The organism is Myroides oncorhynchi (genome assembly GCF_020905415.1).
Classification (GTDB): domain Bacteria; phylum Bacteroidota; class Bacteroidia; order Flavobacteriales; family Flavobacteriaceae; genus Flavobacterium; species Flavobacterium oncorhynchi_A.
In genome coordinates this window covers 3,953,403-4,011,073 of the sequence record NZ_JAJJMP010000001.1, presented here as the reverse complement: position 1 = coordinate 4,011,073, position 57,671 = coordinate 3,953,403, and the positions used below count along the sequence as shown (strand labels likewise).

56 protein-coding genes, 5 tRNA genes and 3 pseudogenes (2 of these 64 cut by a window edge) are annotated in these 57,671 nt (G+C 32.2%); 44 read left to right on the top strand and 20 right to left on the bottom strand.

What is annotated here, in order from left to right; genetic code table 11:
- From LNQ81_RS17510 to LNQ81_RS17460, 11 genes are all read left to right on the top strand, one after another.
- Nucleotides 1–1,275, top strand: partial view of a fumarate reductase/succinate dehydrogenase flavoprotein subunit gene (locus LNQ81_RS17510; protein ID WP_229948983.1) — the 3' portion only. It extends 645 nt beyond the left edge of the window; only the last 1,275 of its 1,920 coding nucleotides appear in the window; its start codon lies off the left edge, out of view; it ends in the stop codon at nucleotides 1,273–1,275.
- 11 nt (nucleotides 1,276–1,286) lie between these two features.
- Entirely contained in the window at nucleotides 1,287–2,039 is a 753-nt protein-coding gene (locus LNQ81_RS17505) for a succinate dehydrogenase/fumarate reductase iron-sulfur subunit (RefSeq protein ID WP_229948981.1), read from the top strand.
- 14 nt (nucleotides 2,040–2,053) lie between these two features.
- Nucleotides 2,054–3,256, top strand: a complete 1,203-nt coding sequence (locus LNQ81_RS17500; protein WP_418887957.1) for a porin — start codon at nucleotides 2,054–2,056, stop codon at nucleotides 3,254–3,256.
- A 24-nt stretch (nucleotides 3,257–3,280) separates the two neighbouring features.
- Nucleotides 3,281–4,711: an anion permease gene (locus LNQ81_RS17495; RefSeq protein ID WP_229948977.1), complete on the top strand. Its 1,431-nt coding sequence runs from the start codon at nucleotides 3,281–3,283 to the stop codon at nucleotides 4,709–4,711.
- A gap of 266 nt (nucleotides 4,712–4,977) precedes the next feature.
- Nucleotides 4,978–6,282: a cryptochrome/photolyase family protein gene (locus LNQ81_RS17490; RefSeq protein WP_229948975.1), complete on the top strand. Its 1,305-nt coding sequence runs from the start codon at nucleotides 4,978–4,980 to the stop codon at nucleotides 6,280–6,282.
- A gap of 140 nt (nucleotides 6,283–6,422) precedes the next feature.
- A complete protein-coding gene (locus LNQ81_RS17485) occupies nucleotides 6,423–8,429 on the top strand; it encodes a sensor histidine kinase (protein ID WP_229948973.1) in 2,007 nt (668 codons plus the stop codon).
- 415 nt (nucleotides 8,430–8,844) lie between these two features.
- Entirely contained in the window at nucleotides 8,845–10,323 is a 1,479-nt protein-coding gene (locus tag LNQ81_RS17480) for a catalase (RefSeq protein WP_229948972.1), read from the top strand.
- 147 nt (nucleotides 10,324–10,470) lie between these two features.
- Nucleotides 10,471–11,517 (top strand): tyrosine-protein phosphatase, encoded by a 1,047-nt coding sequence (locus LNQ81_RS17475; protein WP_229948970.1) that lies wholly within the window; start codon nucleotides 10,471–10,473, stop codon nucleotides 11,515–11,517.
- Between the two features lie 53 nt (nucleotides 11,518–11,570).
- The gene (locus LNQ81_RS17470; protein WP_229948968.1) at nucleotides 11,571–12,182 is read left to right on the top strand and encodes a hypothetical protein; all 612 of its coding nucleotides are present in this window, start codon (nucleotides 11,571–11,573) and stop codon (nucleotides 12,180–12,182) included.
- On the top strand, nucleotides 12,173–12,886 hold the full coding sequence (locus tag LNQ81_RS17465) for a DUF4328 domain-containing protein (protein WP_229948966.1): 714 nt from the start codon (nucleotides 12,173–12,175) through the stop codon (nucleotides 12,884–12,886). The genes LNQ81_RS17470 and LNQ81_RS17465 overlap by 10 nt, the downstream gene beginning before the upstream one ends.
- Before the next feature lie 24 nt (nucleotides 12,887–12,910).
- Entirely contained in the window at nucleotides 12,911–13,612 is a 702-nt protein-coding gene (locus LNQ81_RS17460) for a hypothetical protein (RefSeq protein ID WP_229948964.1), read from the top strand.
- 24 nt (nucleotides 13,613–13,636) lie between these two features.
- Here the strand turns inward: LNQ81_RS17460 and LNQ81_RS17455 are convergent, their stop codons facing one another.
- The gene (locus tag LNQ81_RS17455; protein ID WP_229948962.1) at nucleotides 13,637–14,020 is read right to left on the bottom strand and encodes a lipocalin family protein; all 384 of its coding nucleotides are present in this window, start codon (nucleotides 14,018–14,020) and stop codon (nucleotides 13,637–13,639) included.
- Between the two features lie 115 nt (nucleotides 14,021–14,135).
- Nucleotides 14,136–15,626, bottom strand: coding sequence for an aminotransferase-like domain-containing protein (locus LNQ81_RS17450; RefSeq protein WP_229948960.1), 1,491 nt, complete (start codon nucleotides 15,624–15,626; stop codon nucleotides 14,136–14,138).
- A 164-nt stretch (nucleotides 15,627–15,790) separates the two neighbouring features.
- Here LNQ81_RS17450 and LNQ81_RS17445 point away from each other — a divergent pair, with 164 nt between their 5' ends.
- The 9 genes from LNQ81_RS17445 (at nucleotide 15,791) to LNQ81_RS17405 (ending at nucleotide 22,948) form a co-directional block, all read left to right on the top strand.
- On the top strand, nucleotides 15,791–16,600 hold the full coding sequence (locus tag LNQ81_RS17445; protein WP_229948958.1) for a hypothetical protein: 810 nt from the start codon (nucleotides 15,791–15,793) through the stop codon (nucleotides 16,598–16,600).
- A 107-nt stretch (nucleotides 16,601–16,707) separates the two neighbouring features.
- Nucleotides 16,708–17,037, top strand: a complete 330-nt coding sequence (locus LNQ81_RS17440; RefSeq protein WP_229948956.1) for a DMT family transporter — start codon at nucleotides 16,708–16,710, stop codon at nucleotides 17,035–17,037.
- Nucleotides 17,038–17,340: 303 nt separating this feature from the next.
- On the top strand, nucleotides 17,341–17,925 hold the full coding sequence (locus LNQ81_RS17435; RefSeq protein ID WP_229948955.1) for a Crp/Fnr family transcriptional regulator: 585 nt from the start codon (nucleotides 17,341–17,343) through the stop codon (nucleotides 17,923–17,925).
- Nucleotides 17,926–18,005: 80 nt separating this feature from the next.
- The gene (locus LNQ81_RS17430) at nucleotides 18,006–18,626 is read left to right on the top strand and encodes a hypothetical protein (protein WP_229948954.1); all 621 of its coding nucleotides are present in this window, start codon (nucleotides 18,006–18,008) and stop codon (nucleotides 18,624–18,626) included.
- Between the two features lie 3 nt (nucleotides 18,627–18,629).
- Nucleotides 18,630–19,031 (top strand): DoxX family protein, encoded by a 402-nt coding sequence (locus LNQ81_RS17425; RefSeq protein WP_229948953.1) that lies wholly within the window; start codon nucleotides 18,630–18,632, stop codon nucleotides 19,029–19,031.
- 913 nt (nucleotides 19,032–19,944) lie between these two features.
- Nucleotides 19,945–20,862, top strand: a complete 918-nt coding sequence (locus tag LNQ81_RS17420; protein ID WP_229948952.1) for a pirin family protein — start codon at nucleotides 19,945–19,947, stop codon at nucleotides 20,860–20,862.
- A 2-nt stretch (nucleotides 20,863–20,864) separates the two neighbouring features.
- The gene (locus LNQ81_RS17415; RefSeq protein WP_229948951.1) at nucleotides 20,865–21,266 is read left to right on the top strand and encodes an OsmC family protein; all 402 of its coding nucleotides are present in this window, start codon (nucleotides 20,865–20,867) and stop codon (nucleotides 21,264–21,266) included.
- Between the two features lie 71 nt (nucleotides 21,267–21,337).
- A complete protein-coding gene (locus tag LNQ81_RS17410) occupies nucleotides 21,338–21,625 on the top strand; it encodes a GNAT family N-acetyltransferase (protein ID WP_229948949.1) in 288 nt (95 codons plus the stop codon).
- A gap of 261 nt (nucleotides 21,626–21,886) precedes the next feature.
- On the top strand, nucleotides 21,887–22,948 hold the full coding sequence (locus tag LNQ81_RS17405; RefSeq protein ID WP_229948947.1) for a hypothetical protein: 1,062 nt from the start codon (nucleotides 21,887–21,889) through the stop codon (nucleotides 22,946–22,948).
- A gap of 105 nt (nucleotides 22,949–23,053) precedes the next feature.
- On the opposite strand, the gene LNQ81_RS17400 is transcribed toward LNQ81_RS17405, so the two are convergent.
- Nucleotides 23,054–24,310: an alpha/beta hydrolase family protein gene (locus LNQ81_RS17400; protein ID WP_229948945.1), complete on the bottom strand. Its 1,257-nt coding sequence runs from the start codon at nucleotides 24,308–24,310 to the stop codon at nucleotides 23,054–23,056.
- A 238-nt stretch (nucleotides 24,311–24,548) separates the two neighbouring features.
- Here LNQ81_RS17400 and LNQ81_RS17395 point away from each other — a divergent pair, with 238 nt between their 5' ends.
- The 9 genes from LNQ81_RS17395 (at nucleotide 24,549) to LNQ81_RS17355 (ending at nucleotide 31,203) form a co-directional block, all read left to right on the top strand.
- Nucleotides 24,549–25,040, top strand: coding sequence for a hypothetical protein (locus LNQ81_RS17395; RefSeq protein WP_229948943.1), 492 nt, complete (start codon nucleotides 24,549–24,551; stop codon nucleotides 25,038–25,040).
- 33 nt (nucleotides 25,041–25,073) lie between these two features.
- Complete coding sequence (locus LNQ81_RS17390; protein WP_229948942.1) at nucleotides 25,074–25,616, top strand: HutD family protein; 543 nt, start codon at nucleotides 25,074–25,076, stop codon at nucleotides 25,614–25,616.
- 233 nt (nucleotides 25,617–25,849) lie between these two features.
- The gene (locus LNQ81_RS17385; protein WP_229948940.1) at nucleotides 25,850–26,281 is read left to right on the top strand and encodes a hypothetical protein; all 432 of its coding nucleotides are present in this window, start codon (nucleotides 25,850–25,852) and stop codon (nucleotides 26,279–26,281) included.
- Nucleotides 26,278–26,802 (top strand): O-acetyl-ADP-ribose deacetylase, encoded by a 525-nt coding sequence (locus LNQ81_RS17380; protein WP_229948938.1) that lies wholly within the window; start codon nucleotides 26,278–26,280, stop codon nucleotides 26,800–26,802. Before LNQ81_RS17385 ends, LNQ81_RS17380 begins: the two co-directional genes overlap by 4 nt.
- 64 nt (nucleotides 26,803–26,866) lie before the next feature.
- Nucleotides 26,867–28,213 (top strand): SMI1/KNR4 family protein, encoded by a 1,347-nt coding sequence (locus LNQ81_RS17375; RefSeq protein WP_229948936.1) that lies wholly within the window; start codon nucleotides 26,867–26,869, stop codon nucleotides 28,211–28,213.
- Complete coding sequence (locus LNQ81_RS17370) at nucleotides 28,213–28,755, top strand: RNA 2'-phosphotransferase (protein ID WP_229948935.1); 543 nt, start codon at nucleotides 28,213–28,215, stop codon at nucleotides 28,753–28,755. Before LNQ81_RS17375 ends, LNQ81_RS17370 begins: the two co-directional genes overlap by 1 nt.
- Before the next feature lie 6 nt (nucleotides 28,756–28,761).
- Entirely contained in the window at nucleotides 28,762–29,349 is a 588-nt protein-coding gene (locus LNQ81_RS17365; protein ID WP_229948933.1) for a rhomboid family intramembrane serine protease, read from the top strand.
- A 240-nt stretch (nucleotides 29,350–29,589) separates the two neighbouring features.
- A complete protein-coding gene (locus LNQ81_RS17360) occupies nucleotides 29,590–30,348 on the top strand; it encodes a DUF2314 domain-containing protein (protein WP_229948931.1) in 759 nt (252 codons plus the stop codon).
- Nucleotides 30,349–30,654: 306 nt separating this feature from the next.
- The gene (locus tag LNQ81_RS17355; protein WP_229948930.1) at nucleotides 30,655–31,203 is read left to right on the top strand and encodes a hypothetical protein; all 549 of its coding nucleotides are present in this window, start codon (nucleotides 30,655–30,657) and stop codon (nucleotides 31,201–31,203) included.
- 125 nt (nucleotides 31,204–31,328) lie between these two features.
- Here LNQ81_RS17355 and LNQ81_RS17350 read toward each other — a convergent pair whose 3' ends face one another.
- From LNQ81_RS17350 to LNQ81_RS17330, 5 genes are all read right to left on the bottom strand, one after another.
- Complete coding sequence (locus tag LNQ81_RS17350) at nucleotides 31,329–31,829, bottom strand: ClbS/DfsB family four-helix bundle protein (RefSeq protein WP_229948928.1); 501 nt, start codon at nucleotides 31,827–31,829, stop codon at nucleotides 31,329–31,331.
- A gap of 10 nt (nucleotides 31,830–31,839) precedes the next feature.
- Nucleotides 31,840–32,382, bottom strand: coding sequence for an STM3941 family protein (locus LNQ81_RS17345; RefSeq protein WP_229948926.1), 543 nt, complete (start codon nucleotides 32,380–32,382; stop codon nucleotides 31,840–31,842).
- Between the two features lies 1 nt (nucleotide 32,383).
- Nucleotides 32,384–33,514: a GNAT family N-acetyltransferase gene (locus tag LNQ81_RS17340; protein ID WP_229948924.1), complete on the bottom strand. Its 1,131-nt coding sequence runs from the start codon at nucleotides 33,512–33,514 to the stop codon at nucleotides 32,384–32,386.
- A 65-nt stretch (nucleotides 33,515–33,579) separates the two neighbouring features.
- Complete coding sequence (locus LNQ81_RS17335) at nucleotides 33,580–34,113, bottom strand: GNAT family N-acetyltransferase (RefSeq protein WP_229948922.1); 534 nt, start codon at nucleotides 34,111–34,113, stop codon at nucleotides 33,580–33,582.
- A gap of 12 nt (nucleotides 34,114–34,125) precedes the next feature.
- Entirely contained in the window at nucleotides 34,126–34,731 is a 606-nt protein-coding gene (locus tag LNQ81_RS17330) for a class I SAM-dependent methyltransferase (RefSeq protein WP_229948920.1), read from the bottom strand.
- Nucleotides 34,732–35,588: 857 nt separating this feature from the next.
- Here LNQ81_RS17330 and LNQ81_RS17325 point away from each other — a divergent pair.
- The 3 genes from LNQ81_RS17325 to LNQ81_RS17315 all read left to right on the top strand — a co-directional run bounded on the left by LNQ81_RS17325 (nucleotide 35,589) and on the right by LNQ81_RS17315 (nucleotide 35,869).
- Nucleotides 35,589–35,672 (top strand) — tRNA-Ser (locus LNQ81_RS17325).
- Nucleotides 35,673–35,682: 10 nt separating this feature from the next.
- A tRNA-Pro gene (locus LNQ81_RS17320) sits at nucleotides 35,683–35,757 on the top strand.
- Nucleotides 35,758–35,794: 37 nt separating this feature from the next.
- Nucleotides 35,795–35,869 (top strand) — tRNA-Pro (locus tag LNQ81_RS17315).
- A gap of 37 nt (nucleotides 35,870–35,906) precedes the next feature.
- Here the strand turns inward: LNQ81_RS17315 and LNQ81_RS17310 are convergent.
- Together LNQ81_RS17310 and LNQ81_RS17305 are read right to left on the bottom strand one after the other, a co-directional pair.
- A pseudogene (locus LNQ81_RS17310) lies at nucleotides 35,907–36,191 on the bottom strand (transposase); the annotation flags it as partial.
- A gap of 18 nt (nucleotides 36,192–36,209) precedes the next feature.
- Nucleotides 36,210–36,854, bottom strand: coding sequence for a response regulator (locus LNQ81_RS17305; RefSeq protein WP_229948917.1), 645 nt, complete (start codon nucleotides 36,852–36,854; stop codon nucleotides 36,210–36,212).
- A gap of 150 nt (nucleotides 36,855–37,004) precedes the next feature.
- On the opposite strand from LNQ81_RS17305, the gene LNQ81_RS17300 reads away from it, so the two are divergent.
- The gene (locus LNQ81_RS17300; RefSeq protein WP_229948915.1) at nucleotides 37,005–37,229 is read left to right on the top strand and encodes a hypothetical protein; all 225 of its coding nucleotides are present in this window, start codon (nucleotides 37,005–37,007) and stop codon (nucleotides 37,227–37,229) included.
- Between the two features lie 180 nt (nucleotides 37,230–37,409).
- On the opposite strand, the gene LNQ81_RS17295 is transcribed toward LNQ81_RS17300, so the two are convergent.
- The gene (locus LNQ81_RS17295) at nucleotides 37,410–39,404 is read right to left on the bottom strand and encodes a tetratricopeptide repeat-containing sensor histidine kinase (protein ID WP_229948913.1); all 1,995 of its coding nucleotides are present in this window, start codon (nucleotides 39,402–39,404) and stop codon (nucleotides 37,410–37,412) included.
- 829 nt (nucleotides 39,405–40,233) lie between these two features.
- Between LNQ81_RS17295 and LNQ81_RS17290 the strand changes: the two genes are divergently transcribed.
- Nucleotides 40,234–40,713, top strand: a complete 480-nt coding sequence (locus tag LNQ81_RS17290) for a GNAT family N-acetyltransferase (protein WP_229948912.1) — start codon at nucleotides 40,234–40,236, stop codon at nucleotides 40,711–40,713.
- Nucleotides 40,714–40,716: 3 nt separating this feature from the next.
- A complete protein-coding gene (locus tag LNQ81_RS17285; protein ID WP_336245926.1) occupies nucleotides 40,717–40,920 on the top strand; it encodes a hypothetical protein in 204 nt (67 codons plus the stop codon).
- A gap of 105 nt (nucleotides 40,921–41,025) precedes the next feature.
- On the opposite strand, the gene LNQ81_RS17280 is transcribed toward LNQ81_RS17285, so the two are convergent.
- From LNQ81_RS17280 to LNQ81_RS17270, 3 genes are all read right to left on the bottom strand, one after another.
- Nucleotides 41,026–41,099, bottom strand: a tRNA-Arg gene (locus LNQ81_RS17280).
- 96 nt (nucleotides 41,100–41,195) lie between these two features.
- Nucleotides 41,196–41,269 (bottom strand) — tRNA-Arg (locus tag LNQ81_RS17275).
- Nucleotides 41,270–41,869: 600 nt separating this feature from the next.
- Nucleotides 41,870–43,273 (bottom strand): thioredoxin family protein, encoded by a 1,404-nt coding sequence (locus tag LNQ81_RS17270; protein ID WP_229948910.1) that lies wholly within the window; start codon nucleotides 43,271–43,273, stop codon nucleotides 41,870–41,872.
- Nucleotides 43,274–43,444: 171 nt separating this feature from the next.
- Between LNQ81_RS17270 and LNQ81_RS17265 the strand changes: the two genes are divergently transcribed.
- Both LNQ81_RS17265 and LNQ81_RS17260 read left to right on the top strand, forming a co-directional pair.
- Nucleotides 43,445–45,061, top strand: a complete 1,617-nt coding sequence (locus LNQ81_RS17265) for an ABC-F family ATP-binding cassette domain-containing protein (RefSeq protein WP_229948908.1) — start codon at nucleotides 43,445–43,447, stop codon at nucleotides 45,059–45,061.
- A gap of 225 nt (nucleotides 45,062–45,286) precedes the next feature.
- Nucleotides 45,287–45,754: an META domain-containing protein gene (locus tag LNQ81_RS17260; RefSeq protein WP_229948906.1), complete on the top strand. Its 468-nt coding sequence runs from the start codon at nucleotides 45,287–45,289 to the stop codon at nucleotides 45,752–45,754.
- Between the two features lie 442 nt (nucleotides 45,755–46,196).
- On the opposite strand, the gene LNQ81_RS17255 is transcribed toward LNQ81_RS17260, so the two are convergent.
- Nucleotides 46,197–46,685: a GNAT family N-acetyltransferase gene (locus LNQ81_RS17255; RefSeq protein WP_229948903.1), complete on the bottom strand. Its 489-nt coding sequence runs from the start codon at nucleotides 46,683–46,685 to the stop codon at nucleotides 46,197–46,199.
- A 174-nt stretch (nucleotides 46,686–46,859) separates the two neighbouring features.
- Here LNQ81_RS17255 and LNQ81_RS17250 point away from each other — a divergent pair, with 174 nt between their 5' ends.
- The 4 genes from LNQ81_RS17250 (at nucleotide 46,860) to LNQ81_RS17235 (ending at nucleotide 50,306) form a co-directional block, all read left to right on the top strand.
- The gene (locus LNQ81_RS17250) at nucleotides 46,860–47,537 is read left to right on the top strand and encodes a response regulator transcription factor (RefSeq protein ID WP_229948900.1); all 678 of its coding nucleotides are present in this window, start codon (nucleotides 46,860–46,862) and stop codon (nucleotides 47,535–47,537) included.
- Between the two features lies 1 nt (nucleotide 47,538).
- Entirely contained in the window at nucleotides 47,539–48,825 is a 1,287-nt protein-coding gene (locus LNQ81_RS17245; protein ID WP_229948899.1) for a sensor histidine kinase, read from the top strand.
- Between the two features lie 132 nt (nucleotides 48,826–48,957).
- A complete protein-coding gene (locus LNQ81_RS17240) occupies nucleotides 48,958–49,407 on the top strand; it encodes a PepSY-like domain-containing protein (RefSeq protein WP_229948897.1) in 450 nt (149 codons plus the stop codon).
- 17 nt (nucleotides 49,408–49,424) lie between these two features.
- On the top strand, nucleotides 49,425–50,306 hold the full coding sequence (locus tag LNQ81_RS17235) for a PepSY-like domain-containing protein (RefSeq protein ID WP_229948895.1): 882 nt from the start codon (nucleotides 49,425–49,427) through the stop codon (nucleotides 50,304–50,306).
- A 302-nt stretch (nucleotides 50,307–50,608) separates the two neighbouring features.
- On the opposite strand, the pseudogene LNQ81_RS17230 reads toward LNQ81_RS17235, so the two are convergent.
- From LNQ81_RS17230 to LNQ81_RS18265, 3 genes and pseudogenes are all read right to left on the bottom strand, one after another.
- A pseudogene (locus LNQ81_RS17230) lies at nucleotides 50,609–50,899 on the bottom strand (transposase); the annotation flags it as partial.
- 123 nt (nucleotides 50,900–51,022) lie between these two features.
- Nucleotides 51,023–51,544 carry a response regulator transcription factor gene (locus tag LNQ81_RS18270; protein WP_229949322.1) on the bottom strand — a complete coding sequence of 174 codons (522 nt, stop codon included), beginning with the start codon at nucleotides 51,542–51,544 and terminating at the stop codon, nucleotides 51,023–51,025.
- A gap of 24 nt (nucleotides 51,545–51,568) precedes the next feature.
- Nucleotides 51,569–52,030, bottom strand: a pseudogene (locus LNQ81_RS18265) (7TM diverse intracellular signaling domain-containing protein); the annotation flags it as partial.
- Between the two features lie 1,321 nt (nucleotides 52,031–53,351).
- Here LNQ81_RS18265 and LNQ81_RS17215 point away from each other — a divergent pair.
- Together LNQ81_RS17215 and LNQ81_RS17210 are read left to right on the top strand one after the other, a co-directional pair.
- Nucleotides 53,352–53,786 (top strand): adenylyltransferase/cytidyltransferase family protein, encoded by a 435-nt coding sequence (locus tag LNQ81_RS17215; protein ID WP_229948892.1) that lies wholly within the window; start codon nucleotides 53,352–53,354, stop codon nucleotides 53,784–53,786.
- Nucleotides 53,787–54,128: 342 nt separating this feature from the next.
- Nucleotides 54,129–54,617, top strand: coding sequence for an ecotin (locus tag LNQ81_RS17210; RefSeq protein ID WP_229948890.1), 489 nt, complete (start codon nucleotides 54,129–54,131; stop codon nucleotides 54,615–54,617).
- A 192-nt stretch (nucleotides 54,618–54,809) separates the two neighbouring features.
- Here the strand turns inward: LNQ81_RS17210 and LNQ81_RS17205 are convergent, their stop codons facing one another.
- Nucleotides 54,810–55,700, bottom strand: a complete 891-nt coding sequence (locus LNQ81_RS17205) for a DMT family transporter (protein WP_229948888.1) — start codon at nucleotides 55,698–55,700, stop codon at nucleotides 54,810–54,812.
- A gap of 90 nt (nucleotides 55,701–55,790) precedes the next feature.
- Between LNQ81_RS17205 and LNQ81_RS17200 the strand changes: the two genes are divergently transcribed.
- On the top strand, nucleotides 55,791–57,215 hold the full coding sequence (locus LNQ81_RS17200; RefSeq protein ID WP_229948886.1) for an aminotransferase-like domain-containing protein: 1,425 nt from the start codon (nucleotides 55,791–55,793) through the stop codon (nucleotides 57,213–57,215).
- Nucleotides 57,216–57,376: 161 nt separating this feature from the next.
- Here the strand turns inward: LNQ81_RS17200 and LNQ81_RS17195 are convergent, their stop codons facing one another.
- Nucleotides 57,377–57,671 carry the 3' portion of an aminoglycoside 6-adenylyltransferase gene (locus tag LNQ81_RS17195; RefSeq protein WP_229948884.1) on the bottom strand. The gene runs 548 nt beyond the window's last position, so the window shows 295 of its 843 coding nt (coding positions 549–843); its start codon lies beyond the right edge, outside the window; it ends in the stop codon at nucleotides 57,377–57,379.

Here is a 57,671-nt window from a genome sequence, read left to right as displayed (position 1 = left end):
AAGCATTCGGCTCATGCTGTGGTATTAGCTACAGGAGGATTTGGTAAGATTTATTACCTATCTACATTAGCAATGGGATGTAATGGATCTGCGATCTGGAGAGCACATAAAAAAGGAGCATACTTCGCTTCACCAAGTTGGACACAGATACACCCAACATCACTTCCTCAGTCTGGTGATTACCAATCTAAATTAACATTAATGTCTGAGTCATTGCGTAATGATGGACGTATTTGGGTTCCTAAAAAAGCAGATGATACAAGAGACGCTAATGATATTCCAGAAGAAGAAAGAGATTACTACTTAGAGCGTCGTTATCCTGCATTCGGAAACTTAGCGCCACGTGATATTTCATCTCGTGCAGCGAAAGAACGTATCGATGCTGGACATGGTGTAGGACCATTAAAAAATGCTGTATACTTGGATTTCTCTAAGGCTATTAGAGAACAAGGGCAACCTAAGATCGCTGAGAAGTATGGTAACTTATTCCGTATGTATGAGAAGATTACAGGTATTGATGCCTATAAAGAGCCAATGAAGATATCACCAGCAGCTCACTTCTCTATGGGGGGGTTATGGGTAGATTACGAATTAATGACTACTATCCCTGGATTATTTGCATTAGGTGAAGCTAACTTCGCTGATCACGGTGCTAATAGATTAGGTGCTAACTCATTATTACAAGCTTCTGTAGATGGATACTTCATTGCTCCATATACAATAGCTAATTATCTAGCGGATCAAATTAGAGTAGGTCATATCTCTACAGATCATCCAGAATTCGATAAAGTAATTAAAGAGAATCAAGAGAAAATAGATCAATTATTAAGTATTAAGGGAGATAAGTCAGTAGACTACTACCACAAAAAACTTGGTAAGTTATTGTATGATTATTGTGGTTTAGCTAGAACTGCTGAAGGATTAACATTTGCAATTGAAGAGATTAAAAAGTTAAGAGACGAATTCTACAAGAACGTTAATGTTACGGGAGAAAATGATACAATGAATGCTGAATTAGAAAAAGCAGGACGTGTAGCAGATTATTTAGAGATCGGAGTGTTAATGTGCTATGATGCCTTAACAAGAAATGAATCTTGTGGAGCGCACTTTAGAGAAGAGTTCCAAACTGAAGATGGAGAAGCAGAACGCAATGATGGGGAGTTCCAATATATCTCGGCATGGGAATGGCCAGGATCATTAGAACAAGAACCAATCTTAAACAAAGAAGAGTTAAAATTCGAATTCGTACAACCAACTATCCGTAGTTACAAATAATTAGAAAGTCTATGAAACTGCATTTAAAAATATGGAGACAAAAAAATCGTAAAGCACAAGGACAACTTGTAAACTATACGTTAGAAAATGTGAATCCACATATGTCTTTCTTGGAGATGTTGGATACATTAAATGAGCAATTAATCGTAAATAAAGAAGAGCCAGTAGAGTTTGATCACGACTGTAGAGAAGGTATCTGTGGTCAGTGTGGTGTAGTTATTAACGGTAATGCACATGGACCATTAGAGAATACAACTACTTGTCAGCTACACATGCGTGAGTTCAAAGATGGTGAAACAGTATTAATAGAGCCTTTTAGAGCAAAAGGATTCCCTGTTAAGAAGGATTTAAAAGTAGATAGAAGTGCATTTGACCGTATTATATCAGCTGGTGGATATGTATCAGTGAATACTGGTCAGGCACCAGAAGCGAATACTATTCCAGTATCACATGAGACAGCAGAAGCAGCGTTTGACTCTGCGGCATGTATAGGATGTGGTGCTTGTGTAGCTACATGTAAGAACGGTAGTGCTGCACTATTTACATCTGCTAAGATTACTCAATTAGCGATCTTACCTCAATCACAAGAAGAGCGTAAAGAAAGAGCATTAAGAATGATCTCTCAGATGGATGCTGAGGACTTCGGACACTGTTCTAACACTGAAGCATGTGAAGTCGAATGTCCACAAGGTATCTCAGTCCTTAATATCGCACGTATGAATTATGAATATAATCGTGCAAGCTTTTTGAAGTTTAAAAAATAAAAAAATATAAGCCTATGAGCACTCTCACACTCAATAATAGCTTAAAAATGAAATTATTAGTCGGAGCAGGTTTAATCTGCTCCACTATATCTTTCGCTCAAGAGATACAGAATGATACAATCAAAGTCTTTGAAGACAAGATTATTCTTCATCCTGAACCACAGAAGTATCCTCAGTTTAAAGTAGGAGGAGTATTCCAAACAAGATATTTAGACAATTTTAAAAAAGGAGTAGATATCGATGGGCAACATCACTCATCAACTCCTGAAAAAACGAATTACTCTAATAATTCTTTTGATATCAAAAGAATGCGTGTGTCTATGAATGCTAAGATTACAGAGAATCTAGAGGTGACAGCATTGGTTAACTTTGCAGACTTTAAAAATAAGGATGTAAGTACAAGAGTTCTAGAAAATGCCTTTGCTAAGTATACTGTTAATCGCTATTTTCAGATAACAGTAGGACAGTTTAGACCACTGTTTGGAATGGAAGAAACCTATCCAGTGGACATCGTAAAGTCTATTGACTATTCTAATTCTTATTATCTGTTTGGAAACAATGGATGGATGAGCTTCCAAGTAGGAGCAGCCATTACAGGTAGTGTAGATCTGGGTAATGTACCTATGAGCTATGGTTTTTCTGTGACCAATGGAAATGGAAAAAATAAGTCAGATAGTGACGATGGTAAACATTACTCTTCACGATTTTTATTTAACCTAGATAAGAAACACAATCTTAATGTAGGTGTAAGTGGAGGTATTGGAGAAGTACAAAAAGAAAATGTGTATGCTGTAGGTGTGGAAGCAACAGCTAAATTTCCAATCAATGATCGTTGGTGTTTAGACTTTCAAACTGAAGCGAAACAAGGAACTAATCATGATGCCTTCTTTAAATTAGAAGCAGATAAACGCCTTGGGAAATTAGATAATTACATTATGAAGAGTTTTTACATTCTACCTAATATACGATATGAAGTAGGTAAAAAACACTTCCAAGCCATAGAGTTTGCGTGTCGTTATGAATATCTTGATGCAGAATCAAAGTTGAATTCAAATGCTCGCCAATCACTTACCCCAATGTTTAGTTTAGAGTTCTTAAAGAATTATGGAGCTAGAATACAAATCGGTATGCAGATTGACAACTTTAAAGAGAATATAGAGAATTCAAAAACGTACAATTCTAATTTAGCCTTTGTACAATTACAGTGTAGATTCTAATCATAGCATTAAGACATTAAATAGATGAAAGAAGTAAATCTTAAGAATCTTGCGATTACCGCAGTAGTTGGTATCGCTCTATGGTTTTGCCCTATTCCAGAAGGAGTAACACCAGACGCATGGCATTTATTTGCCATCTTCGTTAGTACTATTTTAGGTATTATCTTAAAAGCAGCACCAATGGGAACGATGTGTATGTTAGCCGTAGGTCTAACAGCATTCTTCCAATTATTAGCGCCTGGAGATCCTGGTAAATCGATAGCCCTTAGTTTAAGTGGTTTTGGAGATAAAGTAATTTGGTTGATAGGGATCTCATTCTTTATTGCTAGAGGATTTATTAAAACAGGATTAGGGAATAGAATTGCCTTTTTATTTATTCGCGCTTTTGGTAAAAGTACTTTAGGATTAGCATATGGATTAGGCTTAGCAGATTTAGTATTAGCACCAGCTATCCCAAGTAATACAGCTCGTGGGGGAGGTATTATCTATCCTATCATGAAGTCAATGTCGATGAACTTTGGTTCTGATGCTACAAAACCAGAAACACATAAGAAATTAGGTTCTTTCTTAACATTGAATTGTTATTATATGAACTTGATTGCATCTTCAATGTTCTTAACAGGTACAGCGAGTAACCCTATGTGTCAGAAGTTCGCAGCTGATATGGGGATTAATATTTCTTGGATGTCTTGGGCAGCTGCAGGTCTTGTACCTGGGTTAGTTGCCTTTATTTTGACTCCAATCGTACTTTATAAGATATTCCCACCAGAACTTAAGAAAACAGGTGACGCTCCTAAAGTAGCAGCTGAGAAATTAAAAGAGATGGGTAAGTTATCTATACCAGAGATTTTAATGTTAGTGACATTCGTTATTTTATTAGGGCTGTGGATTACAGGGGATTTATTTAGTATTGATGCCACTACTACAGCATTTATCGGATTAGCTATATTATTATTAACCTCTGTACTAACCTGGGAAGATGTCAAGGCTGAAAAAGGAGCTTGGGATACTATTGTATGGTTCGCAGTGTTGGTAATGATGGCGAGTTCATTAAATAAATTAGGATTCATTGGATGGTTTAGTGATTTAGTAAAAGGTAAAATGGGCGATATGGATTGGCATTATGCCTTCCCGATTATCGTAATTGTTTACTTCTTTAGTCACTATATCTTTGCGAGTGCTACAGCTCACGTTGCAGCGATGTATGCAGCATTGTTAGGAGTAGGAGTTTCGCTAGGTGTACCTCCAGTTTTACTAGCTATGATGTTAGGTTTTATGGGATCTATCTATGGAACATTAACACACTATGGACATGGACCTGCACCTGTATTCTTCGGAAGTGGCTATGTAGAGTTAAAGTCATGGTGGACCTACGGATTAATCATAGGAGTAATGTTATTAATCATTTATCTAGTAGTAGGTACAAGTTGGATGAGTTTAATAGGTGCCTTTTAGTAAAGTAGTTTATATCTGACCTTAAATATGCAACTACCATTTACTGCGAATTAATTCTACTTTACATAGCTTCAATTAGCTCTGAAACCACACGATAGTGTGCTTTAATCGTTAATATTGCTCTGTTTTGTACAATTCATTCTCGTTTAAATGTTATCTGCAAATTTAAGGTTTGATTTAGTGGGCTAAGTATTCTTTTATATCTTTCGGGAATAAAAGAGTACTTAGCTCATTTTTTTTGGGAATACTTTAGAAGTTATGTAGATATGAATAGAGAAGAAATAGTTGTTTTTTGGTTTAGACGTGATTTGCGTTTAGAGGATAATGTTGCTTTGTATTATGCTTTACAAAGTGGATATTGTGTACTACCTATCTTTATTTTTGACAAGGATATATTAAAACAGTTTACCAATCCAACCGATAAGCGTTTAGAATATATTCATCAAGCATTGTCTAGAGTGAATGATACTTTATCAAAATTAGGTACAGGTGTACTATGTTTTCATAATACAGTGATGGAAGTATTTGCCTCTCTAATGCAGAAGTATGAAGTGAAAGCTGTTTATACTAATGAGGATTATGAACCACGTACGATTAAAAGAGATGCAGAAGTAGAACAGTTTTTAGCAAGTCAAAGTATTCTGCTAAATAGATATAAAGACCACGTTATCTTTAGAGGAGGAGAGATCTTAAAACAAGATGGTACACCTTATCAAGTGTATACACCTTATGCTAAACAATGGAGACTGTTATTGACTGAACGACATTTATTTGATTATTCAGTTGAGTTAAATCGTGAGATGTTTTATACAATGGAATGTGCCTTACCTACTTTAGAAGAACTAGGTTATAAGCAAAGTCAGGTCAAATATGATGTTCCACAAATAGATCTGTTTATAGTCTCTAATTATGATCAATATAGAGATTATCCTGGAGTAGAAGGAACGAGTAAGTTAGGAGTAGCTCTTCGCTTCGGTACTATATCTGTGAGACATTGTGTGAGAATAGCATTGAAGGAGAATGCGGTATGGCTATCAGAGTTAATATGGAGAGAGTTCTTTGGTCAGATACTATATTTATATCCACAAGTAGAGAACAATTGTTTTAAGGCAAAGTATGAAGCTGTTCAATATCGAAATAACGAAACTGAATACGAAGCTTGGTGTGAAGGTAATACAGGTTATCCATTAGTGGATGCAGGTATGCGCGAGCTGAATGCTACTGGGTTTATGCATAATCGAGTGAGGATGGTTGTTGCTAGTTTTTTGACTAAACATCTATTGATAGATTGGAGATGGGGAGAAGCCTACTTCGCACAGCAGTTACTAGATTATGATTTGGCTTCTAATAATGGTAACTGGCAATGGGTAGCAGGATGTGGATGTGATGCAGCACCATACTTTAGAGTATTTAATCCGACAGAACAAGTAAAGAAGTTTGATAAGAACGGAGTTTATTTAGATAAATGGGTACCTGAATGGCGAGAGTTGACTTATGTACAACCCATAGTTGATCATAAATTTGCAAGAGAACGTGTGCTCAACGCCTTTAAAAAAGCATTGGAAAAATAGGAGTAAATGTTTGAAACTATTGTTAATAATAATATGTAGTACTTGTCTTTTACATAATTTAATGTTTTATATTTAGCCAGGTATATCTAGAATAGATAATAATTACTAAACTCTAGGTATTAAAAAGCATTTAATATCTCATGTGGTGTAAATATTTTTTCTTTTTTTTAGTTGTATTAGTGTTTAGTAATTGTGTTAAAAAAGAAGGTAATGAGTCTAATAGTAAGAGTCAAGTGATAGATGCAGCAGTAAAAAGCGTTATGTTGACCGATTCTCTCTATAAAAGTGAGAGTAATCGCTTGACAAAATATTTGTTGACATTTACTACATATGCTAATAGCAATCAACATTTACCTTCACTTACTAAAAGTAAAACAAAGAAAAATCATATAAGTAAGCAATTTACACAAGCTCTATCTTTAGGAGACAGTGTTACAATAGCCCAAAGTAGCTTTGCTTTAGGGGAGTATTTTCAGCATAATATAATTCCAGATAGTAGTTACTACTATTATCACAAAGCGACTCAGTATTATAAAAAATTAAAAGATACTATAAACCTTCAACAGACTTACTTGTATTTAGGAGTATTGCTAAATGATAATGGAGTATTTCCAGAAGCCGAATTACAAGTAAAAAAGTCTTTAAGTTTAAATCAAACTAGTGAAACTAGAAGCTATAAAAAATACAGTCAATTATATGTATTAGCTACTGCCAAGCTAGGGTTAGAAGAGTATGATAAAGCGATCGAGCTATTTCATGCAGCAGATCGTATTTTAAATCACACTCGAATAAGGGAAAAATATAATGAATACCAAATAAGGCTAAATCGAATAGCTATTAAAAATAACTTAGCTAAAGCTTACATCGCTAAAAATGAGTATGAAGAGGCTGAGTATATTATTGAATCTGCATTGATGGATTTAGGAAATGTTAGAGAAGTTGATAGGAACCTATTTTTACCTTTGCTTTTGAGTAAACTAGGTGAAGTCGAATTAGCAACAGAGGATTATCAATCAGCTTTAGTGTTTATCCAAGAATCACTAGAATTAAATGTGAAATTAAATAATGTATACTCTCTCAATAAAGACAACCTGCTTTATGCAAAGTATAATTTTTCAGCAGGTAACGATAGTGCTGGATCTCATCTTGTCAATCAGGTATTAAAATCAGCCAAGATATTTAACGATTTAGAATCACAAAGAGATGCTATTGCACTTAAGTTGCTATACGATGTAGGAAGTGCAAAGGAAAATCTATATCAATATAAGAAAATAAGCGAACAGGTAACAAATAGTAATAATATTATTCGCAGTAGATTTGCTCGTTTAAAATATGAATCAGATAGTCTGATACGTTCAAATCAAGCTCTTAAAGACCAGAATAGTCTTATTGTATTTTTCAGTATTACACTTGTACTATTTTTTATAGGAGCAATAGTGGCAATAGTTTTTAGAAATAAAGCAAAAGAAATAGCAATAGTTCAGATGTATCAAAAAGATACTGAAAAGTATTACGATTCGATAATTCACATTCAAAATAGAATTGCTACTGCACAAGAAAGCGAACGTAAGAAATTTGCTAAAGAGCTTCACGATGGTATATTAAACAAGCTTTTTGTTACTCGTTTCTCTTTATTGCAATTAGAACAAGAAAACTTAGAACAGATTAAAGAGGTTTTGGTAAAAGAAGTACATGAAGTCGAAGTCTTTATTAAAAATAGTTCTCATGCTTTGTTTGCGGATGATAAGTTCTTAGTTCATGATTTTAAGCAATTAATAGAAGAGTTAGTAACAATCCAAAATAGGAATTTTTATACTCAATTTAGCTGTAACATAGATTCAAGATTAGAGTTAGAAAGACTCTCTCATCATGTGAAAGTGAATATTTATCGCATTCTTCAAGAAGCTTTTCAGAACGTTCAGAAGTATGCTGAGGCGACTATATGTACTTTAACTCTGGAATATGTATCTGATACAGAATTTATAATTCAAGTTAAGGATAATGGTAGAGGCTTCGATATCAAAACTGTAAATCGCGGTTTAGGATTAAAAAATATAGAAGATAGACTTTATTTGTTAAGATCTAAGTTATTTCTTAAGAGTAGAAAAGGGGAAGGAACTAAACTGATGTTTGTTATTTTTGTCTAAAAATAATGCCAAAACACCTACAACTTATTCTTTGTGTTCATTGTGTTTCTCATTATTACTTATTCAAAAAAAGGACGAACTATGTTAATTTTGTTGTTTATTAACTGAAGGTAACTTGCTAGTAGTTAGTTATTATTCGATCATTAAATGTAATGAAGTTGATTAGCTTCGCTAATTTGGCTTGAATTTTGTTTTATTCAGGTTACTTAGACTCTGTAATATCTCAATGTTATCAATTAATACTACTTTAAGTTAAGGTTTTAAAGTAATTTTTTATTAGTAAATCTTATTGCTTTAGCTTTTATTAATAGTTTTTATCTATACTTGTATCGAGGGATAGTATTCTTTATTCTAGTAATCAGTGTGTTAAGTAGGTATATTTGTAAAAGAAAAATGAAACAAAAACAATAATATTATGAAAGAAACTAAATTAACAACAGCATCAGGAAGACCATATGTAGATCATGAAGATTCATTAACAGCAGGAGCTAGAGGACCTGTCTTATTAGAAGATTATATTTTGCATGAGAAGCTTGCTCACTTTAATAGAGAGCGTATTCCAGAGCGTATAGTACACGCTAAAGGAGCAGGAGCGTATGGTACATTTACAGTAACTAATGATATTACAAAGTATACAAAAGCGAAGTTGTTTAGCGAAGTTGGAAAACAAACAGAACTATTTATTCGCTTTTCTACTGTAGGAGGTGAGAAAGGGTCTGCAGATTCAGAACGTGATCCACGTGGTTTCGCTGTTAAGTTTTATACAGAAGACGGTAATTGGGATTTAGTAGGAAATAATACTCCTGTTTTCTTTATAAAAGATGCCAAAAAATTCCCGGATTTTATACATACACAAAAAAGACACCCTATGACTAATCTAAAGTCAGCTACTATGGTATGGGATTTCTGGTCATTAAATCCTGAAAGTTTACACCAAGTAATGATTTTGATGTCAGATAGAGGTACGCCATTCGGGTATAGACATATGAACGGATATGGTAGTCATACGTTTTCTATGATTAATAGTGATAATGTAAGAGTGTATGTGAAGTTTCATTTTAAAACAGCACAAGGTATTAAAAACCTAACAGGACCTGAGGCGGATGATATGAGAGCTAAGGATATGGATTATGCACAACGAGATTTAAACGACCACATTGCTAATGGAGATTTTCCTAAATGGAATTTAAAGATTCAGGTAATGACAGAACAGCAAGCAAAAGAGGCAATAGTAAATCCATTTGATGTCACTAAAGTTTGGCCTCATGCTGAGTATCCTCTTATTGATGTTGGTGTGATGGAGTTGAACAAAAGTCCACGTAACTATTTTCAAGATGTAGAACAGGCTGCTTTTGCACCAGCACATATCGTAGATGGTATCGGTTTTTCACCAGATAAAATGCTTCAAGGACGTTTATTGTCTTATCCAGATGCACAACGTTATAGATTAGGAACTAACTATGAACAAATACCAGTAAATCGCTGCCCTTATATGACTAATAATTACCAAAGAGATGGTTATATGAGAGTAGATGGAAATGGAGAGGATGCTCCAAACTATTTCCCAAATAGTTTTGATAACATCAAAGTTGATCAAAGTTATGCAGAACCAGCTCAAGAGCTAAATAGTGTAATAGCGGATAGATATGATAGAAATGGAGAAGGAGAGAATGATCACTATAGCCAACCTGGCAAACTATATGAGATTATGACAGCTGAAGAAAAAACAAATACAGTAGCTAATATCGTTGCAGCTATGGGCGGAATAGACGGACCTAAGCGCGATGAAATTATCGGTAGACAACTTTGTCACTGGTTTAGAGCGAATATGGAGTTAGGTATGAGAATTGCTCAGGGCTTAAACTTCGATGTAAGTAAACACATGAATTCATAATAGTTATTTATATACTCCTTAAGAACCTCCTACTATTAAACAATAGCTAGGAGGTTTTTTTATTACACCAATTTTTTTCTTGGTTTCGTCAAATTTTTGATTTAGAATATTATGTCTATTTTTGTTAGTAACCTAAACTTTTAATCTATGCGTTGTTATAATATCATACTTTATGTATTGACCTCTTTTTCGTTGGTAGGTTGCTCTTATAAAGCATATCAACCTATTGTGTTTTCAGATTTGGATGCTAATCGAAGTATTGTAGAAAATAAGAAAGGATATATAGCTAACTTATCTACTGATGAACAACTCTGGTTAGATAATAATAGCCATGTAACAACAGAGGTCGGACAGTTTTATATTCATACTAAGGATAGAAATACTTACAAAGTTATACAGCATAATGATACTACTTATTTATCTAATAGACATATTGTATTTAAAGACGTTCATAACTTTAGAGATATGGGAGGTATAATGAATAAAGAAGGAAAGCAGATTGTATGGGGACATTTTTTTAGAAGTGGACATTTATCTAAATTAAAAGCAAATGAATTTGATAAGGTAAATGGGTTAGGTATAAAGACAGTCATAGATTTGCGTACTGATAAAGAATTAGCAAAGAAGCCAGATAGAATACCTGCAGGTATATCTTATAATAATGTACAAGTATATGATGACTCTGAAGATATGTTCTCGAAGACCAAAAAAGAAGTGTTAAAAGGCAAAATCACACCAATACAAGCAGATAGTTTAGTAATGGAGTTTTACAAGCTTTATATGCTTGAAAATCCTCAATTTGTAAAAGGTATAGTAGATCAATTATTTGATAGTGATGATGCAGTATTATTTCACTGTTCTGCTGGCAAAGATAGAACAGGGATGATAGGAGCGTTAGTGTTGAGTATCCTAGAAGTAGATAGAGAGATTATTTTATCAGAGTACATGTTGTCTAATAATTATAGAGCTAAAGAGGTAGAGAAGCTTTTAAAGTTAGCAAAGATAGGAAAGGTGATATATCCTAAGATAGACTATCAAGTAATAGAAAACTTTTCATGGATAAAACCAATTTATATTGAAGCAATGTTCAGGGGAATTGAAGGGAAGTATGGTTCTATGGATAATTATATCACTAACGGATTAGGAATAAGTAAGGAGAAAAGACAGCAATATATAGATAAATATACTTATTAGTATTTTGTGTTAGCCATCAAATGTTATAATTTAGAGAAATCAAATAGAAAGTTATGTATAAAGCGTTATGGAGTATCATAGCATTGTTTAGTGTTATCACTATACAAGCACAAGAGAAGAAATTTAGTCAAAAAATAGGAGAACTAATGGAATTAGTGACTGCTGATAAAGTGGATAATTCTCAAGTAAGAGATATATTAAAAACGTTAGCAATAGCGCCAAAGAAGATGCAGGAAGGAAAGATGGATTATAGTATATATGATGATTTCGAAGGTGATACACTATATTATATTCCTTATAAAACAGCTGAGGAACCTCGATTTTCTGTAGAAAAACTTAAACGAGGAGATCAGTTGTATTATACTCTTCAGTTTCTCATAGATAGTGAGTATATGAAAGATACTTCAGGTAAAGTAACATTTAAGGATAAAGATTATTTGTATAATACTACAGTAGAAGAATTAATGCCTTATTGTACTACTCCTATGAATTATAAAAATGGAAAGGGTAATAACCCAGAATCTCCTTTGTTAAGCTGTGTGTATACTAACCCTCAGAGCAATAGAAAATTGATGTATTGGGTAGTATGTGAAAGTAAAATAGGAGATACAGAAAAAAACAGAATAAAAGAAATTAAGATTCAAAGCCAAGAGCTTTGGAGATAATTAAAAAACACAAGGATTCTATGTTACTGTCTAATGTTAGTAGAGGGAATGCTCTTGCAGTTGCTATTAAGATGTTGATTATTTCATCAGTAGCATCTTTAAATTGTTTATTGATCCAATACGTAATCTACAAAAATGCTAATGAAGGAGTTCATTATATCAATAGAGATTTAATGAAATTTGAAACAATAAATTATATCGTTACCCTATTTAATATTGTAGCGAGTTTATTCTTTCTTATAGTGCTAATAGTGTGGTTTTTTAGAGCATATTCAAATATGCAGAGTGTTGACTCTAGACTAACAGATTCTAAGTATTGGATTTTATTGGGTTGGTTAGTACCTATTTTTAACTTTATAATGCCTTATAGATTGCTTAATAAGATGACTATATGTGCAGTGTTATATATTAAAAAAAGTACAGCGATACAGCTCAAAAGATTTAAGTCTTATTGGATTTTATTAATATGGATTAGTTTTATCTTGATTTACTTTATGCGTATGTATCAATATAGAATAATGGCAATAGCAGATGTTATGTATACCATCAAATTAGGTGTCTTAATTCATGGAGTCATATTAACTACTATATTGCTCTTTGCTTCTTATTTTAATTTTTATAGAAATCTAGAGGCTTTAATTTATAAGAAAGAGTTAGAGAATAGTGGGGATTCGACAGATTATATTGAATTAGTAAGGGAGTAAAAACTATTGAACTACATATCTTTTATGATAGGGAAGCAAACAGTTTTAAGTTTTATAAACGATCTTGGACATACCTATGTTCAAAAAGGGTTTACATCAACTCAAAAAGGTATGGTGCTTAAGTATAAAGTACCTGACAATGACTTTGTACTAATAATAAAGTTTCACGTTATTCATAATGAAGGTAAAGGTAGCGTGAGTTTCTCTTGTGCTATTATGGTGCTTTCTGAACAATTAAAAGAATGGAGGCTAAAGAATTATAGAAGTAGAGATTTGGCTATAGATACGGTATTTGTCACTCAGTTGCAAGATGTCATACCTCAGTTTCCTAAGAAGTTTAATTGGGAAATTACACAGAAAAACATACAAGAATTTAAACAGATTGTTCAAGATTTGTTATTAACGTATGTAAATCCACTTCTTAACTTCTTTCTTAATAAACAGATTTTGATTGAGTATATTATAAAGAATGGATGGAGACTAAATGAATATATGTTGTCAAAAAACTTTATCTATCCAGTTGACTTTATGTGCTGTTTTGCTACCTATGAGCAAAGTGTACAAGGGTTTAATAATTATCTAAAAAGAGAAGGACTAGTTCAGCAAGCCAAGAGAGTTTATAAAGAAATAAATTCTCCAAAATATAAAGGTTTTATCTCAAGTGATGCGATTGAAGATAAAGTTTTTCAATTAGCATATCTGCATAAAATACCAATTATTTCATAAAAGAATATAATGTAAGATCAATGACTATTCTATTCTTTTGTAAGTATATTCTTGATTATTATGCTCAAGTACTATTACTTTATCGCTTACAGCTTTTAGAGAAAAGAATAAAGTATCACGTTTGTTAGTATCACTTTCAGCAAGAACACATAATTGATGACTATTCACCCACCAGTGTGTGTATTGTTTATTGATAACATTTATAGAAGAAGCATCTCCACTCTCTTTTAAAGTAAAGCTTTTAGGTTTCTCTTTATTGAAAGGAATGAATTCAGTCCAATTACCTTGAATACTTTTGGCAACAGTAGTTTCTGACGAGTCCATTTCTGGGCGATGAAAAGAATCTTCTTTTTTACAGCTAACTAGTATCAATAGAATAATAATAAATGTATAGTTCTTAAATTGCATTTTATTAATTGTTAAAATAGTGTAATGTGAAACAAATATAGTGAATTAATTTGCTTGATGTTATTTAAATTTGATATTTGAATAGTTTTGATTTAAGTATAAAGATGTTGACAAATTAAGAAGTGAGTTTTTGAATAGATCGATATAGAATATCTAGATTAACTTCCATTTCCTCTTTGTTTAAATGCCCAAATCCCAATCGTATACCTCTCATAGTTTTATTTTGATAAAGTATTGTTTTAGGCAAAAAAAGGTTATTCTTTAAGCATTCTTTTTGTAACTGCATAAGATTGATTGGTATATTCCACTCTATCCATATTGCCAATCCTCCTGCAGGTAGTTGAAACTTTATATTGTCACCAAAAAAGCGATCTAATAATTCAGCGAAGTTATCTCTGCGCTCCCTATATATTTTAGATGCCTTTTTTAAATATCTAAATATTTCTCCTTCTTCTATTAGTTCGTTTAATACCTGTTCCATAATAATATCTCCTTTAGGATCAAGTAAGCGCAGGTATTTTTGCATTTCTAATAATACACTTTCTGGGGCTACTATAAAACCATTTTCAAAACTTGGCGCTAATGATTTTCCAAAAGAACCTACATAGACTACCATCCCATTAGTATCTACACTAGCTAGCGGTAATACTGAGCTTTTCTCATATCGAAAATCGTAGTCATAGTCATCTTCTAAGATAATAAAACCGTACTTATGGGCTAAGTTTAATAACTGTACTCTTCTTTGTGCGCTTAAGGTAACAGTTGTAGGGTAGTGATGATGAGGAGTTAAGTACAGCATGCGTATTTCATTATTTTTACACATCTTTTCTACTGCTATCACATCTATACCTTGCTGGTCGATAGGAACAGTTAAGACTGTTGCACCTGCTTCTTGGAAGATCATATTTCGAGAATAGTAACTAAGGTCAGTCACTAGTACTTTATCTCCTGTAGAAAGAAGCACACGACAAGCTATGTATATGCTCATCTCTGTGTTACGGGTAATTAAAATATTATTTTTGTTGATATGAAGCCCTCTTGAGAGATTTAGGTAATTTGCCATACTTATCCTAAAAGAATAATTATCATCATATTGACTATTATAAAGCTTCTTTTTACTACTTTTTCTTTTGAGATTAGCGCTATAGAATGAAGATAGTTGATCTATTTGAATAATTCTAGTATCAGTCGTACCATCATTGAAAATATAATCACAATGATTAGACTCAATAGGAGAATCTAGTAGATTACTAGAGAGGTAAGAATAGCCTGGTTTGTTAGGGTATTGTTGAAGTGATTTGTAATCAATTCCTTTTAGTTTTTTTAAAGTAAAAGATTTTTTATCTAAAACAAAACACCCCTTATTCGCTAACATTTCTATCCATCCTTGTGTCGCTATTTCTTCAAATGCAGCTATGACAGTATTTCTATTAACCCCTAATAAATTAGCCATAGTTCTAGAACCAGGTAGTTTTGTACCTTCAGGGATGAAATTGCGTTGTATTGCATTGCTAAACTGATTTGCTATCTGCATGTAAATCGCTGTTGAAGAGTTTCTATCTATTTTTATAAAACTCTCATAAGGTATTTTAACTGGACTAGGCATTTGCAATAATATTAAAGATAATCTATGCCGGAAAGGTACAGTTTTTATTTTGTATCAGATGATACACTAGTTATGTAATCTAATTTTTATTATAGATATTCCTTTTCATTTATTGGTGTGTCAACTAGTTTTTCCATAAATTAGGGGCAAGAATTTTTATAATTATGAATGTATCAATACTACAGATGGTTAGTATAGTAAGCTATTCTAATGCATATCTTAATGATCAGTTGCCAGAGATATCAAACCAAGGCGAAAAGATATCAATGTATTGTAATAAAGTTTTGTTTCACATTCCTGTAGTAGGGCATGAGAATCAATATACTACTCAAGCTCCAATAGATTGGTTTTTATCTTTAAAGTATAGAGGAGTAAAACAAGTGAAATTATTTTATAAAAAAGTTACCCATAATAATAGACCAGAAAATATATCAGCAGGATTTGATGGGGGAACGGGGATTTGGATGGTTGAGGTAGTGTTAGAAGAGAGATCAGAATTTTGGTATAGTAAGTGGGAAGTTGATGAAGATAAACGCAAATTAGATTCTGATAGAGTATGGAACGTAATATATAAGCAAGCTCCTATAAGCATATTGCCAAGTGAATACTATAATATTGAAGATCAAAGTAAAGAACTAGCACTGATTCTAACAGAGTTAGTAAGCTTTTGTAAAACTGCTGAATTCAGTAATTGGCAGAGTATATTCAGTGGAGCACTTCATGTTCTTACGCAAGGAAAGCCTTCAGTAGAGACATATTTAAAAGACATGATTGTAGAAGGAATGTATGCTAATGAAGCTTTAGCCTTAATGGAAGCTTCAGATAGATCCTATGTATTCGGTGGTAAGGGATCGTGGAGTGATATTGGGACATTACAAAGTGTAGAGCTCAATCAAAAGTATATGACTTTATCAGAAAGACTTTATATCAATTTAAATAAGAGTATCATTGCATTTGCTAATTCTGGAAAGTAATAGGAAGTACTTCTTACTAAAAATAATTAAATATTTTATTTTCATTTGATAAAAAAAAAGCCATTTTTAATATGCACCTTTGCGCCCTAATTTTTTTAAGTAAATAAATGAACTGGATTATTTTAATTATAGGAGGGTTATTTGAAGTTGCATTTACATTTTGCTTAGGTAAAGCGAAAGAAACTTCAGGGGGTGAAGCTATTGGATGGTATGCAGGTTTCTTGTTGGCATTAGTGTTAAGTATGGCTGCATTAGTTAAAGCAACTCAATCTTTACCTTTAGGAACAGCGTATGCAGTCTGGACAGGGATAGGAGCTGTAGGTACAGTGTTAGTAGGGATATTCGTATTTAAAGATCCTGCTACATTCTGGAGAATGTTTTTTATTGCCACACTGATAGGATCTATAATCGGATTAAAAGTAGTAGCTGTATCTTAAGCTATAAATGATATAAATTTAAAAGGGACTTTCATTAGGAGTGAAAGTCCCTTTTTAGTAATAAAAAAGTAGTTAATTGTGTTGTTGTATGCGTAGCAATATGGAATATATTAACATGAAATCTGCTTATTGTATACTAAAGCTAGGGAAGATATTTTGAACGACATAATGTATATTTGTTCTATAATAGTTTTTTACTGCATATATTTGAATACATATAGTATTAATACTTCTACAATCTCATTTTAGGCTTTTCAAATTGTTTTTTAAAAGCTTTTCTTTGTATAAAATGAAATAAGAGATATGCCAGAGAAGTATTTAGAAGCTTTTATAGTTCACTTAAAACAAACAATAGTACTAGATCAGCTAGCTATTAATAGAGTGTTAGAAGTGGTGGAAGTAGTAAAATTAAAGAGAAAGGAGTTTTTACTGACCCCAGGACAACCTTCTAATTATATGCGTTTTATTGCAGATGGAAGTATAAGAAGTTATCACCTTGATGAAAATAGTCAAGAACATACACTTCAGATAGGAATTGAGAATTGGTGGGTTAATGACTTGTATAGTTTTCTTACCCAAAAAGATTCACAGTTATATATACAGGCTATAGAACCTGCTATAGTCTTACAGATAAATCGTTCTAATCTTGAACAATTATATATAGATATCCCTGAGATGTCTACTTTCTTCAGAATTAAAATTCAGAATGCTTATGTAGCCCTACAAGATAGAATGCTAGAAAATCTTAGTACTGATGTATATACTCGTTATCAAAAGTTCATTAAAGAATATAGAGATATAGAACAGCGTGTACCCCAGTATGTTGTTGCCTCTTATTTAGGAGTAACCCCAGAGTTTCTTAGTTATTTAAAGAAAAAACACCTATAACTCGTTTCTTAAGTTATCTTAAGAACCACCTTGTCACGAGCTAATACATTTGCCTTATACAAAACAACAATAGTAGGCAGATGAGATTAGCTTTTTTTTATACCTTAATTTATATAGTTTTTGGACAGACTTTATTCGCACAGAAGTTTTCATTCACTCCAGAAGGAATGGTAGGTAACCGTTCTTATTTTTATACACATACTTTTAATTATCAAATTAGTGATAAGGTAAAACTTCAAAACCTAATCTTATTTGATACCGAATATGGTAACGACCAGCATAATATCCTATTTATGCGCAATACTTTAGCGTATCAATTCTCTAAATATTTTAGCCTTAATACTTCTATAGGGATTAAGAACCCAGGTAAGTTCGCTAGTATGTTAGTTCAGTATCAGGTGATAAGAAAGGAAGTGTTATTCTCTTATTCAGTAGGAACGACATATCAAGCAGGCTTTACTTTAGAGCAGTCTATTCTTTTTGAATATACACCTACTATCACTGATAAAGTGAAGGGGATTTTCAGAGTCTCTGCTGTGGGAAATGTAAATAAAGAGGAGTACACAAGAGGTTTTCAACACATTAGGCTAGGGGTAAAATATGAGCAGTATAGTTTTGGGTTAGCCGCTAATTTAGAACAGTTTAATAATTCATGGAAGCACTTAGAAAATTTTGGTGTTTTCACAAAAGTAAATTTATAAGATATGAATAAGAATCAAGACGTAGGGTTATTAGTAATGCGTATAGGTATTGGATTTCCAATGTTATTATATGGCTTAGGTAAGTTGTTTAATGGGATATCCTTTATCCAAGGAATATTAGTAGACAGGGGGCTACCTGCATTTTTTGGCTATGGTGTATATGTTGGAGAAGTTGTCGCACCTATTTTATTATTGCTAGGATATAGAACGAGATTAGCGAGTTTAGTCTTTGCTATTAATTGTATTACAGCTATGTTATTAGTACAGAGTGCGGATGTATTTAGTCTAAATGATAACGGTGGGTGGAAGGTAGAACTATTAGGTATCTATGCCTTAGTAGCAGTAGGTCTATTTTTTACAGGAGCAGGTAGATTAGCTATTTCTTCTAAACATCAGTGGGATTAAAAAAAACACTGTAAACTAGTTAGTTGTGTGTTTTTGGCACGGCATTTGTAATACTATAAACGTAGTATTATATTCATAGTTATTTTTTTTTGAGTGATGTTAACAAGGTTAATTAGCATCAAACTAGTAATAAAATTTTTATTATTTGGTTTTGTTTATAAAGCATAGGTACTTCCATACTTATGCTTTATTTTTTAGACCTTTTTCTAAAAGTGTGTTAATTCTACTACGCAAAGAAAATGAGTAACTTAGATTATACCTTCTCGTTTAAATGTTATTTGCGAATTTAAGGTTATAATAAAATATAAGGGTGTATTCAAAAGGTTTGGTTTTAAATACATATCTTTGCAAAGTAATGAATATCAGTATTTATTAGCTTTTTTTAGACCAATCTTCAAGGTCACTTTTTCAAATTATCAATGGATTATAAATTTATAGAATATTATTTTTTCGGTTCGAGTGAGTCCATAATGAGACCATAGTGACTCCATTAAAACAGCCTTTTTAATGGAGTCACTATGGATACAAGATGCTGTCACGATGCTATCATACAAAGCGAGATAGCAACTTCATAGATAAGAATTAATAAAAAAAGTAGTTTTGTATTAAGATAAGTGATAAAATCTATAATCCTAAGTTAGATTAATATAGTTGATTTATAATTAAATAGAACTACAAATTTAAATTGAGTGTATATGAAAGAATGTGGTTATCTTGACTTATAATTTAACTGTATTTACTTGTTGAAGCTACTTGATATTTAAAGTTAAAAGGTGTTTTTAATTCTATACTTTTAGTATAATCCGTATCTTTAGAAGATAAGAGGTAGTTCTTAATCTATGTTAACTTGTAGTGACAGGATCTTCCTTAGTTTTACAATAGAATTATTTTATCAATTAATAATAGAGATGTTATGTCAAATGTAGATTTAGTTATAGAAGAGCGCGCAGCGAGTATTGGTAATTTTTTAGTTGGTAGATTGTTGCCTTTTAGACAGAAGCGCTCAGTAGGACCATTTACTTTTATAGACCACATGGGGCCTATCTCAGTGGTAGATCATGACAATCTGGATGTAGATCCTCATCCTCATATTGGGCTTTCTACGTTAACTTATTTATTTGAAGGTGAGATTATGCATCGTGATAGTGTGGGAAGTATAGAGCGTATCACACCAGGTGCAGTTAACTGGATGACAGCAGGTAAAGGAGTGGTGCACTCAGAACGTATGCCTGATGATATCCGAATTAATAAACCAGATACAATCTTACATGGATTACAGATATGGATAGCTCTGCCAAAAGAGTTAGAAGATGTAGAACCTTCTTTTGTGCATATAGAAGCCAAAGAGTTACCGAATTGGCAAGAGGATGGTGTGTCGTATAAACTAATAGCTGGAGAGGCATTAGGTAGAAAATCGCCAGTGCCAGTATACAGTCCCTTATATTATATAGAGATAAAATCTTCTGAACAAAAAACAATTAGTATAGGTAATGGTTTATTTGGAGAAGCAGCGATGTATATTTTAGAAGGAAGTGTGAAGAGTGGTGAGCATGAGTATGAATCTAAAAATATATTGATAGCGAATGATAGTACATTATGTGAGTTTGAGATGATGCCTAATACGACAGTGTATATCTTCGGAGGAACTCCATTACCAGAAGAGCGTTATATTTTATGGAACTTTGTATCTCATGACACAGATAAGTTAGAAAAGGCAAAAGAAGATTGGATTAATCAGAATTACGAGGTATTTCCATTAATAGAAGGAGATAGTGATAGTTACGTGCCTTTTCCTGATGGGATGAAATCATTTAAAAACAAAACAAAATAAAAATGGATATTACAGTGAAAGCCGTTTTAGGCAATGAATTATATTATACTGAGGTTACAGCAGGAACAAATGTTCTAATTACAGATGAGCCTACAGATCTAGGAGGGCAAAATAAGGGATTTAATCCTTTTGAGGTACTAGCTACTTCTCTTGCGAGTTGTACTGCTGCTACGTTGCGTATGTATATGGACAGAAAACAATGGAAGGCAGATAAGATTATCGTTGAGGTGGAGATGACGAGAGATGCTTCTGGTACAAAAACAACTTTCGATAGGAAAGTGTCTTTCGAGGGAGCTTCTTTAGATGCTGATATAGCGAAGAGATTATATATGATAGCGGATAAATGTCCTGTACATAAGGTATTGACTGGTGAAGTGACTATTAATACAGAATTAGCTATTTAGATTGAGGGAACTGGGAGCAGAAAACGGAGAACAGGGGAATTAGAGATAATTAATCAAAAACAAAATATATTATGGATATAAAACATGAAGCTCAAGAGCATAAAGGGGCATTTGTTGCCTATATAGATGGACAACGTGCTGGAGAAATGACTTATTCAGTAGCAGGTACAGATAAGATTATCATTGATCATACAGGTATAGAAGAATCATTTAATGGCAAAGGAGTAGGAAAGGCTATTTTATTAGAAGGAGTAATCCCTTATGTAAGAGACAAGCAGCTTAAAGTATTACCACTATGTCCATTTGCTTCTGCTATATTTAAGAAAATGACAAATGAGATAGGGGATGTATTAGTTTAATTACTTTACTGTTTTTTTGTGATTTCGGTTTTTTGTTTTTTTGAAAAAGTAGTTTGTGTATAATAAGATTATTAAACTTTCAGACAACATCATCACGCCATCACACTATCACAAAAAAAACGTCTTTTGATATTTCTGATTATGTGTTGTTCTTGAGTTGTCTAGTGTGAAATAGTAGACTAACAAGTTTTGTGTGATAGACATCAGATGTCTGTATTGTTTTTGTTACCTTTGTGCTGAATTAAAAATGATTAGAATCTTATGAACGAAAAGACACCTTTTGGATTAATATCTACAATAGAAGTACCTCATGCATTAAGTGTGAAAGGGAGCTGTTGGAGTAAAGAAGGATTGTTAGTCGCGAATTATGTTAACGCTAATGAGGGTGCTAGTAGTCCATACGAATTAGTATATACTATCATAGATAAAGAAGGAAATACAACGCAAGAGAAAGAGACAAGAGGAGTATTACCTATTTTGTTTTTAAGCCCTAGTAAAGAGAATTTTGTTTCTTTAGTCAGTACTGACGAAGAAGTAGAAGAGATGTTCTCTTATGCAGTATTGGATAAAAATACAAAAGGATTTAAGGGAAGTAAGTCTCTAGACGGACGTTTCGTAGGATGTACAGCTAATCACAGTATCTTCTATAATGTAGATATCTGGAGTGATAAGACAGGGGATGTGATGAGTGTATTAGAGTATGTAGATGGAGTATTAGTCAAGGAAAATAAAGTAGCAATACCATTTCCTAAGGACAATAAAATCTGTGTACGCAACGGAGAGATTCACTTGATCACAGAGGTTGAAGATGGATGGTTACACCGCCAGATAGATGTAAATGGAGAAGAGATAAGAAGAAGATTACTAGAGTTTGATTTCCCATTTGTACATGAGGCCTTGACCTTATCTTTTGATGAGAAGTCATTCTTATTATGTGAGGAGAATGGAGAAGTAGGTATCGTAGAGATAGATGCAGATGGAGAAGGGATGTATGGAGACTTGTTTAATATAGGAGATGAGTTCTTCGGTACTTGGCAACCACAACGCGTTAGCGATAATGCTAATGCAGTACAGTTCACTACAGAGTTTGGTAACGGATGGTTAGTGATTAAAGATGATGAGTTAGTAGAGTTGTTCTATAACAAGAATAAAAAGGGGTACCAAAACTTGCTAACTAAAGAAGTGTTGTCTATTGATAATAATGACTTGGTTCTATCTGGTATTAGCCCAATATCTGATGGTACAGTAGGTATAGTATTCTATCCTAGAAAACCTCGAAAAGAGACTTATAACAAGTTCTTTGTGTTACAACACGAAATATAGTTTAATTAAGACTCGTATGCTTAGTATACTTGTTCTTAAAATAATAAATAGAAAAAAGGTCACTAGCATTATGTTAGTGACCTTTTTTTATTGTTAGATAAAAGCTTATTTAACAGGCATATATTTATTGATAAACTCTACTAGTTCTTTGTTTTTCCAAACAATAGCTTGTGTGTGACTAGCTCCTTCTACTAAAATAAGCTCAATACTAGGGGAACCTAGTAGCTTTAAGCCATCTACCATGCCTTTCGTTACTAAAGCTGGTACATTAGTATCTGCTGTACCTTGGATAACTAATACAGGTTTATCTATCTTCTTAGTACCAGGTTGACTTTCTTTTAAGAACTTTGTAATTACTTGATCATTCTTAAATTTGTCAGCGTTAAGCCCAGGGTATTGCATTACTTTGTTTTTAGGATCTTCTTTCATGAACTTTATAATGTCAGCCATAAAAGCTTGGCGAATCCCTTCTAAACATTCTCCGTTATCTCCATTAGAACCTTCTGCAAGTTTAGCAAATTCTTTTGCGCGTTGTTCAAAAATAGCAGTATAGTCATAAGAAGGTTCATACGCTTTGATACCAGTACCAGCTAATGCAGCGTAGGCTAATAAAGTAGCATAAGATGTTACAGAGTTTCTCTTTTCTAGCGGAATAGGTGTAGGGCTAGCATTTTCTCGTGTTTCAATATCAGCTAAAGCTTTAGGAGCTACTTCAAGGATAATCTTACCAAGACTAGAAGCAGGTGCACCTGCAACTGCACCTTTAAAAGATGCGTCACTATTAGCAAACTCAGCTATACCAAGTGATGCTTGACCTCCTTGAGATTGACCTGCAGACATCCATGCACCATTAAAGTCATTTTTATATTTTTCTTTTACAGCTTTTACAGCATATAGTGCGGAGTTGGCTTCACTAGTTAGATTTAAGTAAGGGTGAATACCAGGAGTACCTAGACCTTCATAATCAGGGGCTATGATTACATATCCCTGAGCTAATAAAGCTTCTGCGGCTACTTTAAAGTTATCACCTAGGGGGTTAGTACTAGGTGCACATGCATCACTTACTCCTACAGTACCGTGCGCCCAAACTACAATACGGTAACCATCTTTCGGTTTAGGTGTCTTAGGATACATAATTAGGGCAGTTGCATTCTGTACTTTGCCACTTACATACGGCATTGTATAGGTCATAATCTTTATAGAGCTAGCAACATCTAGTTTGGTTAGCGAATAGTCCTTTTCAGAAACATATTTACTGTGATTGTTGTCGTTGTTATTATCATCGCTATTACACGCTGTAAGCGTCATAAAGGTGAAAGTTGAAGCAAGTATGATTCCTGCAAAAAAAGTTGTTCTTTTCATAATTAGTCGATTGTGATGATACATATCATTTGTTTAGGATAAATATAGTAATATCTTTGAATTATGACGTTAAATGTCATAGATGGTTTGTTTTTTTATGCTATTATTAAATAGTATTATATACCTTAGTAAGGTATATTGATATATAAAGTTTAAAAAGGATAGAGTGTTTTCGAGTTTATACCCTAGAGAATTGCAATAAAATCGATTTTAATAAGTTATATATAAAAATAGTATTATGATAAAAAACGTATTGGTTATAGCGATGTTTGCTATTGTACTCGGAAGTTGCAATACAACAAAGAGCGAGAAAGTAGATGGAGTGAATGACGTAGAGATAAAGGAAGAAATAAAACATGAATCTGTTCCTTATGGAATTGCTAAGGGATACTATGTGCTTAATACAGTTAACAATGAGAAGGTAGAGAGCTTGCGTATTACTTCTCAGGATTATTTTGATCGTTTTTTTGGGATGGCTGCAGTGATGGGAAAAGATGGTAAACCAACAGAGATTGACTTTAAAAAGTCATTTGTATTAGCATTAATAGGACAACCATCAGAGAAAGATACTACATTCGATGTTGCTACATTAGTAGAGAATGGTGATGCTCTAGAATTGACTTATATGATCAAGCAAGAGGATGAGACTAGATCTTTTACGATACACCCATGTGTTATATTAGTGGTAGATAAAACATACGAAAAAGACGTGCGTTTTCTTCCACTATAAGGTTACCTTTAGATGAAATAAGAGAGTTTATTGATGAATATTGAAGTAATAAGAAAAGAAGAAGTTGCTTCTGCCTTATGGACAGGAGGACAAACACAGGAATACAGTATTTATCCAAAAGGTGCTGTATACGCAGATAGAGATTTTCTATTTAGAATTAGCAGTGCGACTATTGAATCAATACCCTCGGAGTTTACTAGATTTGATGGATATCGCAGATATCTAGTGATGTTAGAAGGAGATCTTAATTTAGTTATAAATGATAAAAAAGAGTATTATGCAAATAATGCTCTTTTTGCATTCAGTTCTTCAGATAAGATTACTTCCTATTCTAAAGGCAAAGATTTTAATCTAATGTTACATCATAGTATTATAGATGAAACAGTGATGGTGAGTGATGCCTCTTTTAGTATAAAGCACAGAGTACTATGTATATTCGCTATTGAAAGAAGTCAAATTACACTGAATCAAGAAGTATACTCATTAGAGAGGTATGATTGTTTATTAGTAGACAATAAAGAATTAGAGATAATGGAGATACAACTTAGTCAAGAGGCTATTATAGCATATTGGTAGGTTGTTCTAGTTAGGTACTTTTCGTTTATCTATATCTCGGGTATTCTGTATTTAAAAGAATAAAATATCATTGATATTAATTTGTAATCTGTAAGGTTAAGGTTAAAATGTTTGATTTATCCTGTATAAGATGTGGTTTTTAATGTTTTAGTTATAATTACTTAAGAATTTGTTTACGATACCATCCGTTATTTAGAGTAAATTGGGGTATCAGAACTTTTAAATAAATTATTATGGAAGCATCTTATATCCTATTGCCATTAGTTGATTATAACGAGAATGCCTTTGATGCAGAGTTAAGTGAGTTGTTTCCTTTTTGTAAAGTAGTGAATATAGATTATCACAACCAACGTTTTTTAATTGCTTTTAAAGATATAGAAGCATTGTTAAATGATGAGAAGGCAGAAAAGGAAGTGTATGAATATGATACTAAGCTAGAATATTTTAGTAGAAAACATCCTTATCTTGATATAGGAGTGATTCATGTAGTAGGAGAAGATAAGAATTGTTTTTATGATGGGTATATTCTAAAGAATAGAAAAAAAATCAAGGAATATAGTGGTATGCACGATGCTTACGTTCCGATTATTAAGCACTTTATGCCTGAGTGTAGAGGTCTTGATTTGAATATTTTTACGAGAGAATTTTTAAACAAAAGTATATGAATGAGAAGATGAAAGTAATACAAGGAGATATCACTCAGCAGAAAGTAGATGCTATCGTTAATGCTGCTAATAGTTCATTATTAGGGGGTGGGGGAGTAGATGGCGCTATTCATCGTGCTGGAGGAGAGGATATCTTGGCAGAATGTAGACAAGTTAGAGCAAAACAAGGTGGGTGTAAAACAGGTGACGCAGTAATTACAACTGCGGGGAAACTACCTGCGAATTATGTCATACATACAGTTGGCCCTGTATGGAATGGGGGAAAGAAAGAAGAAGAAAGATCGCTAGCGAACTGCTATCTAAATAGCCTTAAGCTGGCTGTAGATAATCAGTGTGAAACAATTGCTTTTCCTAATATAAGCACTGGTATTTATGGTTTCCCTAAAGAATTGGCAGCTAAAGTAGCTATCAATACCGTTAAGTCGTTCTTAGAAGATAATGACTCTATCAAAAAGGTAATCTTTGTTTGTTACGATTTTGAGAACTTTAGTTTATATAAGAAAGAGTTTGGTAGTATATAATGTGACTTAACAGCTAACTTTTGGTTTATAATTATTTTATTTGCAGAGAAAAGAAAGAAGTTAGATGAATACACAGATAGAGAGAATAAAATATAAATTGTCTATAGTAGCAGACTGCGATCAGGATTTAATCGTTTTTGGAGCAGATGCTCATCAATATAAGATAGGAGATGTTGTTAGTGAGAAGGTAATACGTGATTTTGAACAAAAGTATACTGTAAAATTACCTGAAGCTTATGTAGCATTTCTAACTCAAGTAGGAAATGGTAATATAATAGAAGATGCTTATATGGGTAGTGCCGCAGGACCTTATTATGGTATCTATCCCTTAGGTGAGTGTTTAGATGATGTGAATGTAGAAGATATTCAATGTGCTCTATCTAAACCGTTTATCTTATATCCTGGTATGAAGGAAAGAGAATGGGATGAGTACTCTAAAAGCTTATGTGCAGAAGATATTTCAGATGAGGATTATTATGCTGTTTTAGAGAAGTTATATAGTGGATTATTAGCCATAGGTACGCAAGGATGTGCTATCACTACTTGCCTTGTGTTAAATGGAGAATATAGAGGTAGAATAGTCTATTTAAATGAGGATTATCAACCTGTCTTTGCTCATGAGGGGCATTTCTTGGATTGGTATGAACGATGGTTGGACGAAGTGATTTCGGGAGATTTAGTAAGTGAAGATGCTGGTTGGTTTGGTTATTCTATAGGAGGGACAAGTGAGCAATTATGGAATTCTTATAAAAATACACTTGATGAAACGCAGCAATTGACATTGTTAGATGGTTTATTAAAAAAGAGTACTATTGAAGCATATATCATTCAGGAGATTATAGATACTATTCCGAATACTCCGGAGTTAATAGCGTTGAGCTTGACTACTATTTTGTCTAAAGAGAACTTCACTAAGGCAATTCCCTTTTTAGAACAACAAGTGAGTGATAACTTGCTACATGTATTACAAAGAATACATTGGTATGGAAAGGATAAACCATATTGGTTACCTCTGATTAAAGCTAACAGTGCTAGTATAGAAGATGAAGAAACGTATCGTTTTTATACTTATGTACTGACTGATGCGACATCTGATTATGGTGAACTAGTATTGGCAGGGTTGCAGTCTCCAAATAAAGAAATACGTGGGCAAGCTATTTATACCTTAGGACAATTAAAGAATAAGCAGGCGTATCTAGACCACTTTATCCAATGTCTACATGATCAAGACGAAAGGATAATACTCTATACAATACAAGGGTTAGCAGGTGTACATGATGAGCGATTAGTAGATTGCTATAAAGAGGTGTATAAGAGATACAAAGAGAGTGAGGAAGAAAACTATATTCTAATTAATCTACAGCATAGATTAACTGAATTAGGTATGATTTTTAAAGATTTAGAAGAATAATGGATGAAGTAAGAAAGAAAAGTATAGGTAAGTTTCTGAGTTTAATACTCAGACACGAACCTAGTAAGATAGGAATAACCTTAGATGATAACGGATGGGCAGATGTGGAAGAGTTAATCTATAAATGTGGTAAACACAAGAGGTCTTTTACTAAAGAAGAATTAGATGAAATAGTAGAGACCAATAATAAGAAGAGATATGCCTATAGTACTGATGGTACTAAGATCAGGGCTAGTCAGGGGCATTCTATTACAGTAGATCTAGAGTTTGAATCACAGTGTCCACCCCCGTTTTTGTATCACGGGACAGCTGACCGATTCTTAAGTGCTATAAATAGTGAAGGAATTAAGAAAATGAATAGGCAGCATGTACATCTTAGCCAAGACAAAGAAACTGCTACTAATGTAGGTTCTCGTCATGGAAGAGTAGTAGTGTTGACTATATTAGCAGAGAAGATGTATAAGGATGGAGTAGTGTTTTATCTATCTGCTAATGGTGTGTGGCTTACAGATTACATAGATCCAAAATATATTTCAAAATAAAGAACAATGAGAAAACGCGTATATATTCAGAAACAGACCTTAGTTATCCCACTTGTCTTAGTAGGGATAATGTGGGTAGTGTATTTCATGCAATATATAGGTATTTTTACGAATTGCTATGGGGTAATTCCCTGGACTGTGACAGGGTTAAAAGGGATTGTATTATCACCTTTTTTTCACGGAAGCTTAGACCATATCTTAAGTAACTCTATTCCTTTCTTAATTTTGTTTTTTTTGACATTGCAGTTTTATCCTAAGTCAGCTAAGACTGTATTAACAACAGGATGGTTATTATCAGGATTAGGAGTATGGCTGTTACCTGACTTTAATGCGATACAAAATGATGTATACTCTTGTCATATAGGAGCTAGTGGGGTAATCTATATGCTAGCTTTCTACTTATTCGTAAGTGGATGGATGAGTAAGAAGTTTTGGTTAATGTTATTATCCGTTGTTATCTTCTTTGTTTACGGAGGGATCGTTTATGGAATGCTGCCGATGATGGTAGGTGATAATATTTCGTGGCAAGGTCATTTATTAGGAGCAATTACAGGAGTTTATTTGGGAATTCGCTTGAATAAGCGAAAGAGATAAGTATTTTTGTAGAACCTTAAAGCTGCAGATAACGTTTAAACGAGAATGAATTATACAAAAAAGAGCAAGATTAGTGATTAAAGTACACTGTAGTGTGGTTTGAGGGCTAATTGAAACTATGTAAAGTAGAATTTATTCCAAGTAAATGGTAGTTGAAGATTTAAGGTAAAAGCAATATAGAGTTGTGTTGAAGTAAGAACAGATCACAGCTAGGTCTATTGAGATTATAAAGCATATAATATGGAAAACGAGAACAAGATTTTTTACGCTAAAGGAGATGACCCTATTTTAGTAGAGGCATATAAGAAAGCTCAAGATACATTCAAATACTTTTGGAGAGAGTTATCATGGGAATATAGAAGAATAGTGCCAGGATTAGATATGGCGAGTGTAAAAGTAGCTTTCACGCAAGAAGTAGAAGGACAAGATGAGCCTATTATTGAGCATATGTGGATAGGAAGTGTTGACTTCGATGGAGATGTTATTTATGGGGAGTTATTAAATGAGCCAAACTTAATAACTGATATCAAAGAAGGTGATGAGTTAGGAGTAACACTTGATCAGATTAGTGACTGGATGTTTATCAGCGATGGGAAAACGTATGGTGGATATACAGTACAGGCTATGCGCTCTGTCATGACTGAAGAAGAAAGAAAAGAGCACGATGAGGCTTGGGGATTAGACTTCGGAGATTTTAATCACGTAAACTATGTATTTGAACAAGGAGAGCATCCAGAGAATATCATAGAGCATCCGATGAGTAAGAATATGAAGGAAAGTCTAGAGAAATTTATCGATGAGAATCCTGATGAAGTGACTAATAAAGATGAAGCAGGATACACATTCTTACACAAAGAAGTTATCTCAGGTAACTTAACAAGTGTAGAGGTGTTATTAGCAAAAGGAGCGAATAAAAACGAACCGAATGCTGAGGGAAAAACTCCAGTAGACTATGCAAAACAGTTAAACTGGGAGCATATCATCCCTGTGTTAGGATAAATAGTATTACAGAATAAAAATAAGAAAGCTCTAGTAGATATTACTAGGGCTTTTTTGGGTTAACGGTAATCAGTTAACGGTTTGCGGTTTACAGTTAATCAGTGTATTGTGGTTACTTTGTAGACTTTTATGTGAGATGCTTCTCACATACTCTGCTCGCGCAGACTTCGTCAGCATGATATGGATGGTGGATATATATTGTGGTTACTGTGTAAGGTTGGCGGTTTTTAGTTGCTGTATTTGGTGTGTTTAGAGGATTAGTCTATTTACATTTATTGTTATATTTGAACATCAGTAATAAACAGTATGACAGATACAGAACTTTATCAGCTAGTATTAGCGACAGATATCCACGTTAAGAGTAGGATGAACACATTAGCTGTTATTGGTAGTGGTGAAGAGGTATTGCAGTTTCTACTTAAGTATAGCTTTGAGATTAAAGATCCTATTCATGTCATGAGTAGCGTACTTCTACAGGATATTTTAGATAAGGATATAACTAGAATTAAGCCCTACTTAGCTACTTTCTTAGATAGAGTAGAGGATATTACTAATGAATCTAGTAAGCGATTAATAAGCCGTATTTGTTGGTTAGTTGCCAAGAGTAAGAAGGTCGTGAGAACTTCTAAACAAGAGAGGCAACTAGTAGATGTGTCACTGCTATGGTTATCTAATGACTCTAAGGTTGCAACAGAGGCTTTTGCTATGGATATTTTGATGCTACTAGGGAAGAAGTATAGAGAAGATATTCTATTAATAAGCGAGGTGATAGAAGTCAATTATCCACATAGAACTGCTGCTTACCAAGGTAAGGCTAAGAAGTTTATGGTTTATAGTTTACAGTTGACGGTTTAATATTTAATCCGAAATATGTGATGTGTGGGAATAGTTTGAGATAAGTTTCCTCAAAGTCGGGAGACTTTGGAGCGGGATTTTAAGTTTATAGCTGACGGTATTTAATTCAAAATAACATTAAGTACTTATTTGATACCATGTTTCTTTAATAATTTTATCGCCCAATCATAATGACTAGAAGTTGCCGATACTAAATAAGCTCCTAGTGAAGTACTACCAGTCCAAGAGTACTTTTTCTTTTCAAATAATTCTTCGTTGCTATGCTGTCTAATGATAGCAAGTACTGCTAGATGAGATTCGGTGATCTTCTGAATACTATCTATTGCTGTAGTATTTTGGTGTTTTTGATTAATAGCAATGTTTAGTTCCGGAGTAGTCTTCCAAGTATAGCCTTGAGTAGGCATCACAGGTTTAGCTCCACTCATTCCTACTTCATACCAAGTTAGAAACATCTGATGCCAATCGTATAAATGCATAAGTACATCTCTAACATTTTTATTAAGGCTATCAGTACTGAAATCTTCATTTAAACGAGTTGAATCAAGTGAATTGATAGTTGACATCAGCTTGTCAAATAGTGCTTCAGCATGCGTTAATAACGCTTTTTTATTAGTAGGTCTAGCCATAGTTAATGGATTAAGAATGTCGTAAGTCTAATTGTCTTTTTATTTCTATTGCAAGCTCTACGTCAGATACCTTTAGCATATTCGTATTAATGAATATCGAGGTACCATGTGTCTTAAGGTTGGCCTGCATAGATTTGCGTTTAATGATATTCTTTTGTTTAGCGATATATTCCTCAGGATTGTGAACATAGATTAAGACAAATTTCTGACTCTGCATTGTATATAGTTCAACAGATTGAATATCCTTCCAAGGTATTAATCCATTGACAACAGCAGTAGCATTCTCTACTATTCCTTCTTTATTGATTATAATACCAGGCTTATCACTAAATAGTTTAATGAGAAACATAACAGAAGCGTAACCAAAGAATACAATACACAGTATTGCAATAATATAAGTCAATTCGATAGAGCCAAGAACATATTTTCCCTGTCCCTTTAAGCAATTGTAAAAAACAAAAATACCTGCAATAACTAATAAAAGTGAACCGATAAGATAAAGAGCAACCTTTGACTTATTGAAGGCAAAAGTGATTGGTAATGAGTTATTCATATTATTTGATTATTAAGGTGAATTGTTGCATCTCTCTCAATCTGTTTTTTAAAGGGCTTGGTTCAATAATAAAATCATAGCTATGTGTGAAACCAAACTTAAGAGGAAGGACTTCACTGGCTTGATTGCCTTTCTCTACAGCATATAAGATAGATGAGGTGTTAATCTCATTCTTAGTAATATCTATTAATGTATTAGTAACTTCAGTTCCGTATCCTTTACCTTGTTTTGAAGCCTTTAACCATAGGCCAATCTCTACTGACTCGTCATTGATATCACTTAGACCACAACTTCCTATAAACTCATTTGATTCTTTATCTAAGATAACAAGAACTAGAGCAGTACCATTGTTGATTTCAATACGCGAACGTCTGATGTATTCACTTAATAAAGGGCGATTGCCATTTGCGTCAAAACTGAGGTATTTAGTAATTTCAGGTGTTAGGTGAGTGATAAAATCATCTAAGTAGGTATCATTGATAACGATATAAGTTAGACGATCACTTGTCCACTTTTTATCTAGTGATAAGCTATTTCTTTTTTGATCTTTAACCATTTTGATAACCGTAAGGATATCATAGATTAGTCCTTGCTCAATGTCATCACGAGCGATGATTTGCTCTATGGCAGGTTGATATGCACATAAAACCTCTTTGGTGTAAAACCAAGCATGGTCAAATACTTTCTGCATATCCATAGACGCCCATGTTAAAGCATCCTGTTCTCTGTCTTCAAACTCAGGCCATAAAAAAGGAGATTTGTCACTATAACTATCTTGTATAGAACAGATATTAGTAAACTCATCACTATCTCTAAAACGATCCCACTGCGAGCCAATAGCCTTAGCAACTTTTAGTACAATGCGAAGCAACATATCTTGATTATGTGGTGTCTCTGCAAACAATTGAAATAAGCGAATTAAGACAATCGGTGTGACAGTAATCACTCCACCTTGATGTTCGATATTATTCGCAATAGAGAATAGTGCATATCTACTGTTTCTAATATCACTCCCTATCGCTTGATCAAGTAGAGGTGGAAGGTCATCAGCTCGTCCGTTATAGTGAACTAATGATTCCCACGGAATTGTATTAAAGTCGATTTGTTCTAATTCTGTTGTTTTGTCAGGCATAATGTTGTGATAATCTATTGTAAAAAAGTTCAAAAAGCACTATGCCTTTTGAACTTCTTCATTTATTATTTCTTTTTATTGTCTTTGCGGTATTGAAGCATATTAAGAATCTTCTCTTCGCTGATATTTCTTACGAAATCACTGTGGTAAATATACCCAAGTTTCTCAGCTATCTTAATACTTCCATGGTTGTCTTTCTCTACATTGTAGATCAGGTAATCAACAGGAAGGTTTTCGTTCACATACGTTTCTAATGCAGTGATAAGTTCTTGACCATATCCTTTACCAAAAGCCGACTCTTTTAACCAGATTCCAAGTGCTATTGACTCGTTATTTATATCGTGTATACCACAGCATCCGATGAACTCTTTAGTGTCTTTATCTACAGCGACTAATGTGATGTCAGTTCCTTGATCTAAAACACCTAAGCTATAGTCTATAAAACCTTGTGTATCTTCGATTTTTCCAGTAGGTATGAACGGTAAAAACTTAGCTACTGTTGGTGTTAATGCATGAAATATATCTTCTTTAAAGCTATCGTTTACGATAAGGTAAGATAGTCTGTCAGAAGAAAATTGGATATCTCTACTAAATCCCATATTTATAATTATTTATTTTTTTAAAAAATGACAATAGACAAAGTTTTGTTTAGTACTAAAAGGAGTCGTATGATCTTCATAAAAATTTTCTTTTAGAGTAAAAGACTGTTCAAATAGTGTGTTTAAATCTTCAGAATTATATTGAATAATATCTAATCCACTACATTTTAGGGGGCCTTGCTTAGAAAAAGTAGCGATTGCAATTCCTTTATCTACAACTTTGCTAACTAAATCTACATATTGTTTAACTTCTTCTTTATTTAAAAAATGAAACACAGCTCGATCATGCCAAATAGCATATTTCTCAGTGGGTTTAAAGTCAGTTATATTGCTATCTATCCAGGTTACTTGATTTGCTTTATCACCTAATCTCTTCTTAGCGCGTTCTATTGCTGTTTTAGAGATGTCTAATACAGTGATATCTGTATATCCCTCTTCTAGTAAGTGGTCTACTAGATTACTATCTCCACCACCGATATCAATGATTTTAGCATCTTTAGAGACATTGCTATTCAGTATAAGATGAAGCGATTTAATCGGTTTTACTTGTGTCCAACTAACTTGATCTGGTGTTTTTGTTTTGTATACACCTTCCCAATGTTCTTTTATATTCTCCATAACATCTAAATAATACGAATTAACAAAAGTAGTAATTCCTTAATCAAGAAGGAAAACGTATTTAATAAAAAGTGTTTTATTGTTTATCAAGAGCGATAAGCCCATGCTAAACTCAATTATAAATCCTAAGTTAAGTAGAGAATATCAAAACTAATAGAAGTTTATGTCCTAGCAAAATGACAGTATTTTTACGTTGATGATAGGTTTGCAAGAGATATCTTCTCTTGCCGTAGTAATATAATACAAGCAATAAAATAGTAAATATGACAAGAGAAAAACAATCTAATAAGTAACAGGAGAGTGAGGAGGTATTATAGAGATATTGTAGGAGGAGTGAGGTTGTTATATTCTAATTAAGAATTATATACAATTTATACTGGCTTTAAACTCTTCAGATGATAAAGTAAAAAAGTCAGATAAGAAAACTTATCTGACTTAAATGATTAATTGAATTAGTTAGCGTGTATAGTTTTTATATCTTTTAAGAAATACTTAATCTATACTAATGCGTTTTGATTTAAAACTAGTCATATGACATAATTAATAAATTAAACACCTTAATAACAAATATACAATAAATTATAATTGTCATTTGCTTCTAGATAATTTAGATTCATTATTAGTTATTGTAAAAAAAGGTGTTAAGCATGATAAACACTGGCTTGAGCCTTCTAATCGTATTTTTACAAAAAACAATATATAGAAATATTAGGAGTATATGTCTCATTTATAATAGGATAGAAAAGTGAGTAAAAAAACATTAAAAATTAAGCGTAATTTGTTTTAGTAAAACTTGCAATAATAAAAAACTCGTAGTATGTTTGCATCCGCATTAGAGAAGTAATTATCTAGGCAACGGAGAGGTGCCGGAGTGGTAACGGAGCAGATTGCTAATCTGTCATCGGGTAACCGATGCCAGGGTTCGAGTCCCTGTCTCTCCGCTAAGTTTTTCGGGGTGTAGCGTAGCCCGGTCATCGCGCCTGCTTTGGGAGCAGGAGGTCGCAGGTTCGAATCCTGCCACCCCGACGAAAAAACTTAGTATATTAAAAAAGATGACCTTAATCGGGGTGTAGCGTAGCCCGGTCATCGCGCCTGCTTTGGGAGCAGGAGGTCGCAGGTTCGAATCCTGCCACCCCGACTTATAAAGCATTAAATTGCTACTAAATCCGTAAATATCAATTATTTACGGATTTTTTGTTTTTTAAATATATCAAAATAATCCATAATATAGGATCATGGTCAAAAGGGAGAATCAAAAAGAAATCAATATCTCTTACACCTCTAAACTGAGCTCTGAATGCTTTAATTTTGGCATTAAAAGATTCAGCAGAGGCATTAGTACTTCTATTATCAAAATAGTTAAGAATTGTTTTATAATTGATTTGCATTGTATTGATAACAGTGCCGAATTGTTTTAAATTAATCTTCATAACATCATTGTACCAATGAGCCAGTTTAGTATAAGCTACTTCTTTTACTTATATAAAACCTTGTTTTTTAGCTTCCCTAAGCAATCCATTGTTTTCAGTAACATTAAAGACTTCTTTAAGTAAGACAATATTACGTTGAACAGAGCTAAGGCTCTTGTGAATTAAGGTAGGGATTTCTTGAACCTTGTAACCTTTGTCTAGTAACATTAAGATTTGAATATTGTCTTCTTGTAATAAGATTGTACGTTGGTTCATAGAGATTAAAGCTTGTTGAGCTTTGGCAGACCTATAGATATCTCCTTTTATTGTGTTTTCTATAGCTAGAATTAATTCATTTGTATTTACGTCAGATTTTATTAACAAAGCATGTGGTCTGACTTTTTTATGTATGTTATATACGATAGTGATTTCTTCGTGAGCAGTAATGACTATAGTTTTTAGATGGCTATACTTATTAGTGAAGAATTTAGCTAAGTCTATTCCATTCTCAATATCTTTATGAGGCTTTCCTATATTGTAATCCAGTATTAAGAAATCTACATTTTTTATATTATCTGCAAGTGCTGTCGCCTCTTCTATATTGGTAGCTTCATAGAAAGTGGCTGAGTCATATTTACTCTGGATAATAGCTTTATAGCCATTGATAATCATTGGATGATCATCTATAATAAGAAAATTATAAGGTAACTTCATTTATAAAAATTAACATTTTTGAAGTTTTTCAAGTCATTAGAATAAAAAACTCATTAGTATTTTTGAAAGGATGAAAAATATCGTGTATTAGAATATACCATTTGTCATCGATAGTAAAAGTATAGAAGAAGAATAACAAAATAAAATAATATGAACAAAAAAATTATTTATGCTTGTGCTGCGATTTTGAGTTTAACAATTTACTCATGTAGCGTAGATCCGTTAGAAAAGGAAAGTAAACCATTAAATACTTCTGATTCATTTAAAGGTGGAGAATTTAATGTAGTAAGAGATTCTATTCAGACTAGATCATTTGGACAAGAAATGGAAAGTGCTGATAACATTGATAAATCAGTGGATAAAGGAAAAAAATAGTTTATATATCTAAAGTAATTAATGATGTTACTTCGTTTGTGTATACAATGTCATCAATTTTTTTCGATTATTTTAGTAAGAGGCTATTGCGTTAGATAGCCTCTTTTTTTTCTTTATAAAAGATGAACTAACGTATGGTATCTGATTACTATGTCATTGGGCTAATACCTAATTAGTATCTTAATGTGGGATGTCTATGATATATACAGTTCCTTTTATTGTGGAATTAACACTTATCTTTGCTTGGAGTTGTTTTGCTCTATTACTAATGTTTTTAAGGCCATTACTATTTTTTAATTTAGAGTAGTTAAATCCTACTCCGTCATCGGTAATGGTAATTTTATTATTAGTGTTTGTTTTAGATATAGAAATAATACAATTTTTAGCTTCGGAGTGCTTGATTACATTCTGTATTGTTTCTTGTAAGATTCTATAGATATTTATTTTGTCATCGTAGCTAATCTTATCCCATTTATGATTTTTTGATATGATAAGTTGAAACTTTTGATGTTTCGTAGTGTTCTTAATTACTAATTGTGAAAGGATCTCTGAGAATCCTTGTTGTATAAACTCTTGGTTTTTTAAGTCATGAGAAATTAATCTAACTTGATTTTGTACTTTTTCTATTTCATTTAGTATAATAATATTATTATTATCAGAGTTATTTATTAAACTTAATCGAATAATGAAGAGGGAGTTAATAATCCCATCGTGAAGCTCTTGACTTATTCTCTCTCTCTCTTTAGTCAAAACTTCTTGAGACAGTTGTTCTTGATCTAGTAAGAGTTTGAATATTAACTCTTTATTTTCTTTATCTTGTTTTAAGAATGTATACTTCTTGATTTTGTTGCGATATAGGATAGTAAATAGAATAATAATAGCAAATAATAGAATAATAATTGAAGTGATAAGTAATTTTGAATTTTCTTTTTTTAAACTGATTATATTTTTTTGAAGTCTTTCACTTTCATATTTAATTCTTGCAAATTTGTTTCTTTTGCTTATTTGTAGCTTATTGATGCTGTCATTAAAGGCATAGTAAAGGCTTATATATTTAACGGATTCTTCCTTATTAGTCAAACTTAGTGCTTTTAGACTTTTTAGGATTGTATTACTAGCCTTATGTTTATTAGAATAAGTATATGCTTTTTTATAATATTCGATAGCTTGTAAAGTATCTTTTTGCTTCAGAGCTAGTTCACCTAATCTAAAATTATTAGCAGATATGCTTTGTTTATAGTTTTTATCTTCACTAATAGTTAAAGATTCTAATAGTAGCTTTCGAGCTTCATTAGGATAGGCTAGATTAGTTTTTAATGTACCGAGATTTGTTACTAAAATAGTATATAATTCATTTTTAATTCCTAAATCTAAAAGTATGTTATGTCCGTAAGTTAAATAGGTTTCGGCATTTAAGATTGCTTTTTGATTTAGATAAAGGTTGCCAATATTGTTGTAAGAATGAGCCTTTGACTCCTGAAACTCTTCAATGGATATAAGATTATTATGGTAAAGATCTTCTAAGATGTGAAGAGCTTCGGAGTAATAAAGGAGAGCTTCATTGGGCTGTTGATTTAGATCTAGTATATTACCTAAATTTAAATAAATTTCATATGATAGCTTGTTTTTGGGAATCTTGTCCAATATTTCTAATGTTTCTAGTGCTTCTAATGCTTTATTTTCAGCTTCGTTGTAAAGTCCTTCTCTAAATAAAATGATAGATTTGTACTGTTTCATTTTAGCTACATCTATATTAGAGTTAGTGTTCTGATATATTTGTTCAGCTTTGTCAAAGTATATATAAGCACTGTCTAATTGCATTTTATATTCATGGTAATCTCCAATATACCATAATGATTTAGCAACTAATAAGGAATCATTGTTTTTAGTTGCTATTTGATAGATTTCCTTAGAATATCTAAAATATTGGGTATATAGCTCTAAATTATAAGCTTTAGAAGCGATATCGATTAGTTGTTGAGAGTTCGTGCTTTTTTCTTTAATGCTTTTAAATAAAGAGTCTAGTGTATATTGGTTTTCAGGGAGTGATTTATCATTATACTCTATATTGTCTATTAACTTTTGGTTATTAACGATTTCGACTTTGTGATTTGTTTTTTGACAACCAATAAGCAAGAATAATAGCATTAAAGTACTTAGGTAGATATACTTCATTTTTAAGATATAGAGGTTTAGTTTTGTATACAAAAGTATTGCAATAGTCTAGAGAATAAAAAAGGAATCTTTAGTTTCATTTTCATCTTAGGGTAGTAAAAATAAGGTAAAAAGAATGATAGAACAAGTAGTTTTAGTGATGATTTAACGTAGTGTAGATAATAGTTTATCTTGAAAAAAATGGGATTTATTTAGTTATAGGACCTGGAGATATTTTAATTTTAACATTTATGAAGTTTTAAACTTATACTTTCTTAAAGTATAAATAGGGAATGGATATAAATAAAAATAGAAAACTATATTTGTCTTGTAGATGTGGTTAACGTTTACATTTTTCTTTTAAAAGTGCTGTGAGAAATACTATATAACAAGAAGAATCATACAATGTTTTTTAGCTTCTTTTACTAACTATCTGCTAATTGTTGTTTCCAGATAAAAGGAGTAGATAAGGGTAATGGGCTAACTGTATTGTATATTATAAAGTCACTAAAGACGAAGATGGTAATTGTGGGGACAAATATTGAAATGGATTGTATGGTATACTATTTTAATATAACTATCTAAGTCTACTACCTTATATAGGGAGTGACTTTATTTTTCTTCAAAAAAAAGAAATATTATTTATCTTTTTAATAGGTAGCCTAGAGGCTATACTCTTTACTTATTACTAAATAAGACATCAGCTAGTGCTTTATAATTAATGGTATATTTGTTTCAATCTAAATTTCTTTTAAGCAGAAAGCTACAGATGTGTTGTTTAAAATTAACATTACGCATAGTATTTGGTTGAAGGGGATTTTTGGTTTAGTTTAAAGAGAAAAACCACAATATGTTTTTAGAAGAAATATATCCTCAATATAAGATAGAACGAATAGATGATAGTCAATTACTACCATATCCATTGTTATTGCTGGCAGATGAAACTGTACATGCAATAGATAAATATGTTTTTGATAGTGATGTTTATGTTCTAAAAGAAGGGGGTAATGATCTAGCAGTATTCTGTCTCTATCAAATTGATATAGATACAGTAGAGCTAAAGAATATAGCTGTATCTAGTGATTTTCAAGGTAGGGGAGTGGGGAGTCTTTTGATAAAAAGAATTGTTCAGCTTGCAAGTGCTGAAGGATACCATCAGATAATAGTAGGTACGGCAGATTGTGGAGTGGATCAAATACGGTTTTATGAACGAAATGGCTTTAAAAAGTATGGGATAAAAAAAGATTTTTTTATAGAAAATTATGAGGAGCCTATTATAGAAAACGGAATTCAGCTTCGCGATATGATTATGTTAAAAATAAATATATAAAAAATTATACATTACTTTAATCATAGAAGTACTAATGCATCGGCAGAATCTTTTAATGGGAAAATCAAATACTTCCGCATGATGGATAGAGGCATTATAGATAAAAATTACTTACTTAATTCCCGTTTTTTGAATCTGATTCAATATTTCTTCAACATTCCCCCAACCATGGTCTCCTATAAGTCATTTTTATTGAAGAGTTCTTGAGCCACTCTTGATGAACTTTTGTTGTCTCAAATAAGTTGCTAAGTCCTCAACTTTTGACTAGGATTTAAAAAAAGCCCTTGTTATATCAACAAGGGCTTTTTTTAGTGATCCAATCAGGATTCGAACCTGAGACCTACTGCTTAGAAGGCAGTTGCTCTATCCAGCTGAGCTATTGGACCATTTAATCACTAAAGGATTAAGAAGAATATCACTACGCTATAAATAACATTTGATATTTTAAAAAGAAAAGTCCCTGTTTTAACAAGGACTTTTAGTGATCCAATCAGGATTCGAACCTGAGACCTACTGCTTAGAAGGCAGTTGCTCTATCCAGCTGAGCTATTGGACCATTTTAATCAAAAAGATTAAAAATGTCTCTTTTAGTAAAGCATAATGCTTACTGTTTTTGACGTTGCAAATATATTGCTTTTTATTCTGTTTTTCCAAAGTAAAATAATACTTTTTTAATAAAAAAAGCAAAGCTTTGGAAGTAAGTGTTTTATAGTGAGATAAAAGTGTGTTTAATGGTGTTAAAGCCTATGTTTATTAGGATTATTGTAATTGATTGAAGTCTGTAAAAACTTGTTTAAACGTATGGAATTATAAATAATAAAGACTATTAGAGATAATGTCGTTTATAAATAGACAGATTATGATAGGCATTTTCTGCTTATGACCTTTGAAAAAAGTAGAATATGTATTTGAAAAAGCGAAAATATACTCTCTATAATAAAATAAGTCAACTCACTTCTTTATTAAATAGATGAATATCTTAGATATTTAGAAAAGGTTATAATTTTTAGTGTTTAGATAATTGTTGGATAATAGCCGATTTCGTGAGGATTTACTTGTGAAATAGAATGTTCTGAGTATATAATCTGTACGAATGGGGATAGCATTTAGAATTAAACTCAGAGAATCAGCGTTAGACAAGTAGTTAAAAAGTACTTTATTTTAATAGATTCTCAAAGTTCTTGTCAAATATATTGATGAACGGGTCTATTATGGTACCATCCTTATCCAATATCATTGAGCGTTGTATTTTAGTGATAATCCACTTATTCTTCATTTGGTTGAAGTCATCAGAACGCAGTTCGATAATACCATTAGATGGATATTTCTTAACTATATTAAGCCATTCTCCTTGATCTCCATCGATACATACAGATATAATATCTATATTAGGTATGTCTGCTTTTAATTCAGCTGCTAGTTGATGTGCAGCATCAGCATGAGCCATTCCGTTTTTAGTCCAAAAGAAAACTAGGGTTTTCTTATTGATAATTGAGTTGATGTTTACCTTTTTACTATTAGTGTTTACAAGAGCTACTTCAGGTAGCTTGTTCTCATACTTAAGATTTTGGATAGCTTGCTGTATTTGTATGATTTCATTATGTTGATTTTTATCAGTAGAGAGTTCGAAGTATCTATCTAGAAATAAATCATTATTAGTTAAGTTTTGATCTTCTAACAAATAGATAAACGCAATATTATCAAAGATAGCATTCTTGACCTTATTGTTTTTGATTAAAGTGTCTACTATGTTTAGTTTGTCAATATATTTGTCAAATTTGTTTTCAGGCAAAAGATTCACCTCTGGTTCATTCACTATTGTATTAAGCATTATAGCAAGGTATTTAGTAAATGAAGAATACTTTAATAGACGATCGTCATTAAAGTTTATCTTTTTTCTGAAAGTATAGTAATCCTTTGGAAGTTTCTTTCTAACATCTTCATCTGTTCTTACAAAATGAGCTGTAGGGTATAGTTCTTTTAGTGAATAGAAGTGTAAATCAAGTTTAGCTTTAGCATATAAGTCAAAGTCATCAGACCAACTAATAATTGCTTTATTTCTTAAATAATATGTTGTTCTTGCTGCATGTACAGAATCTATTCTACGTGTAAATTTCTCAGGAGAAACATCAAAGGCACTATATCCTTCACTTTCATCCATAATGTTTCTTACAGTCAGGTTCATTAAAAAATTGTTCTTTTCTGCTCCTCTACCAGAGAAAATAATGGAATGATCAAAATCTTTCGAATTTAATCTAAGCGTAAGACTATCATTTTTATCAAAATAGACATATTGAAACTCGGGGTCATGTTTATATATGTACATTCCAGGAGTTAATGAGTCGAATTTTTTATAAAATTTGTTTTCTTTATCAAGAAATAAAGTATCAATAACTACGTTATCTTTACAGAACAAGACATAATTAGCTGTAGGATTTATTATTTCACCTTGAATATAGGCACTAAAGTCCTTTGGGTCAAAGTTCTTTTGACATGAAATAGTTAAACTAATTATTGGTACTAATAGTAGTAAGGCTTTGTTTTGTAATAATTTTTGCATTAGAATGATAAGTCTATATTTTTAGAACATATAGAGCAAATTTAAGTTTTACCTGTAATTTATGTTGTTAATGATTGGTTAAAGTAAGCTAATATATGGTTTCATTTTATTTATGAGTGTTTCTAATTTTAAAATTAGTAATTTTGTGCCCAAATTAAACAATAGACAATAATGTTAACAGTTTCGAATCTGTCAGTTCAGTTTGGTAAACGAATTTTATTTGACGAAGTTAATGTAACTTTTACTCAAGGTAACTGCTACGGTATTATCGGTGCTAATGGTGCGGGTAAATCTACATTCTTAAAAATATTATCAGGAGATTTTGATCCAACATCAGGTCACGTTTCTCTAGAACCAGGAAAGCGTATGTCAGTTCTTAATCAGAACCACAATATGTTTGACGAATATACAGTACTGGAAACTGTAATGATGGGTAACAAAGATTTGTATGAAGTAAAGAAAGAGATGGATGAGCTTTACTTAAACTATACAGATGAAAATGCTGACCGCATTGGTGAGTTACAAATTCGCTTTGACGAAATGGATGGTTGGAATGCTGAATCAGCTGCAGCTACTTTGTTATCAAACTTAGGTATTTCTGAAGATTTTCATTATACTCCAATGGGAGAGATGGATGCTAAACTAAAGGTACGTGTGTTATTAGCACAAGCTTTGTTTGGTAACCCAGACGTATTGATAATGGATGAGCCTACCAACGACTTGGATTTTGAGACAATCGCTTGGTTAGAGAACTTCTTAGCTCATTATGAAAATACAGTATTAGTTGTATCTCACGACCGTCACTTCTTGGATGCTGTGTGTACTCATGTATCGGATATTGATTATGGTAAAATAAATCACTACTCTGGTAACTATACTTTTTGGTATGAGTCTAGTCAATTAGCGGCAAAACAAAGAGCTCAACAAAACAAGAAAGCAGAAGAGAAAAAAGCTGAGTTGGAAGAGTTTATCCGTCGTTTTAGTGCGAACGTAGCTAAGTCTAAACAGGCTACTTCTCGTAAGAAAATGATTGATAAATTAAAACTAGATGACATTAAACCATCTTCTAGAAGATATCCAGCTATTATCTTTGATCAAGATAGAGAAGCAGGAGATCAAATTTTAAATATAGAAGGGTTATCAGCATCGATAGATGGAGAAGTTCTATTTAAAGATATTAATCTAAATATGGCTAAAGGAGATAAATTAGTTGTGATCTCTAAAGACTCTCGTGCTACTACAGCGTTTTATGAAATCTTAGGAGGGAATAAACAAGCGGATGCAGGTAAAGTAGAGTGGGGTATTACTACTACACAGTCTTATCTGCCAGTAGAGAATCACGATTTCTTTGATAACGATTTGACTTTAGTTGATTGGTTACGTCAATGGGCTAAGACAGAGGAAGAAAGAGATGAAGTTTATGTACGTGGATTCTTAGGTAAGATGATCTTCTCTGGTGAAGAGGCTTTAAAAACAGGACGTGTGTTATCAGGAGGGGAAAAAGTACGTTGTATGCTTTCTCGTATGATGATGATGAGAGCTAATGTATTAATGTTAGACGAACCAACGAATCACTTAGATTTAGAGTCTATTACAGCGTTTAATAACACGTTGAAAAACTTTAAGGGGACAATCTTGTTAACTACACATGACCATGAGTTTGCACAGACTGTAGGTACACGTATATTAGAGTTAACTCCTAATGGTGCTATCGATAGATATATGACTTTCGATGACTACTTAGATGATCCTAAAGTAAAAGAATTAAGAGCGAAGATGTATTCTTAATAGATAAATATTAAAAAAGGCTTTCAAGTAAAATTGAAAGCCTTTTTTAATACAAAATACCTTATTCTATAACTTATGTAGAAGTGTAAAACCCTATTTGTTACCATCGAAACAGTATATAGTTACTAAATGACAAATTTTAAGATTGATTTATTACTCTATAAAATATGAATTGGTATTTTTGTGATAAAGCCTATAGTAAAAGGGAAAAATAAATAAAGAAATATGAAAAAGACATTATTATTACTTAGTGGAGTATTGGCATTATCTGTCGTAAGTTGTAAAACGGCAGGAGAAATTACGACATCAACTCCTGTGGTAGAAAAAAAAGTAGACATGAGTAAAAACTTAGAAGGAGAATGGATATTGAGTTCTATTACCACACCAGCTACAGCTGGTAAAGATCTTAAAACTCTATATTCTATGAAAACACCAAGTTTGAAATTTGAAGTAAAGGATAAAAAAGTTTATGGCAATGATGGATGTAATAATATTCATGGTTCATTTGAGGTAAAAGGTTCTAATGAAATAAAATTAGGTGATAAAATGGCATCAACTATGATGTTTTGTGAAGGAGTAGCTGATAGAGACTTTGTGAATGGATTACAATCTGTAACAAATTATGATGTAGTAGATGGAAAATTACTATTGAGATCAGGAGATATTATTATAATGACTTTCGTTAAGAAATAACATATAAAAATTAAAAGTAGAAAAAGCTTAGTATTAATTTGCTAAGCTTTTTTATTTTGTAATAGATGAAGACTTAGAAGTTATTAGATTATATAAAGTTTGTTAAAAAGTGTATAGTTAGTCTAATAAAGTAAGGATAGAATTTTTAGATAGTGAATATTAGTGTGATTTTAATTGATAATAATGAAATGTATTTACCTTTAAAGGAGAGTATAATTTATTAAATTATGTAATAAGTTAATTTAATATATAATGTTGATGAATTAGTTAATAATTATTTGTTATCATAGTAGTTCCTCGTATAAAAATATATAATTTTGTTGCCGCATGAAGGAATTGTGGGGACTTAGTACTTCATGTGAAGTTATTCCCTTTCCTAATAAATACGTTTGTATTTTAATATATAGGAAAGGGATTTTTTGATTACTAATTTCTATACTACTTATTTTAATTCTAGTTGGTAAAGATTAAGTGTTTCGTCATGAGCCTCTATTATTCTATCAAATGTAAAGCCCAGTCGTTGGATTAGTTTGATAGAGTTATTGTTATCAGGAAGGGTTATTGCACATAAGTTACTGTATTTATTACCTTCAGTGAGTGCCTTTAATAAGCCAGATGTAGCCTCATAAGCATATCCTTTATTCATTTGATTTGGCAAAAAGGCAAAACCAAGGTCACTGTACTCTAGATACTCTCTCTGGATAATAGATATTAGACCTATCGATTTATTATCTTCTTTTTTGCTAACTACCCAGTATTCACAACTTGTGTTGTCTAGTATGTTTTGAATATACTGCTGTGCATCTATAGTGGTATGGATATTCTTATCTCCAATAAATGTTAACCAACCAGGTGTATTAACTAGCTCTAACATAAATGCATTATCGCGATGTGTGATTCTGTTTAGGATTAATCGATCTGTTGTAGGCATTTGTATTATTGTTTAGGATTAAGGAAAGCTAAAATTAAGCTTTTCTTTATTCAAAAAATGAATTTATGTAAATACTAGTATATCTTTTTAAACAAATAAGGCAAAAGGATAGTTAGTATGTCAGGTAAGGAGAGTAATTGCGTATATTAGTAGAAACAACTTTTATTGATAAAGATGAAGATTTTAGTTATTGAAGATGAGAAAGAGCTGCGTGATATAATCAAAAAAACCTTAGAGAAAGAACATTATATAGTAGAAGAAGCAGGCTGCTTTAAAACTGGTATAGAAAAACTCGTAGGCTATGATTATGATTGCGTTCTATTAGATATTATGTTACCTGATGGTAATGGTATAGATCTGTTGAGAGAATTAAAAGAAATGAAGAAGGAAGATTCAGTTATCATCATATCAGCTAAGGATTCGATAGATGATAAAGTTTTAGGACTAGAGTTAGGTGCAGATGATTATCTAACTAAACCTTTTCATTTGTCAGAATTACTAGCTCGTATTAAATCAGTATTGAGACGCAAAAACCAACAGGGGTTTCAGAGTTTAAAATGGAATAATATGGAGATCATTGTTGAGGACAGAACGGTATTAGTAGAAGGAGAGTCAATGGTGCTGAATAATAAAGAATTTGAACTGTTGTATTATTTTGTTGTCAATGCTAATCGCTTAGTTACTAAATCTTCTATTGCAGAACATATTTGGGGAGATAATATGGATGAGGCTGATAGTTATGACTTTGTCTATTCCCAAGTGAAAAATCTACGTAAAAAACTAAAGAACCACCTAGCTGATGTTAATATACAGTCTGTATACGGGATGGGATATAAACTGACGAATGAGTAATATGAAACTACATAACTATACGCTTAAGTATCTATCTATCGGTATTATCGTGATACTAACTATTTGGGTAGTGATATTCTATGCTTTTATGACTGAGGAAGTTTATGATAATATAGATGATGGACTTAAAAATACAAAGAATGAAATAGTAAAGAAAGCGTATGATAATCCTGAATTGATTAGTGTTCAGTCTTTTGGTACAAGTGGGTTTCGTATTACCCCATTAGTACCAGGTGATTATTCTAAAAAAAATGTGTTTACCACTGAGATGGTTTATATGGATGTAGATGATAATGATGAACCAGTGCGGATGTTGACCACTACCTTTGTAGATAAGAATGGGGATAACTTCCAGTTAGAAATCCGTACTTCTACTATAGAGGCAGATGATTTACTAGCAGATTTCAGTATATCAGTTCTAATCTTATACTGTATGTTGGTATTAAGTATATTTTTGATTAACTACTTTGTACTGCGTAGAGTGTGGCAATCTTTTTATAGATTGTTAGATAATCTAAAACATTATTCTATTGGAAAAGAAGTAGTAACTACTGAGACGAATACTCCTATACGCGAATTTACAGACTTACAGAAAGAGATAAATAAGATGATAAGTAGGATAGAAGATACTTTTGAACAGCAAAAGATTTTTGTGTCTAATGCGGCTCATGAGTCTCAGACACCTCTCGCTATTATAAGTAATAAACTAGAATTACTAGTAGAAGCAGAAGGATTTAGCGAGGAACAGATGCATCAACTTCAGTCAATTCACCAAAGCCTGAGAAGGCTGATTAGATTAAATAAATCGCTGCTAACCCTTACTAAAATTGAGAATAAGCAATTCGATAATATACAAGATATCAATTTTAATCAAGTGATTAGGGAGATAGTAGAAGATTTTGAAGATATGTTTAGTTATAAATCTATAGAAATCAGTATTTCGGAGCAAGAACAGCCTTTTATAGTAAGTATGGATAAAGGACTTGCGATAACCTTAGTTCAGAACCTTTTAAAGAATGCTTTAGTCCATAATATAGCTAAAGGGGCAGTAGAAATAGAAATTACACTTAATTATTTTACTATAAAGAATTTAGGAGTGTTTAATACTCCATTAGATGAAAATCTCATTTACAATAGGTTTTTTAGAAGTGCAACAAACGAACAGTCTACTGGGTTAGGGCTATCGTTAGTACAAACTATCGTAAAAGTAACGGATACAATATCTCTTAAGTATCATTATGAAGGCAAACATTGTTTTACAATATATCGTACAGGATTTCAACTGTAAAGAATAGCAAAGAGTAATTTTATTAAGCAAAAGGCTTTACTTTATTAAATTAAAGTGAGGTCTTTTTTTATTCCCAATTCTTTCCAGATTCTAGTTATAAGTTTGTCTTGTAAAACAGTAAAAATTTAAACTATGAAAAATATAAAGAGAGTATTCGCAGGGTTATTAATGGTTGTAGCTATGTTAGGTAGCCAATCAATTTTAGCAAAAGATGTAGTAATTACTAAAGCAGAGTTACCACAAAAAGCATCAACTTTTATAGATACTTATTTTAAAGGGAAAGAAATAAGCTTAGTAGAGAAAGATACAGAATTATTATCAATATCATATAAAGTAAGATTTGTAGACAATATAGAAATAGAGTTTGACAAATCAGGAGAATGGGATGAAGTAGATGGTAATAAATCTGTATTGCCTACAGGTTTTATTCTAAAGTCTATAGTGACTTATGTAAATAATAATTATAAAGATATCGCAATCGTGAAGATAGAAAAAGAGTCTAGAAAATATGAAGTAAAACTAAGTAATGGACTTGAATTAGAGTTTTCTAAGGCAGGAGTATTTAAAAGAATAGATCAATAAAATAATATTAAAAAGAAATGAAAAAAAGTAAAATTGTTTTAGCTGTACTATTAACTGTGATGATTGGTTTTACAGCTTGTAGTAGTGATGATAATGGTAAGGCAAATAATGTAGAACAAATAAATGAGAAGCAGTTACCTGAACAGTCTAAAAGTTTTATAAAGTCTGTATTCCCTAATGCTTCTTTTAGACATGTTGCTAAAGTAACAAAACCTAATTATTATGGAACTACTTATGCGAGTAGTTTAGATAATAGAGTAGAGATTGATTTTGATAATGCAGGTAACTGGACTGAGGTTGAGATGTCAGACAATTCTGCTTTACCTATTGGATTTTTAAAGTCTGAAGTACCACATATCTTAGAGTTCGTAAATAAAAATCACAAAGGTCAATCTATCATAGAGCTAGATAGAAATATTAAAAAAGGATTTGAGATTACATTAAATAATAATCTGGAATTAATATTTAATCTTAAACAAGAGTTTGTAGGAGTTGATTTAGATCTAGATAAAGATGAAACACTAATCAATGCGTCAGAGTTGCCTCAGTTAGCACAGAACTTCTTAAAAGAGTACTTTAATACTGCTAATATTGTCCTTGTTAAACATGAATTAGATAAAGAGGGGGATGAATATAAAGTATATTTGTCTAATGGATTTAAAATAGAGTTTAATCAAGTAGGTGAGTGGTTGCAAGTCGAAACTAGACGAATGGAGACTATTCCATTAGCATTAATACCAGTTAGAGCTATGACATACATAAATAGTAACTATAGTGCCTTTAAGATAGAGAGTATCGAAAGAGAACAGGCTAATTACCAAATAGAATTAGTGAATGGAAAACAGGAAGTCGAATTACTCTTTGATCGAGAAGGTAATTTTTTGAGAAAGGATAATTAATTATGTATGTCCGTTTGATGTAATAAGAGGGGGTAATATTGTAATTATCCCATTAAACTAGATAATACCAATTTTTACAATTACTGTATATTAACTAGTTACTTGTTTACATGATCAGTTCCTTTAACCTATAAATTATCAGTATGACACTAAACGGAGATACATTAATTAATATGGGGCTGTCTCATTGCAAAAAGAGACAGCTCTCTTTGTTCTGATATTTTAGATATTGTTTTTAGAGGATTTTCTTAAAATATGCAAGTACTCCGAAATCACTGGCACTAATCGAATCGTAATATCCAACTTAACCACATATAATGAACATTCTCTAAACAGGCTTGCTCAAGCTTGCGACTACTGTACACATTGTTTAGGTAACCATAAATTAGAACCTTTAGTAACATCTTTGGATGATAACTGATACCACCACATTTAGAGTAGCTATCATATAAGCTTTCTAAGTCTAACTTATCTATTACTGTATTAATAATACGTACAGGATGTAACTTAGGGATAAAATCATCTAAGGAATGAGGAATTAAGCTCATTTGATTCTGAGCGTAGTATTTAAATCTAGGGGATTGTTTTGCCATAAACACATTGATTTATCAACTTAAAAATACTGATAATCAACTAAATAAACAAATAATAAGAGTGTAAATATACTAAATATGACTAAAAAAGAGGCTGTCTTTATGAGACAGCCCCATTTGAAATTAAGGCAAAGTGTCTTTTAATATAAGAGCTTGACTTCTACTTTTAACATCAAGTTTAATATATGCATTACTAACATGGTGTTTAGTTGTACTTAGTGAAATGGATAGTTTTTCAGCAATCTTTTGATTGGATAAACCATCCCATATTCCTAATATAACGTCTATTTCTCTATCTGTACAGAAGTACTTATTTCTAAGTATATCCCCATAAGATACATCCTCTTTTTTATCAAATGGCAATGTTTTACTGATATCCGTAGTAATAACTTCGTGTTGTTTAGAAAACAAGATTAGAGCGGTCTCTTTTTGCTTTAAGTCACCATATATTTTTTTGGTCTGATTTGCTTTTAGATGTTCTAATTCAATACGCAAGATTTCATGATCTGTTTTAAGTTTCTTTGCTTTAATCCATAAGGAGTAACTTGCCAAAGCAAATGCTATACTATAGATTATCCGAATCTTATCCTTATCAACAAATGAAAGGTAGTAATTACCTGGAAATATAGAAAGGTAATATGTCATTGAAGTTAGTGCAATTACACTAAATGAATATGTAATAAAACGAACAGATCTATCCTCTTTATAATATTTTAAGACAAGTGCTAAAGTGATTAAAGTCGATATTAGTGAGCTATTTACTATTATAATGAAATACTGTGAATTATTTGTTTGATAAAGTAAGGTACATAATATAACATATAATAACACTTGATAGAAGAAAAAGTGTTTTAATTTTGTAGTTAGTCTTTGTATATCTAAAAGGTAGTATATAAATAATAAGAAAATTAGGCAGCTACTAGGTATAAGTATTGCTAATATAAGTAACTCATTACACTGACTGTTACATAAAAAATAGAGTCCTCCATCTTCAACTAAGTATATAATAAAGACAGATATGATATATATACAATAAATAAGGATGACTTTTTCCTTAAATAGTGAATATAAAGCAAAGATAATAGCTATAGAAAGTAAAAACAAACTATAAAAGATCTCTATTTTGATCATAGTATTAATCATAATACTTCTATATTCTCCGCGCTCCACAAGTATAAAATTTCCATAATGAACATAGGAAGATTTCGACTTAAAGTATATTATCTCGTAATCAGTGATAAAATGGTTCTCTTGATATTGAGGGCTTATTTTTCCACCTTGTAAATCAGTATTTATCTTTTTTTTTCCCCATTGCCCTTTCTGTTTTGTATAAATATTATAATTATTTACGTGAATTGTAGGAAATTGTAATATAAGTGGTTTGTTTAATAAATCTTGAGGAATAGTTATTTTCATCCAGGTATTCCCTTCTTTGTCTTCAGCAAATTGTGTTGTTGATCTATTGTCTAATGGCTCAAAATATAATTTATTTATTGTGTTTTTAAATACCTCATTGTTTGTTTGACTGTAACAATAGAAAATAGGTGTAAGTAATAAAATAACTATTAAAGTTAAAAGATTACAGTGCTTACGACAATATAGAGCCTTCATGTTTTTGCAGGTCAGTGAATTATGTGGTAAAAATAACTAATTTCTGAGAATAAAATATTTATAGCACGAAGTTTTATGACAAAGTGCATGTTTTTTTGAGTAAAAAGTTGGTGTTAATTGTATAATATTTTTAAAAACGCATAGTACTTTAGTACTAGTCCGGTTGTAATTTGCTTATTTTTAGTGAATTAATTAGTTTTTTTATGGTAATAATTAGTACTAAAGTATTAGATATTATTTAGTCACTCTGCCTACATTTGTCATACATAAACAACAAGTTAATTCGGAAAAGTTCTACACACTAGCTAGCTCAGTGTAGAATATTTTGTTTAGAAGATATATTTTCTGAGCAATTTATTTCCCCACCTGCAGTACATATCAGTTCTTTTCCCTAAAGAATGTGTACTGCAGTTTTTATAGTAATAATATCACTTCTTCTTAATTGATAACAGTAAAAATAAGAGGGCAATTATAAAACTATTATTTGTTCAAAAAACAGATTATTTACGGATATACTTGTTTATAGTATGAAGACACGAAGTTTATTTGTAAGTAATATAAGTGTTTGAAAAGATACTTACTGTGGAAAAATAGCACGTTTTCATTACTTTATTACAAAATAGGGACTTTATTATGGAGATAGCTTTGTATAAAATGTCAAAATGATTAAATCTATTTAGGTGATTGTCTTTTTTATATATTTGTTTTAACATAAAACAAATAAAAGAACTAAATTTGCTGCCTAATCGAAAGATTAATAAGGAAGATAAAAACAAGTATTGTTTAATAATGGTTACTAATTTGTAGTAAATCATAAAAAGACAAAACAAAAAAGAATTATATGAAAATAGGAATAACTTTTAGTGCATTTGATTTATTGCACGCAGGGCATGTGAAGATGTTGGAGGATGCTAAGCGTCAGTGTGATTATTTGATTGTAGGGTTACAAACAGATCCTACACTAGATAGACCAGAGAAAAACAGACCTACGCAATCCGTGGTAGAAAGATATATTCAGCTTAAGGGATGTAAGTTTGTAGATGAGATAGTTCCGTATGCTACTGAACAAGATTTAGAAGATGTGTTAAGATCTTTTAAACTTGATGTACGTATTTTAGGTGATGAATATCAAGACAAGAATTTTACAGGGCGTAAGTATTGTGAAGAGAAGGGAATAGAGCTTTATTTTAATAGTAGAGATCATCGATTTTCTAGTAGTTCTTTAAGAAAAGAAGTTGCTGAAAAAGAAAACAGTAAATTAGTTAAGATAGGATAAACAAAAAAGCTCATAATTATTTATGAGCTTTTTTGTTTATCCTCTATTACGTGAGAGACATATAAATGAAAAGTAATTATACTAAATAGGTCTGAACTAGATTCAAGTATACTATAGTGTGATTTTAGAGTTGTTAAAAATGTTATGCAATAGAATTCCTTTGTGGTACTGGACTAATGTGAAATCTGGGATTTAAGTAATAGGCTTTATTGAAAAATGATTTTTTAACGATTTTAAGTGTATTATTTAACATCGTATTTTGCGACATTTTCGTACATTGCAGATATAATTAATGGAATATACTACGTATATACCAGAATTGTTTAACAAAAAAGGAAAGAAATGAAAAGAATCTTAAGTTTAATCGTAGTATTTTTTGGACTAATGACAGTAACTATGGCACAGACAATTACGAGAACAGATGTATCTATTTTCCCTGCTCCAGAGAAAGGGTATAAGCAAGTGGTAATTGATGTTCCACATTCATCTAAAGATGACTCTAAGAAAATTGAGTTTAGAGTAGGTAAAGTGATGGAAGTAGATGGGTGTAATCACTTTAATCTAATGGGGAAATTAGAACAAAAGGATCTTCAGGGATGGGGGTATAATTATTATGTATTTACTACTACAGGTGATGTAGTGTCTACTACGATGGGGTGCCCAGATACTCCTAAGAGACATATCTTTGTTAGTGCACAACCTGAGCTAACACGTTATAACGGAAAACTACCTATCGTAGTCTATGTACCAGAAGATTATGAAGTTAGATTTAATGTATACACGACAGATGGTGAGGAATACCATGCTAGTGAAGTTAGAAGAAAAAAATAAGCCTAATAATAAGAAGAATGCCTCAAGTAGCAAGTGCTCTTGAGGCTTTTTTTTGATTAATTCAGAATTTTGATAAATAAATATGCCAATATTCGTTACTAATAAAATGAAAAACAGCATAGATACTGATCCAATAGTAAGGTGAATCTGTTGTTATATCTATACTGTTTACGCAACTAATAATTGGGGTTATTAGCCGAACTTTTTACTTCCTGCTACACATAGGATAACGCCTATCGTAACTAATATCATATTAGAACTTACGTGTTCATTTAATAAAGTCGCTGCTAATGCTAAGCCAAAAAAGGGTTGTAATAATTGTAATTGTCCTACTGACGCAGTCCCTCCCTGTGCTAATCCTTTGTACCAAAATATAAACCCTACAAACATACTGAAAATACCTAAATAAGCCACACCAATCCACGTTTCTGTACTAATTAAAGCAGGTGCACTAGGCGCAGTTAAGTACATAATAGGTAATGAGATTGGCAATGAGATTACTACAGCCCAAGAGATTACTTGCCATCCACCCAAAGATTTAGATAATTTGGCTCCTTCCGCATAGCTTAATCCACATAATAGTATAGCGATAATCATTAAGATGTTTCCCACAGGAGAACTCGTACCTCCTTGTAAAACAGCAAATCCAATGACAATAAGACTCCCTAATATTGAGAATAACCAAAAGATACGCTTTGGTTTTTCACCTCCTCTAAGTACGGCGAATACAGCTGTAGACATCGGTAAGATGCCTAAATAGACGAGGGAGTGAGCTGAAGTGATATATTGTAAAGCTAGAGCAGATAAAAGAGGAAAACCGATTACTCCTCCTATCGCTACGATGGCTAAAGGCATTAATTGACTTTTAGTAGGTCTTTTTTCTTTAAAAAAAAGTAGACAGATTAAAGCTAATATACCTGCTATACCAGCTCTTGCAGCTGTTACAAATATAGGATCTAGTGATAATACTGCTACTTTCGTAGCGGGCATTGATCCGCTAAATAGTAATACACCTATAAATCCATTGACCCAACCACTTGTTGAGGTTTGTTGTGTTGACTCTAATACTGTAGCTTGTTTCATTTTCATATTATTTACAAGACAAAATTAGATCAATTCACAATTAAGTACAGTGTCAATTTTGTATATTTGAATGGACACAGTTGAGAATATATGGAACAATCATTTTTGTATTTAAACATTGCTGACGCGATAGCTAATCAGATAAGAACAGGGGTATTAAGAGAAGGAGATAAACTTCCTTCTGTGCGTATGCTATGCGCAGAACATCAGATAAGTATGAATACTGCTAAGCGCGTGTATTTAGAGTTAGAAGCACTTGCTTTAGTGGAGTCTAAACCTCAGTCTGGCTACTTCGTTAGTAATCTGTTTTATGATAATATTCCTTTACCTCAGGTGAGTAATCCCATATTCTTAGCAAATAATAAAGAACCTAAAGAGATTATCCGTAAGGTCTATGCTAACATGGGAAATAGAAACTTAACCTTGTTTTCTTACAGTACGTTATATGACGATTTCTTGCCTTTAGCGAAGATGAAGAAAGAGATACTTACAGCATCTCGTACTCTTGTTAACGGTGGTATTGAGTATGACTCTGTACAGGGGAATATTAACTTGAGAAGAATGATAGCGCAGCGTTCTATTACGTGGGGAGGAAGTATCAAAGAAGAAGATATCATCACAACTAATGGAAGTATGAGTGCCATATCGCTGTGTATGTTAGCATTGGGTAAACCAGGTGATACGATAGCTATCGAGAGTCCGTGTTATCCAGGTATATTCCAGTTAGCTATTGACTTAGGGTTTAAAGTAATTGAGCTACCGACAGATCCGGCTACAGGTATAAAGATAGAAGCGCTAAGAGATGCAGTAGACCACATCGATATGTGTCTGTTGATTTCTAATTATAACACACCATTAGGAAGTTGTATGCCTGATGAGAATAAGAAGGAAATAGTAGAATTGTTAGCTAAACACAATATCCCTTTAATAGAAGATGACGTTTATGGTGATCTGTACTTTGGTACGCAGCGCCCTAAATGTTGTAAGGCATTTGATACAACAGGCAATGTACTCTGGTGTAGTTCTGTATCTAAGACTCTAGCTCCAGGATATAGAGTAGGGTGGGTATCTGCTGGTAAATATAAAGATAAGATTATGCACCAGAAATTAGTACATGCTATCTCAACGCCTCCTTTAATGCAGGAGGCAGTAGCTAGCTTTATGAAGTCAGGTAATTATGATAAGCATTTGCGCAAGATAAGAAAGGATATCTACAGCAATTACCAAAAATACTTAAACACCATAATCACTAGTTTCCCAATCGGAACAAAGATAAACAGGCCGCAAGGTGGACTATCACTGTGGATAGAATTTGATCAGAAGATAGACGCTATGGGTCTTTATGATCTTGCCATTGCAGAAGGTATCAGTATAGCTCCAGGACGAATGTTTACGGTGCAGGAGCAGTTTGAAAACTGTATCAGACTATGTATAGGCCTACCTTGGTCAGATGAAGTAGAAGATAAACTAAAGAGAGTAGGTGTTCTAAGTAAACAACTGCTTATCAAGAATTAGAAATTAAGAGTTTAAATTAGGAATAGCACTACGGGCTTTTAGGAATGTAGCTACAGACTATGTCATGCTGAAGAATGAAGCATCTCATATATAACTCCACCCAGTAACCACAGTCTATATAGCTCTATGGCTGAAAGCCAACAATTCCTAATTTGTACTCCCTAATTCTTAATTAAATCAATATACTTTAATGCATTCTTTGCCTCTTTTGTATTCACAGTAAGTGAGAGTTTTGTACCTAAACTTACCTGTATTTGGTAGAAGTTACTAGTCATTATATTAAAGGCTTCCCAAGTGTTCTGTATATTAGCATTGCTATAGGTTCTAAGTACTTTATTATATTCTTCTGTGCTTAAGTACTGTTTGATATATTTGCCTGACTTACCTATAGACACATTAAAGTTGTTGTCACTCCCTATCTGCCAAGCTAGTAGCTGTAAGTACATTGGGCGTACT

What these genes read in the sequence shown, in the direction of transcription:
- LNQ81_RS17245 (WP_229948899.1), top strand. Translation starts at nt 47,539, where the DNA reads ATGAAACTACATAACTATACGCTTAAGTATCTATCTATCGGTATTATC.
- LNQ81_RS17485 (WP_229948973.1), top strand. Translation starts at nt 6,423, where the DNA reads ATGTGGTGTAAATATTTTTTCTTTTTTTTAGTTGTATTAGTGTTTAGT.
- LNQ81_RS17370 (WP_229948935.1), top strand. Translation starts at nt 28,213, where the DNA reads ATGGATGAAGTAAGAAAGAAAAGTATAGGTAAGTTTCTGAGTTTAATA.
- LNQ81_RS17250 (WP_229948900.1), top strand. Translation starts at nt 46,860, where the DNA reads ATGAAGATTTTAGTTATTGAAGATGAGAAAGAGCTGCGTGATATAATC.
- LNQ81_RS17475 (WP_229948970.1), top strand. Translation starts at nt 10,471, where the DNA reads ATGCGTTGTTATAATATCATACTTTATGTATTGACCTCTTTTTCGTTG.
- LNQ81_RS17415 (WP_229948951.1), top strand. Translation starts at nt 20,865, where the DNA reads ATGGATATTACAGTGAAAGCCGTTTTAGGCAATGAATTATATTATACT.
- LNQ81_RS17365 (WP_229948933.1), top strand. Translation starts at nt 28,762, where the DNA reads ATGAGAAAACGCGTATATATTCAGAAACAGACCTTAGTTATCCCACTT.
- LNQ81_RS17410 (WP_229948949.1), top strand. Translation starts at nt 21,338, where the DNA reads ATGGATATAAAACATGAAGCTCAAGAGCATAAAGGGGCATTTGTTGCC.
- LNQ81_RS17270 (WP_229948910.1), bottom strand. Translation starts at nt 43,273, where the DNA reads ATGCAAAAATTATTACAAAACAAAGCCTTACTACTATTAGTACCAATA.
- LNQ81_RS17305 (WP_229948917.1), bottom strand. Translation starts at nt 36,854, where the DNA reads ATGAAGTTACCTTATAATTTTCTTATTATAGATGATCATCCAATGATT.
- LNQ81_RS17340 (WP_229948924.1), bottom strand. Translation starts at nt 33,514, where the DNA reads ATGCCTGACAAAACAACAGAATTAGAACAAATCGACTTTAATACAATT.
- LNQ81_RS17300 (WP_229948915.1), top strand. Translation starts at nt 37,005, where the DNA reads ATGAACAAAAAAATTATTTATGCTTGTGCTGCGATTTTGAGTTTAACA.
- LNQ81_RS17490 (WP_229948975.1), top strand. Translation starts at nt 4,978, where the DNA reads ATGAATAGAGAAGAAATAGTTGTTTTTTGGTTTAGACGTGATTTGCGT.
- LNQ81_RS17395 (WP_229948943.1), top strand. Translation starts at nt 24,549, where the DNA reads ATGATAAAAAACGTATTGGTTATAGCGATGTTTGCTATTGTACTCGGA.
- LNQ81_RS17450 (WP_229948960.1), bottom strand. Translation starts at nt 15,626, where the DNA reads ATGCCTAGTCCAGTTAAAATACCTTATGAGAGTTTTATAAAAATAGAT.
- LNQ81_RS17500 (WP_418887957.1), top strand. Translation starts at nt 2,054, where the DNA reads ATGAGCACTCTCACACTCAATAATAGCTTAAAAATGAAATTATTAGTC.
- LNQ81_RS17295 (WP_229948913.1), bottom strand. Translation starts at nt 39,404, where the DNA reads ATGAAGTATATCTACCTAAGTACTTTAATGCTATTATTCTTGCTTATT.
- LNQ81_RS17240 (WP_229948897.1), top strand. Translation starts at nt 48,958, where the DNA reads ATGAAAAATATAAAGAGAGTATTCGCAGGGTTATTAATGGTTGTAGCT.
- LNQ81_RS17445 (WP_229948958.1), top strand. Translation starts at nt 15,791, where the DNA reads ATGAATGTATCAATACTACAGATGGTTAGTATAGTAAGCTATTCTAAT.
- LNQ81_RS17375 (WP_229948936.1), top strand. Translation starts at nt 26,867, where the DNA reads ATGAATACACAGATAGAGAGAATAAAATATAAATTGTCTATAGTAGCA.
- LNQ81_RS17235 (WP_229948895.1), top strand. Translation starts at nt 49,425, where the DNA reads ATGAAAAAAAGTAAAATTGTTTTAGCTGTACTATTAACTGTGATGATT.
- LNQ81_RS17390 (WP_229948942.1), top strand. Translation starts at nt 25,074, where the DNA reads ATGAATATTGAAGTAATAAGAAAAGAAGAAGTTGCTTCTGCCTTATGG.
- LNQ81_RS17210 (WP_229948890.1), top strand. Translation starts at nt 54,129, where the DNA reads ATGAAAAGAATCTTAAGTTTAATCGTAGTATTTTTTGGACTAATGACA.
- LNQ81_RS17430 (WP_229948954.1), top strand. Translation starts at nt 18,006, where the DNA reads ATGAGATTAGCTTTTTTTTATACCTTAATTTATATAGTTTTTGGACAG.
- LNQ81_RS17345 (WP_229948926.1), bottom strand. Translation starts at nt 32,382, where the DNA reads ATGAATAACTCATTACCAATCACTTTTGCCTTCAATAAGTCAAAGGTT.
- LNQ81_RS17425 (WP_229948953.1), top strand. Translation starts at nt 18,630, where the DNA reads ATGAATAAGAATCAAGACGTAGGGTTATTAGTAATGCGTATAGGTATT.
- LNQ81_RS17350 (WP_229948928.1), bottom strand. Translation starts at nt 31,829, where the DNA reads ATGGCTAGACCTACTAATAAAAAAGCGTTATTAACGCATGCTGAAGCA.
- LNQ81_RS17335 (WP_229948922.1), bottom strand. Translation starts at nt 34,113, where the DNA reads ATGGGATTTAGTAGAGATATCCAATTTTCTTCTGACAGACTATCTTAC.
- LNQ81_RS18270 (WP_229949322.1), bottom strand. Translation starts at nt 51,544, where the DNA reads ATGACATATTACCTTTCTATATTTCCAGGTAATTACTACCTTTCATTT.
- LNQ81_RS17495 (WP_229948977.1), top strand. Translation starts at nt 3,281, where the DNA reads ATGAAAGAAGTAAATCTTAAGAATCTTGCGATTACCGCAGTAGTTGGT.
- LNQ81_RS17505 (WP_229948981.1), top strand. Translation starts at nt 1,287, where the DNA reads ATGAAACTGCATTTAAAAATATGGAGACAAAAAAATCGTAAAGCACAA.
- LNQ81_RS17455 (WP_229948962.1), bottom strand. Translation starts at nt 14,020, where the DNA reads ATGCAATTTAAGAACTATACATTTATTATTATTCTATTGATACTAGTT.
- LNQ81_RS17385 (WP_229948940.1), top strand. Translation starts at nt 25,850, where the DNA reads ATGGAAGCATCTTATATCCTATTGCCATTAGTTGATTATAACGAGAAT.
- LNQ81_RS17355 (WP_229948930.1), top strand. Translation starts at nt 30,655, where the DNA reads ATGACAGATACAGAACTTTATCAGCTAGTATTAGCGACAGATATCCAC.
- LNQ81_RS17260 (WP_229948906.1), top strand. Translation starts at nt 45,287, where the DNA reads ATGAAAAAGACATTATTATTACTTAGTGGAGTATTGGCATTATCTGTC.
- LNQ81_RS17215 (WP_229948892.1), top strand. Translation starts at nt 53,352, where the DNA reads ATGAAAATAGGAATAACTTTTAGTGCATTTGATTTATTGCACGCAGGG.
- LNQ81_RS17400 (WP_229948945.1), bottom strand. Translation starts at nt 24,310, where the DNA reads ATGAAAAGAACAACTTTTTTTGCAGGAATCATACTTGCTTCAACTTTC.
- LNQ81_RS17360 (WP_229948931.1), top strand. Translation starts at nt 29,590, where the DNA reads ATGGAAAACGAGAACAAGATTTTTTACGCTAAAGGAGATGACCCTATT.
- LNQ81_RS17205 (WP_229948888.1), bottom strand. Translation starts at nt 55,700, where the DNA reads ATGAAACAAGCTACAGTATTAGAGTCAACACAACAAACCTCAACAAGT.
- LNQ81_RS17265 (WP_229948908.1), top strand. Translation starts at nt 43,445, where the DNA reads ATGTTAACAGTTTCGAATCTGTCAGTTCAGTTTGGTAAACGAATTTTA.
- LNQ81_RS17460 (WP_229948964.1), top strand. Translation starts at nt 12,911, where the DNA reads ATGATAGGGAAGCAAACAGTTTTAAGTTTTATAAACGATCTTGGACAT.
- LNQ81_RS17200 (WP_229948886.1), top strand. Translation starts at nt 55,791, where the DNA reads ATGGAACAATCATTTTTGTATTTAAACATTGCTGACGCGATAGCTAAT.
- LNQ81_RS17330 (WP_229948920.1), bottom strand. Translation starts at nt 34,731, where the DNA reads ATGGAGAATATAAAAGAACATTGGGAAGGTGTATACAAAACAAAAACA.
- LNQ81_RS17480 (WP_229948972.1), top strand. Translation starts at nt 8,845, where the DNA reads ATGAAAGAAACTAAATTAACAACAGCATCAGGAAGACCATATGTAGAT.
- LNQ81_RS17380 (WP_229948938.1), top strand. Translation starts at nt 26,278, where the DNA reads ATGAATGAGAAGATGAAAGTAATACAAGGAGATATCACTCAGCAGAAA.
- LNQ81_RS17470 (WP_229948968.1), top strand. Translation starts at nt 11,571, where the DNA reads ATGTATAAAGCGTTATGGAGTATCATAGCATTGTTTAGTGTTATCACT.
- LNQ81_RS17435 (WP_229948955.1), top strand. Translation starts at nt 17,341, where the DNA reads ATGCCAGAGAAGTATTTAGAAGCTTTTATAGTTCACTTAAAACAAACA.
- LNQ81_RS17405 (WP_229948947.1), top strand. Translation starts at nt 21,887, where the DNA reads ATGAACGAAAAGACACCTTTTGGATTAATATCTACAATAGAAGTACCT.
- LNQ81_RS17290 (WP_229948912.1), top strand. Translation starts at nt 40,234, where the DNA reads ATGTTTTTAGAAGAAATATATCCTCAATATAAGATAGAACGAATAGAT.
- LNQ81_RS17255 (WP_229948903.1), bottom strand. Translation starts at nt 46,685, where the DNA reads ATGCCTACAACAGATCGATTAATCCTAAACAGAATCACACATCGCGAT.
- LNQ81_RS17420 (WP_229948952.1), top strand. Translation starts at nt 19,945, where the DNA reads ATGTCAAATGTAGATTTAGTTATAGAAGAGCGCGCAGCGAGTATTGGT.
- LNQ81_RS17440 (WP_229948956.1), top strand. Translation starts at nt 16,708, where the DNA reads ATGAACTGGATTATTTTAATTATAGGAGGGTTATTTGAAGTTGCATTT.